Here is a 57,671-nt window from a genome sequence, read left to right as displayed (position 1 = left end):
TGATGTGAAAGCCGATCAGGATCGGATACAGCCAGTTCGCGAGGTCGTAGGTGGCCGCGAGCGGCCCGCTCGACATCACGCCGACCAGGAAGGCGTAGATAAGGCCGAGCAGGACCAGCAGCACCGGCAGACCGCGCCGTTGCCCCAGCAGTTTGTAGTAGCGCAGCAGCGACAGGCCGCTGATCATCGTCACCGCAAGCGGCGCGACCTGGATCAGGCTGGTCGGCGTAAACGACCCTTTGGACCAGTCGGCCAGACGCCGCACTTCCGGGCTCAGGAACCACAGCCACCACATGAAGCCGATATAGCGCGCCGGACTCTTGAAGTAGAGCCACAGTCCCGTCATGATCGCGAGCACCGGAAACGCGAGCGTGAGCACCGTGCCCTGATGCGCGCCGATCAGCAGCGTCGTGACGAACCATAGCAAAGCCTCCGGCAGCCATTCCTTGCGGCCGCTGGACGATGCCCGTCCATTGCCGTTCGCGCTAGCGGCGCTTCGCGTCAGCGTCGACATCGTTCAGAGACCTCCGCGCGACTGGCGCGCCGGCCGCCGCTCGGACTCGGACACGCCCGCCGCCGTCGCCATGCCGGCCGCCGCGCGCGTGCGCGCCGCGGCCCGCGCGCGCAGCATCTCCTGCGTAATCCGCACGTGCTGCATGGCGTAGTGCTGCGTGGTCAGATCGCGCGACAGCAGGCCGGCCGCAGCCGCTTGTGCTTGACGCAATGCGTCCAGCGGCGCGGCGGCGAGCTGATCGACCGCTTCGCGCAACGCCTGCGGGTTGAACGGCGGGATATAGAACGCCTCGCCGGCCGGAAAATAATCCTGCAAGGCGCCGACATTCGTGACCACCATCGGCTTGCCGACCGCCGCCGCTTCCAGCATTACGGTGATGCCCGAGGCGTGCGAATTCGGCCGCAAGGGCACCACGATCACATCGGCCCAGTCGTACAGTTCATGTTGCTTCCTGATCCCCGAGAACAGCGCGATCTCGACATTCGGCGCGCGCAGCGATGCGGGAATCCGCCGACGTGTCGCGAGCTTCACCGTGTAGCGCGCGTCGTTGCCGAACGCCTTGATGAGCGTCTCCCAATCACGGTCGCGGTCGTTGCCGATCGCGGCGATGCGGATCGGCGTGTGCGGCGTCCATTCGGCCGGCGGCCTGACAGGGAAGTCCTGCGTGTTCAGGCCATAAAGCAGCGGCTTGGCGTCGCGAGCGAAATAACGCTGGCACAGCTCGGCGTTTTCGCTGGCGAGCGTGGTCAGCTGATCGGCGCGCGCCATCAGCTTGCGATACAGCCATCTGCGCAGAATGCCGTAGGAAGGCCATTTATCGAGCAGCCACACGCTTTGCGCGAGCAGCAAGGGCGAGGCATCGGCGCCGGCCTTGCGGCCGCTCAGAAGCAGCATGAGGGCCGCGGACAGCCATTCCTGTTCCGTATGCGTCCAGATCACGTCGGAGCGCAGCATCTCGGCGCGGTTGCGCCACGTATGGATGAAGTCGAACCCGAGCGCCGCCTTCAGCGCGCGGCGCAGCAGACGCACCGGCTTGCCTTCACGGGCATCCTGCGAATAGGTGAGCTTGAACGCGTCGGATTGCGCGTGGTGATAGCCGTACAGACAACCGATGTTGTCGCCCGGTCGATAAAAGCGCGGGTCGGCGCCGTAAAACAGATGAACGTGAACTTTCGTACTCATGCAGGCACTCCGCTCTGCCGGTGGAAAGGGGCATCGGCGGCCCTCATGCGGGCCGTGCGCCGATGCGCGAACGTACGGGACGTGGAGCGAGCCAGGGCGCTCACGCGGCGCGTGAGAGCGCGCGACGCGCCTCGTGGGCGCCGCTGCGCACGGCGCGCCAGCGCGTCAGCTTCAGACCGGCCTGCTTCGAGAGCAGCGCGAGCGCCGCGTGCGTGAGGCCCGGATAAACCCGCGTGCCGACCAGCGTCCACCACCACCACGCGGTCTCGCGGCGCAGCGGCGGCAACTGGTCGCGCAGGATCAGATGGAAATTGAACGCGGCGTTGCGCAAGGCGGCCATGGTTTGCGCGTCGCGCCGGTCGTCGTCGAAACGCTCGGCGGGAAAATGATCGACCGCCACGCGCGGGTCGTACATCAGCTTCCAGCCGGCGTTCTTCACGGCGAGGCTGAAGGCCATGTCGTTGTGGACCTGCGCGCCCGCGCCGCGCAGGCGCGCGTCGAAGCGGATGGTGCGCACCGCGTCGCGGCGGTAGCTCATGTTGGCTCCCTTCAGAATATCGACTTCGCGCGCCCCGCCCACACCCAGATGATGATTGCCGATGATCTTGCCGTGCGCCGTGACCTTGCCGACCAGCGGCCGCTCGCCGTCCAGCACGCGGCCTTTTTCATGCACCCAGTCGCGTCCGCCGAGCGCGCCGAGACGCGCGTCGCCCTCGAACGCGGCGGCGATCCGCTCGACCCAATCGGCGTGCGGCGCCGCGTCGTCGTCGGTGATCGCGATCACGTCGCCGCGGGCCGCGTCGAGGCCGCGATTCAGGGCCGCCACCTGGCCGGGCACTTCGACAATCGCCAGCGCGAGCGGCAACGCGCCCGCTACAGACGGATCGCGCAGGCACGCGTGGGTCGCTTCGTCGTCGGCGCGCGCCACCACCACCACTTCGTCGGGCCGCCGCGACTGCCGTTGCAGCGCTGCGAGGCAGCGCGCCAGATCGGCCGGGCGGCGGTAAGTCGGAACCAGTACCGTCACTTTCATCGTGATGTCCTTTGTTGTCGTCGTTGCGCGAGGTTCGCCATGCATCCGCGAACCCGCCGCCTCAGGTGCTCAGGTATTCCTGCACCGCCGCGTAGCCACGGTCGTAGCCGCCGCGCGAGCGCGCCGGCATGCCGTTGAAAATGCCGCCCTGCACGTGCACGCCGGCCGCGCGCAGACGCTTCAACGCATCGCTGATCTCGCCTTCGCTGTGCACGCCCGAGCGCATCACGAAGAAAGTCGAGCCGGCATACGCGCCGATGATCGACGCATCGGTCACGGCCAGCACCGGCGGCGTGTCGATCATGATCACGTCGTAGCGCTTGGCGAGTCCTTCGAGGTACTGCGGCAGACGCGGCGACATCAGCAGTTCCGACGGATTCGGCGGACGGCGGCCGCACGAGATGAAGCTCAGGCCGTCGACCTGCGAGCTGCGGATCGCTTCTTCCAGCGAGATCTGGCCGCTCAGCAATTCGGACAGGCCGTTATCCGGCACACCGCCCAGATAGCGCTCGAGCACGCCGCGGCGCATGTCGCCATCGATCATCAGCACGCGCTTGCCCGAATTCGCCAGCAGCACCGCGAGGTTGACCGTCAGGAAGCTCTTGCCGACACCGGCCATTGGACCCGTCAGCATGACGATGCGGTTCTTCGCGTCCATCATCGTGAACTGCATGGAGGTGCGCAGACTGCGCAGGCTTTCGACCGTGACGTCCTTCGGGCGCGCATTCGCCAGCACCGAGCGCAGACGTTCGCCGCCGCGCTGGAAGCTGGCTTCGAGCACACCCTGTTCGGCGGAGAGCGGCACGAGGCCGAACACCGGCAGATGAAATGCGCGTTCGATGTGATCGGGGTCGTCGATGCCCTTGAACATATTGCGGCGCAGGAACACGAAGCCGGTGCCCGCGATCAGCCCGAGAATCACCGCCGCCGACAAAATCAGCGCCTTCTTCGGCTTGACCGGCACGCCCGGGCGCAGCGCGGCGTCGACGATATGCACGTTGCCGCCGGTGCCGGCCTTCTGGACCGACAACTCCTGCACACGGTTGAGCAGCAGCACGTAGATGTCTTCCGCCACCTTCGCGTCGCGCTGCAACTGAACGGCCTTCACTTCGGTGGCCGGCAGATCGCGGAAGCGGTCGGCGTACTTGGTGCGCTGCGCCTGCAATTCGACCATCTGCGCACGCGCGGCCACCAGCATCGGATGGTCGTCGCCGTAACGCTCGGTGAGTTGCGCCATCTGCAAACGCAAACCGGCGATCTGCTGCTCGTACTGCACGCTGCCTTCGAGGTACACCTTGGCTTCGTCGCTCGCGTTGATCGAGCCGGACTGGCGCTGATACGCGGTCAGGGCCGCCTCCGCGCGCTCCAGATCGGCCTTCAGGCGCGGCTCTTCGCTCTTCAGGAAGTCGAGCATCCTGCTGGCGTCGGCCTGCTTGCTCAGCACGTGCTGGCGCACATACGACTCCGCCAGCGCGTTGGCAACGAGTGCCGCGTGTTCGGGGCTCTTGTCTTCCAGCGAGATCTGGATCACGCCGGTCTGCTTGCCCTGCTCCTGCACCGTGATGGCCGACTGGAACGCGGAGATCGCGTCGAGGTCGTTGGCGCGCATCACCGTGAATTCCTCGCCCGGCCGCGCCACCAGTTTGTTGACCATGATGGTCACGCCGCCGCCCTGCGCCTGCTGGCCGACCTGGCCGCGCAGCAGCAGCGAGCCGTTAGCCGCATACAGTTCGTAGTGCTGGTCGTCGACCGCCTTCATGGTCAGCTTCTGACCTTCCAGCGCGGGGATCACGTCGATCGAATCGACGTCGGCCTCTTCGCCGCCCCATGCATACGACGACAGCCCCAGCCACGGACGCGCCGGCTGACCCGGCGTGGCCATGCGCGCGGCGATGCTGCCGAGCAGTGGGAACGTCTTCGGCGTGACGCTGAAGTTCAGCTTCAGTTGTTGCACGACGGGACCGACCACGCCGCGGCTCTTGATGATTTCGATCTCGGCGTCGGTCGGCAGCGAGGTCGAACCGGTGGTGATCGCCGCGCCGGTCTGCGTTTGCGTGAGCGCCTGCGACGTGTTGTCGGATTGCTCGACCCGCACGTGCGCGTCGGCGGAATAGATTGGCTTGGCGAGGAAACAGTAAGCGCCGGCAATCCCGACGATCACGGCCGCAATGGCGATGAGCCACCAGATGTCGTCGAGGATCACCTGCACCAGTTGTCCGAGGACGACGTCCTCTTCTTCGGTCTTGATCGGACCGGCCATGTGTGGAGAGATTTGGTTGCTCACAATTCGCTTCCCGTATCGGTTGCAGCTACGTTTGCTTCGGTCCCGCGCCGCGTCCTTCACGGACGGCGCGGCGCGGGCCTGAGACGACGGCTTGAACTTTTTTATCGCGTCAGCTGTTTCAGGTAGAACAACGTCTGCACGCTCGGCAACACCTGCTGCAACACGCGGTTGAAGGTGGTCGATGCCGCGGTGCCCACGTACACGACATCCAGCGGCTGCAACTGGAATTGCGAGGACAGCATGATGGCGTCCGGCTGCGTCATGTCGAGGCGATACACATCCGGCGTGGTCGGGTGATCCTTCATGCCGCGCATCACGAAGATCTGGCGCGGATTGGCGTCGGTATCGAGAATGCCGCCGCCTTGCGTGAGCGCGTCGGCGATCGTCATGCGGCCTTTGATGATCGGCAACTGGATCGGCGTCTTCACTTCACCCATCACGAACACGCGGCTGTCGGTGCGGTCCGGTATGTTGATCACGTCGCCGTTCTGCAGCATCACGTTCTGCGTGGTGTCGCCGCGATCGAGCATGCGGTCGGCGTCGAGTATGTAGAGCTTGTTGTTGCGCGTGAGGCGCACGCGCTGAATGTCGGCGTCCGCGTTCGTGCCGCCCGAGCGTGTGATCGCATCGACCAGCGTGAGCGGCACGTCGCTCATCGCGAGCGGGCCCGGCGTCTTCACTTCGCCGGTCACCTGCACTTTCTGGCCGCGATACGACAGCACGCGCACGTCGACCTGCGGATTGCGGATATAGCGCACGAGGCCGGTGCTCAACTGGTCGCGCACCTCGCCGACGGTTTTGCCGGCGGCCCGGATACGGCCGACGAACGGGAAAAAGATCGTGCCGTCGGCCGCGATGGTCTGGCCGTATGGATCGGCCTGGCCCGGCAGCGCGGCCGTGTACGGCTGCTGCAAGGCGCCGCCGATCGACTGCGTGGTGTTGCCGCCGGCGGACAAGGTGCTGCCCTGCGGCGTGGTCAATTCAGGGTGGTCCCACACGGTAATGCCGAGAATGTCCTGCGGCGCGAGACGGTACACGTACTGTGACGGGTCGCTCAGGTTCGAAGGCGGCAGCACCTGGGTCTTCGCGGCGGCGGCTTGGGCCTGGGCGGTCACGACGGCGGCATCGATCACATGAACCGGATAGGTCTCGGCGGCCTGGCTGTCGTGCTGGCCGTCGTCTTTCAGACGGGACGTATCGAGGTAATTGCCAGGTGCGGTGGCGCAGGCTGACAGAAAGGACGTCAGCAAAAGCGTGGCGGCAAGATTCGACTTGAACTTCGTGGACTTGCCGTTCGCGAACGAGTGTGCAGCGGGTTTTTTCATCAGCATATTTTCTTCAGCCATCCCATGACCAGATGTTCGATGAGCACGAGACTCTCCCTATAAGCGGTTTCCGCACCGCCGTGCGGATCGGCGACGTCGGAATCCGCTTCCCACTTGCCGAGCGGATACACCTTGCCGCGTGAAGCCGGATCGAGCGCTTCGACGTCGCTCACCTGCGCGCGCTCGGTGACCAGCACCAGATCGGCGTTGCGCACGAGTTGCCGGTCGAGCCGCCGCGAGTAGTGAATGCCGGAGGCCACGCCCTGCTCGGCGAGCAGGCGTTGCATGACCGGGTCCATGGCGTGGCCGTTCATCGCCCGCAAGCCCGCCGAATGAAACGCGATCGGCGCCGCCTGCGAACGCGGCGCCGCGCGTTGCCGGGCCTTGAACAGCATTTCGGCGGCGGGCGAACGGCACACGTTTGCATGGCAGACGATCAGTACGTTGGCGAACATGGCGGGCTCCGTGATGAACGCTTGTCGGTGCGTGGGCGACGGATCAGCGGCCGGCTTCGGCCGTGTCCGCCGTTTGCGCTTGCGGCAAGCCGCTCGCGCCGAGCCTCGCCGGCGCGATGCGCAGCGCGTGCTGCCGGCCGATCGCGTGATACTCGATACCGAGTTCGAGCAGCGCCTCCGGTTCATACAGGTTGCGGCCGTCGAAAATCAGCGGCGTCTTGAGGATGCGCTTGAGCGAATCGAAGTCCGGGCTCTTGAACACCTTCCACTCGGTGAGGATCACCAGCGCGTCAGCGCCGGCGGCCGCGTCCATCTCTTCCTTCACGAACTCGAGACGCGCGTGTTGTTGCGGCACGTCCTTCAGATCCAGCGCGAACACGCGCTTCGATTCGTCGACCGCGACCGGGTCGTACGCTTTCACGCGTGCCCCGCGGCGCAGCAGTTCGGCGATCAGCGGACGGCTCGGCGCTTCGCGCATGTCGTCGGTGTTCGGCTTGAATGCAAGGCCCCACACACCGAACGTGCGATCCGACAGGTCTTCGCCCAGACGCGAGACGATCTTGTGCGCGAGCACTTTCTTCTGCGTGTCGTTGACGGCTTCGACGGCTTCGAGAATGCGCAGATTCGCCTTGAAATCCGCGGCCGTGCGGATCAACGCCTGCACATCTTTCGGGAAGCACGAACCGCCATAGCCACAACCGGCATACAGGAAGTCGTAACCGATGCGCGGATCGGAGCCGATGCCGCGGCGCACGGCCTCGATATCCGCCCCGACGCGGTCGGCCAGATTCGCGAGTTCGTTCATGTACGAGATACGCGTGGCGAGCATGGCATTGGCCGCGTATTTGGTGAATTCGGCCGAGCGCACGTCCATGTACAGCGTGCGTTCGCGATTGCGGTTGAACGGCGCGTAGAGGCGTTTCATCAGGTCGCGCGCTTTTTCGCCGGGCACGTCTTCGTCGCAACCGAGCACGATGCGATCGGGCCGCGTGAAGTCTTCCACCGCCGCGCCTTCTTTCAGGAACTCGGGATTCGACACCACGGAGAACATGTGCGCCGCGTTGCGTTCCGCGAGTTCGGCGGCGATCACTTCGCGCACGCGCGAGGCGGTGCCGACCGGCACCGTCGATTTGTCGACGATCACCTTGAAGCCCGTCATATGGCGGCCGATGTTGCGCGCGGCGGCGAGCACGTATTGCAGGTCGGCGGAGCCGTCTTCGTCGGACGGCGTGCCGACCGCGATGAACTGGATATCGCCGTGCGCGACGGCGGCTTCGACGTCGGTCGAGAACTTCAGGCGGCCGGCCTTGCGATTGCGCGCGATGATTTCCTGCAGACCCGGTTCATGAATCGGCACGCCGCCGTTGTTGAGCACGTCGATCTTGCGCTGATCGACGTCGAGACAGAACACATCGTGGCCAATGTCGGCCAGACATGCGCCCGTCACGAGGCCTACGTAGCCACTACCGATGATCGTCAGGTTCATGTGTTACACCTCGCAAATTGGAGTTGATTGAGGAACGGGCCTAGTAAGCGTTGCTGCCCACGAAACCCTTCCACAGCGTCAGCACGACGATCTTTATGTCGAGCCAGAAGGTCCAGTGCTGCATGTAGTACAGATCGAGCTTGACGCGGCCCATCATCTTTTCGATGCGGTCGGTTTCGCCGCGATAGCCGTTGATCTGCGCCCATCCGGTAATGCCCGGCTTGATCCGGTAGCGGTGCATGTAGCCCTTCACCAGATCCTTGTAGATGTCGTCATGCTCGAGCGCATGCGGACGCGGACCCACCACCGACATCTCGCCGCGCAGCACATTGATGAACTGCGGCAGTTCGTCGAGACTGGTACGCCGCAGGAACGCGCCGACCGCCGTGATGCGCGGATCGCGCCGCGTGGCCTGGGTGATCCTGCCGTGCTCTTCCTTGTGCACCTTCATCGAGCGGAACTTGTAGATCTCGAACTGATTGCCGTCGATGCCCTTGCGCTTCTGCCGGAAGAACACGGGGCCCGGCGAGCTGATCTTCACCGCGGCGGCGATCACCAGCATGACCGGCGCGAGCGCGGTCAGCGCGGCCAGCGCGAACAGACGATCGAAAACACGCTTGGGCAGCACGCGCAGATCGGTGATCGGCGAGGCGGCCAGGTTGATCGCCGGCACGCCGAGCAGATCGACCATTGGCTGATTGAAGAGCGTCAGGCTGCGCACGTCCGGAATGAAGCGGATGTTCACGAAGTCGTTGCGCAGATCCATCACGAAGCGATGGATCGCTTTCTCCTTCGAAATCGGCAGCGCCAGCCACAGCTCGCGAATCGCGCGCTGGCGCACGAGCTGCAGCATGCGCTGATAGTCGCGCTCGACCGGCACGCCTTCGATCGCCTCGCCCGCGTCCGGGTCTTCGTAGTGATTGATCGTGCTGTCTTCATCGAACACCACGACCGGCGAGAAGCCCGCGTCAGGACGGCTGCGCATCTGCTGAATCAGAAAGCGCCCGTATGGCGCGCCGCCGACGATCGCCACCGCGCGCTGATTGAAGCCTTCGCGGCGCAGTCCGCGCAGAATCGAATAGACGATCACCTTGGTGACGATCAGCAGCACGATCGTGGCCACGGCCCAATAGACGAGCCACAGCCGCGACAGGCTGTCCGAACGGTGCAGGCTGAAACTGATCAGCACGCCGGTGACTTCCACCAGCAGCCAGCCACCCCCTACGCGGCACAGCAGGTCGTAGAGCGGCTTGCCGCGCCACGATTGATAGATCCCGAGCGCCGGGAAAAACACCACCACCAGCAGGCAGTCGAACGCGAGCGAGACGCTTTGCATATCGTCCAGCCACACGACTTTCCCGCTGTGCACGGCCGCCGCGATGGCGGCGCCAAGCGCGACCATGGCGATGTCGATGATTCTCGATAGAACGCTCAGCATGCGCTGCCCCTCAGTTCGTCAGTCAAGTGCCATCCGCTGGTTGGTTGAAATGCAGTCCGGCAACGGGCCGCACAACGCCGGTAACCGCGTCATGCAAATCCATGCGCGACGCGTAACTGTTTGAACCGGTGCTAATTGCCCTTCTGTTTCCCGTCCGAAAAAACTGCCTGAGCAGCCGAATGGGAAATCTGTGTCGGAATGAGTGAATACCCTTGTTCAGGTATAGATAAAGCGATATTAAAATTCCCACTGCAAGAGCGCAAAATATCTCAAATTGTATCGGTCAATGTTTCGGCATTTTTTCTGAATTTTGTTCGGCAATTATTACCGAATCCGCCCTTTCACAGGCGTCCTGCGAGCCTTTACCTAAGCCGATCTTGCACTTTGAGCGCGCTTTCCTGCGAAGCTTGTGCATCTTCCTCCGCCATCATTCTGACGCATGGACCGCGGTAAAAAAATGGTCCGCTATTTTTTTCGGGTAATTTTTCTTTTTTAAAAATTATCCGGACATTTTTTCTTCACGAAATGGATAAACGAATTAGGTGTTTTATATAGTTTCTATTTAACGCGCTTTTATTGATTCCAAAGTTCGTGATAAAACTTGACGCATTCACCCAGCCTCGAGGAGTCCATCATGACAGCTCCGGTTACGGCAACGCCCGCCGACACCCGGTCCACGCAAGTCAAGTCCCTGAACGTCAAGCTCAAGGTTCATCCCGTGATTCTGGCGGGCGGCTCCGGCACGCGGTTGTGGCCGATGTCGCGCGAACAGCACCCGAAACAGTTGATCGGGCTGCTCGGCGACGATTCGCTGCTGCAGTCCACCACGCGCCGTCTCGAAGGACTCGAGGCAGGCTATCCGCTCACCGAGCAACTCGTCGTGGTCGCCAACGAAGAACAGCGCTTCACCACCGCCGAGCAGTTGCGCACGAGCGGCAAGCCGACCCGGCTGATTCTCGAACCCGTCGGCCGCGATACCGCGCCGGCGCTCACCGTGGCCGCCCTCTCGGTCGCCGCGCAGGACGAAGACGGCATCATGGTCGTGATGCCCGCCGATCATGCGGTCACCGACATCGACGGATTTCATGCGGCCGTGGCCGCCGGCGTGCAGCATGCGGCGGCCGGCCATATCGTCACGATGGGTATCGTGCCGACGCGCGCGGAAACGGGCTATGGCTACATCCGCATCGGCGCGGCCCTTGGCACGACTAATCACACGCAAGAGGCCGGCGCGGAAGTGACCGGCAAGGTCGGCGCGCACAAGCTCGATCGCTTTGTCGAGAAGCCGCATCTGGAGCTGGCGCAGCGCTATATCGAATCGAAGGAGTACTGGTGGAATAGCGGCATCTTCATCATGCGCGCGTCCACGTGGCTGAAGGCGATCCGCCATTTCCAGCCGGCCATTTACGAAGCCTGCAATGCTGCGTTTGCGGGCGGCAAGGCGGACGGCGACTTCTTCCGTCTGCAGCGCGACGCGTTCAGCGCTTCGCCGTCGAATTCGATCGACTACGCGGTGATGGAGCAGCTCGGCAACGATCAAGGCGCGGCCTCGGGCGTGGTCGTGCCGTTGCAGGCAGGCTGGTCCGACGTGGGTTCGTGGGACGCGATCTGGGATATCTCGGACAAGGACGCCGATCAGAACGTGGGGCGCGGACGCGTGATGTTCGAAGGCGCGGCTTCGACCTTCGCGCATTCGGAAGGACGCCTGATTGCCTGTGTGGGCACGCAGGATCTCGTGGTGGTGGAAACGGCCGACGCCATTCTGGTCGCCGACAAGTCGCGCGTGCAGGACGTCAAGAAGATCGTGGGCCGGATTCGCAACGACGGCGGGCTGGAAGCGGCCAACCATCGCAAGGTGCATCGCCCGTGGGGCAACTACGATTCCGTCGACACGGGCGAGCGCTTCCAGGTCAAACGGATCGTGGTGAAACCGGGTGCGCGGCTCTCGCTGCAAATGCATCATCACCGCGCCGAACATTGGATCGTCGTGCGCGGTACGGCGCTCGTCACACGCGGTGAAGAGCGCTTTATCGTCTCCGAAAACGAATCGGCCTATATTCCGCTGGGTGTCACCCACCGCCTCGAGAATCCGGGCAAGATGCCGCTCGAAATGATCGAGGTCCAGTCCGGCTCGTATCTCGGCGAAGACGATATCGTGCGCTTCGACGATACCTACGGACGCCAGTAACGCGAGTGAATAAGGGGCGTCGGCGAACGGCGTCCTTCTGACAACACCAGTGAATCACAGCGAATGTCACAACGAATGAAGCGGGAACCTGCGGCGGTTGCTCCTACCGGCCGCGGGGAACTGCTGTGCTAGCCGCCGCGCTCACCCCGCGTGGGAGATGAGTTCTGTGTACGACGGGTAGCGATCGGACGCACTGCTCTCGGTCGCTGCGGTGGCAGCGGCCGGTTCGCCCGGATAGCGGCGCAACGGACCGCGGAACGCGTTGAGCGGTCCATGCAACGGCGCGCCGTGATTGGCCGCGACCGGCTCGGGCACATGGCGCAAGGCTGGCAACGGACGCGCCGCGACGGGCGCCGGATTCGCCGGAACATGAGCCGCTGCCTGAACCCCGGCGGCGGATTGCTGCGCAGCGGCCAACGTGAGGCATTCGCGGTCGATCCATTGCCGCGCCCAGTCGAGCGCGTATTGCTCCGCCGCTTCACTTTGCTCAAAGCGCGGGCCGACGAGGCCGGAACGCTCGACGCGTTTGCCGTCCTTCATGATTTCCGCCCACGCCCGATACATGGCGTTCGGCACCGGCTCGGCCGCGATGTAAATCACGTAGCCGCTCTGCTCGGCGATTTCCGTGCCGCGTGGCGCGAGGCTCATCGACAGCGGGTTGCGCCGATCGTCAGGCGCGGATGTGCCGCGCGCCGACACGATGGCCGAATTCAGACCATGCATGGCCGCACCGACCGCGCGCGCCTCGTCCGGACGCGGCAAGCCCGTCCGCACAACGTGCCGTGCGGGTGCTGCGACGGGTGCGGCTGGCGGACGAGATACCGGCGGCGCATGCGTGACGCCGGACAGCTGCCGCGTCATGTCGGCAATCGGATCGGCCGAACGCCAGTTGCCCAGGCTGCTCGACACGCCACCGGGCGCCTGCCATGACTCGGGGCTTCTCCAGGACACGCCACGCAGATGCTCGTCGCGCAGGCTGGGCGATTCCGCTACCGGTGCCGCGGGTTTGGCCGCGACGGGCGGCGCCGGTTGGGGGACGTACGCAAAGGTGCGCCCGGTTTGCGATAACAGCCGAACCATCTCGAGAAGCGTGCCGTTCAATTGCCACTCTTCAAAACGGCGCCGGCAAGTCGGACCCGACGGATAGCGCCCGGGCAGTTTCGACCAGGGTTCACCGGTTGTCAGAATCCACAGGACGGCATTCGCCACGATGCGCGGTTCGGCGCGGGGCCGGCCGCGTCGGTTTAGACGGACGGCCGGCTCATCTGAAACAAGCGCTGCCAGCAGCGCCCATTCGTCATTGCTTAGCTCATCGAAAAACATTGGGTTTTCTCCACGCAGCCTGGCCAGGCCGCGGCTTTGGACTGCCACGGATTCAACTTTCACGACCCGTGTGCAGGCCTCGGTTGCACAAATATGTTTTGTACGTTTTGTTGGCTGGTCATAACCGCCCCGACTTAGTGCGGCTTGTCCCTATTGCGAAGCACAAAACGTGGTCTCACTCGTGCATGGGAGAATTTGTGCACGAAGCATACCATCACCAGGGTTTGCGTGAATATGAATGAGACAAGTGTTACGGATAGAAACAATCTTGTCCTTTTTGCTGCGTCTTTCCTCGCAATTCCGTCACAAAAGTCCCGTCGCTTCCAGTAGAAAAGTGACGCTATTGCAGCGCACAACACGCAGGCATGGCGACGAATAACGTTTATGAATCCGCGGTTCGTCCGTGACGAGATTTCAATGCATTTTGGCTCGGCTTGAGCCGATCGATTGATGCGCCGCAAGCAGCATCGATCAATCTATGTGCAGTGCATCAACGGCAAGGAAATCGCGTGGTGTGAGGGACACTGGAGCGCCAGGCAAGCGACGTGTTTCGTCGCTCGCCACTTCGCCGATACAACCGGACGGCCGTGCGTTCAGCGCACGGGTTTTGCCGCGCCCTCGCCCACCACCGTCGTCCATTCACGCACGCGCCAGCGCGTCACGAGACCGGCGAGTACATACGGATCGGCCTTGACAAAGGCTTCGGCGGCAGCGGTAGAGTCACCTTGAAAGAGCAGGACAGCAGTATCCGTGGGTTCGGCCAGCGCGCCGGCCAGCAACAACTCGCCGCGCTCGACGGCCGCCCACGCCAGCTTCAGATGCGCATCGCGGTACGCTGGCCGCCGTTCGAGGTAGTCGGACACCAGGTCGTACGTCAACAGATAGTGCATAACGAGCCTCCTTGGCCGGTGTGAGAGCGGACCAGTCGCGCAATCGACGGCATGCCTTCTGGTCGATATTACCCATATGTTGGGCAGTGGATTTTTTTGCCGAATTACAATTCAATTGCATGTGCAGCAATGCGCAAAGCATGCTCGAATTTTTTCATCGATCTCACGGAATTGTTTAGTGCTAATTCGCTTGAATTCACTTTACGCATTTAATCTGGAATGCATAACATAATTCCATGTGGCGCCATTCGCGTTTTTATCCGCCAATCCGCCGCCAGTCCCCGTCACGTAAGGGAAAACGAGTGTCGGGCACTGTCAACCGGATTGCGTTTCCAGCCGTTCTCGCAGACAGCATTTGCCATAATGAACGTGCCGAGGGTCCTGGATACCGTTGACGCCCGCGCGCATGAACGACCAAAAACGTTTTCACCACCGATGGAGTGTCACATGAAAATCCAATCCGCTATCGCAACGCTGGTGCTGGGTGCCGTCCTCGTTTCTTCGCCGGTGTTCGCAGATAATAGCCAGCAAACCAAAATGGCCGACTGTAACAAGCAGGCCGGCGACAAGAAGGGCGACGACCGCAAGGCGTTCATGAAAACCTGCCTGTCCGCGAAACCGGCCGCCGCTGCCCCAATGAGCCAGCAGGACAAAATGAAGGCGTGCAACACGCAAGCCACCGGCAAAAAGGGCGACGACCGCAAGGCGTTCATGAAGACCTGCCTGTCGTCGGCACCGGCTAATTAAACATGGCGAACCGGCGTCGCGCGTCAAGCGCGGCGCCTGAGCGTACTCCGCTCGAACACAGCGATGCTGTTGTCCAGCGCTCGCTTAGCGCGTCCCGCCCCTTCCCGCGCAGTCCACCCGCCCGAACCCGCCATTTTTCTTCTATGATGGCTGCGGAGACGGCCCACCCCCATACAACATTAGACGGGCCGCCATCTTGTCGTTGGTGCTGCAGAGCATCCATCGGAGGCAAGGATGGTATCGAAGCATAAAAACCGCTGGTTGAGGCGGTGGCTGGTCGTCATCATATTCTGGGCGGTGCCCGTGGCGATCGTGGCGGTGAGCGAGATCCGGGAGGAAATGGCGTACAACGCCGTCGACCTCGACCGTGCGCTGACCAGCTGGAATTTCACCGCCGCGCAGCGTGCCGCCGGCGCCCCCGCGCGCTGTCATGGCAAGCCCGACGAAGCGCAAGCCGCGGGCTGTCCGGCCGATGTGCTGGCCGCCAACGCGCCGCGTCAGCAGGACGCCCGCAATGAATACAGCGTGCGCCGCTCCACGCTGATGGCCTATCTCTGGCACGCCTTCGTCGGCTACTGGATCGTGCCGGCCGTGACGCTGTTTCTGCTCGGCGTGCTGATCGGCATGGTGCGCCGCGCGCTGCGGCGTCCGCCGGCGGTCAAGAGTCCGGCGAACCACGGTTGAGCGCGCCGGGATCGGAAGGCCGAATGCAGGGCGATGTGCGGCGTCACGACAACACTTTCAATTCCGTTTCAAAGCGGGTTCGCACGGCGCAAAATCGGTAAAAACGAATGGTCGAAGCGGTGGCCGTTCCGCTCCTATTGGCTTTAGCGAAACCCGGCGCGATTCACGCGAACCCGTTCAACGCGCGCTATGCGCAGCTTCAAAGCGCCATGCGCCGCCGGTCAAAATTACGGCATGGTGTCTTACGATTTGCCCGAAAGCCCCGCTGCACAAGGCTTTTGGCCTGACGAGGAAGTGCGCCTTTTGGGCTTGCGTGTGATATAACTCAAAAGCAACCTGGCTAAACAGATAAGGTTGCGCCCCGGAACCATGACGGAGAAAAACGATGCAAAGACGAAACTTCATGCTGAAGACTACCGCTGCGCTCGCTTTCGGAGGCCTTGCACTCGCTGGTTGTACGACCAATAAAGGCAATCCCGATACCCCCGCCACCGACTCAGCCAAACGCCAGTCGATCGACGCTAGCGTCGACGGCACCATGTCGCGGCTCTACACGACCGTGAAGGGTTCGCACGAACTGGTCTCGAAGGCGCGTGGCGTTCTGGTGTTCCCTTCGGTGTTGCAGGTGGGCTTCGTGGTCGGCGGACAGTATGGCGAAGGTTCGCTGCGCGTAGGCGGCGGCACGGTCGGTTACTACAGCACGATTTCCGGTTCGTTCGGCCTGCAGGCAGGCGCGCAGTCGAAGGCGATCATCTTCCTGTTCATGACGCAGGATGCGCTGGACAAATTCCGCAATGCCGATGGCTGGTCGGCGGGCGGCGACGCGTCCGTCGCGCTGATCAAGATGGGCGCCAACGGCGCGATCGACACCACCACGGCCACCGCGCCGGTCGAAGTGATCGTGCTGACCAACGCCGGTCTGATGGCCGATGTATCGCTGCAAGGCACCAAGGTTTCGCGTCTGAAGATCTAACCGACGCGCGAGCCGTTGGCCAGTCTGCGGGGTGTGCGTCTGATCCGCCGGGTTCCGTGAGCAGCGGTGGCCGTATCAGACGCAATCCTGCGCAGCCTGCCTTTGCAACCTCAGCAACGTGGCATGCGCCGCGCCGGCGAGCTTTTGTGGACTGCACGCGGGCCGCGTCCATGATGACCGCCGGCGCCTGTTGCAACGCCCCGATCGTCTTAAGTCGTGCGCCAACGAAAAACGGCGATGCGCATCCCGCATCGCCGCTCTTTTTTCACCCTGCCGGGCGAGCCGGATCGCTTCCGCTCAGCTTCCCGACGTATCGATCACCTTAAAGCGCGAACGCTTCTGCGCACGAATCACCATCTGGTAAGCATCCACATATTCTTGCGCCATGCGGCGCGAGGTGAAGCGCTCTTCGAAGCGCTGCCGCACGCCCGCGCGCGGCATCTTGTGCAGGCGATTGACCGCCGCCACCGCGCCGATTTCGTCTTCGACGATATAACCCGTCACGCCGTCTTCCAACACTTCCGGCACCGAGCCGCGATTGAACGCGATCACCGGCGTGCCGCATGCCATCGATTCGATCATCACGAGGCCGAACGGCTCCGGCCAGTCGATCGGAAACAGCAGCGCGTGCGCGCCGGACAGGAATTCGGCCTTCTGGTGATCCGCGATCTCGCCGATAAACTCCACGTGGGGCAAGTCCAGCAACGGCCGGATGTCGCGCTCGAAGTATTCGCGATCGGCGGCATCCACTTTCGCGGCGATGCGAATCGGCAGGCCGCAACGGCCCGCAATCCGGATCGCGGTATCGACACGTTTTTCCGGCGAGATCCGGCCGAGAAACGCGAGGTACTTCTGCTCGACTGGCTGCGGCGTGTAGAGCTGCTCAGGCAAGCCGTGATAGACGGTGGTCAGCCACTTGGCCTGCGGTAGCGGATGCCGCTGCGAATTCGAAATCGAGATCACCGGCGCGGTGTTGAACGTGTCGAACACCGGCTGCTGCTCGGGCAAATCGAGGCGGCCGTGCATGGTGGTGACAAACGGCGTGTCCTGGCGCTTGAAGACCGAGAACGAGTAGTAGTCGAGGTGAAAATGCAGAACGTCGAAATCCTCGGCCTGGCGGCGCACCAGTTCCATCAACAGCATATGGGGCGCCACGCGGTCGCGAATGCCGGGATCGAGGCGCAGCGCGCGCGGCCAGACGGCTTCGAGCTTCGCACTCGTAACGGAGTCGCCGCTCGCGAACAACGTCACGTCATGTCCAAGATCGACCAGCGCTTCGGTGATGTACGACACGACGCGCTCCGTGCCGCCATACAGCTTCGGCGGCACCGATTCGGTCAAAGGGGCGATCTGCGCAATCTTCATATATTGTCTCCGTAAGCTGACGGCTTGCGCCTCGAGGCGGTGCGCGCCAGCGGCGCTGAGTATGACAGCGCCGATACCTCCGATCAATGCAACGGCCCGAGCCGGCCGCGTGCACCACCGGCATCGAAGCATTATTCACTACGGCACAACAAAAAGCCCCTTGTCTTGCATTTCCTCGGCGCTGTTACATTCAGCTTACATCCGGCTCGGCGCGCACACGGCGTCTCGTGCTTAGCGCGCGGGCCATTTCCAAGCCGGCAGATCGCGATCGTCTGCATCGGTAATGCGAGTTGCGCCGAACTGCTTCTCCAGCACGATCGACTGACTCGTCTCTTCGCGTTCGAGCGCTGCGATCAAACGCGCGGCGTGCGACACCACCAGCACCTGCGAATGCGCGGCAGCTCGCGCGATCAGGCGCGCGAGCGCCGGCAGCAGGTCCGGATGCAGGCTCGTCTCCGGTTCGTTCAGCACCAGCAATTCGGGCGGACGCGGCGTCAGCAAGGCCGCGACCAGCAGCAGATAACGCAAGGTGCCGTCGGACAACTCCGCGCCTTTCAGCGGCCGCAGCAGGCCGTGCTGTTGCATCGTCACTTCGAAGCGGCCGTCCTGGGTCGCAACCTCGAGGCGCGAACCGGGGAAGGCGTCGTCGATGGCGGCGTCCAGCGCGACCGGGTCGCCGATCTCGCGGATGGTCTGCAAGGCGGCGGCGAGATCTGCGCCGTCGTTCGCGAGCACGGGCGTGTGCGTGCCGATCTGCGGCAGACGCGCGGGCGCATCGGCGTCGGTGCGGAAGTGGTCGTAGAAGCGCCACGAGCGGATCTGTTCGCGCACCGTGATCATCTCCGGCGCGGTGCGCGGGTCGGAGAACTCCGTCATCATGCTGTCGAAGCTGGCGGCCGGTTGTGGAACGGTCTGCCAGTCGCCCTGCTCGTCGCGTGTGCGCAGCGCCGGGCCGTGACGATCGACCAGCAAGGCCGACGGCCGCAGCACGGGCCCGCTCCAGATGCATTCGCGTTTGATGGTCGGATCGAGCGGAAAGCGCGCGGCGCGATTGACGAGCGGCAGACCGAGATCGATCGCATAGCCGAATTGAGAGCCGGAAAACCCGAGCCGCAGGCTGACCGGCTCCTTGCGGCGCAGCGGTTCAACCGCGAACTCGCCCGCCAGCACGGCCCGCGAAAAGCGCTCAGGACCGGCCCATAGCGTCGACGGCAAGCCGCCCTCGCGCGCGAGCGAAGTAATCAACCCGCCGCGCGCCGCTTCGGACAGCAGCCGCAGCGAGCGGTACACGCTCGACTTGCCGCTGCCGTTTGCACCTGTGATCACGTTCAGCCTACCGAGCGGCACGATCAACTCGCGCAACGAGCGATAGCCCGCAATTGCCAGAGTGGTCAGCATGCGCCGGCCCGACATTCAGTCGCGCAGGCGCGCGCGTCCCTCAACCCTGCCGCACCTGACCACGCGCTCACGCCGCCGTTCCCGAAGCCGGACAAACATTGGTCGACATGCCCCATTACTTATGGCCGCCGCCGTTGCCCGGCTTCCGCGCCGGCACGCTGCGCAGATCGCGCAGGAAGGTGTCGCGCCACACGCCGAGATCGTTCTTGCGCAGTGCCTCCATGTTGATCTCGTGACGCCGCTGACGCGCGTCGAGCGGCATCTGCAACGCGCGCTGCAGCGCTTCGCACATGCCGATCGCATCATGCGGATTGACCAGCAGCGCGCCGGTCAGCTCCGCCGCCGCGCCCGCGAAAATCGACAGCACCAGCACGCCGGGGTCGTCGGGATTCTGCGCGGCGACGTATTCCTTCGCCACCAGATTCATGCCGTCGTGCAGCGGCGTGACGAAACCGATCTGCGATTCGCGGAACAGCGACATCAGCTTCCAGCGGTCGTACTGCTGGTTCAAATAGCGGATCGGCGTGTAGTCGAGCCCCGAGTAGCGGCCATTGATGCGCCCTGCCTCGTACTCCAGATCCTGGCGAATCTTCTGATAGGTGGCGACGTCCGAGCGGGTCGGCGGCGCGATCTGCACCAGCGTGACGTTGCCACGCCATTCCGGCGAGCGCTCCAGCAGATGCTCGAACGCGCGGAAGCGCTCGACGAGACCCTTCGAGTAATCGAGCCGGTCGACGCTCATGATCAGCTTGCGCCCCTCCAGGCTCTGCTTCAGATCGAGCACGTGCTGACGGCTTTCGTAGCGCTTCGCCTGCTCGGCGATTTCGTCCGGGAACACGCCGATCCGGTACACGCCCGTGCGCAGCTTGCGGCCGAATGCTTCGACCACGCCGTCCGCGCCCACCGTGCCGCGCGCGTGGCGCGTAACGTAATCCTTGAAGGCGAGTTCGTCGGTGGCGGTCTGGAAGCCCAGCAGGTCGTAGCACGACAGCGACTTCACCAGCTCTTCATGCGGCGGAATGTTGAGCAGGATCTGCGGTGCGGGAAACGGAATGTGCAGGAAGAAGCCGATGCGATTCGTGACGCCCTCGTTGCGCAGCGCCTCGGCGAACGGGATCAGATGGTAGTCGTGAATCCAGATCACGTCGTCGGGTTCAAGCAGCTTGATCAGCTTGTGCGCGAGCCACGCGTTGACGCGCCGGTAGCCCGCGTACTCCTCGCGCTCGTAGCGCGCGAGGTCGTTGCGGTAGTGGAATACCGGCCACAGCGTTGCGTTCGAGAAGCCTCGATAGTACTGGTCGTAGTCCTTGCGCGTCAGACCGACGGTCGCGAAGGTCACCGCGCCGTCCTGCTCCAGCGTCGGGCCCGCGTTGGCGACGGTCTCGCTGACCACGTCGCCGCTCCAGCCGAACCACACGCCTCCGGCATCCTTCAGCGCGCCGAATACGCCGACGGCGAGGCCGCCGGCCGAGCCCCTGGTTTCCGTCGGCGTTGCGACGCGATTCGACACGACGATGAGTCGGCCCATATTGCATGTCCTCCTTGGTTCGCGCGGCGCGCTCCGTGCCTTCGCAGGTGCTCGAAGTGTCTCGCGCCCGGTTGCGCGTCGAGAACCCCAACCACATGAAGCACGCGGCGCCGCGCCGGATTCGTGAGTGAGTGGACGGTTCGACTGTTTTGGTGCCCGATCAGTTGCATCTATCGGCACCGCGACCTCAAGATATGCCGCTTCCCGCCGTCAAACTTTTTCCTTCACCGGCCCCGGCACGCCGACCGCCGACGGCCGTCCCGCGCGGCTTGCCACCGGATCGGCCTCGGTATGCGCGGCGGTGCTGCCGGCCGGCGTCTGCGTGCCGCGCGGCACCCAGTCGAGTGGTGCGCCGTTGCCGGTTTCGAGTTCCGCCGACACTTCCGCGCGCGCCCGCGGCAGGTACTGCGGGTAGTGCTGTTGAATGAAGTCGAGCAGACCCTCGCGCACCCGGCAACGCAAATCCCAGTTCAGGCCGGAGTCGAGCGAACTGACGAGCGCGCGCAATTGCATGGAGCGCTCGGTGCCGTCCGTGACCTGCAACACCTGCACGCGGCGGTCCCATTCGGGCGCGTCCTCGACGATGCGCGCCAGTTCCTCGCGCAACGGCGCGAGCGGCATGCGGTAATCGACGTACAGAAACACCGTGCCGATGATCTGCGAACTGCTGCGGGTCCAGTTGGAAAACGGGTTTTCGATAAACCATTGCAGCGGCACGATCAGCCGCCGCTGGTCCCACAGACGCACCGACACATACGTGCCGGTGATTTCCTCGATACGCCCCCACTCGCCCTGGATCACGACGACGTCGTCGAGACGGATCGGCTGCGATAGCGCGATCTGCAAGCCGGCGATCAGATTGCCGAGCACCGGCCGCGCCGCAATACCGGCGACCAAGCCCGCCACGCCCGCGGACGCCAGCAGGCTCGCGCCGATCTGCCGGACGCTCGGAAACGTCATCAACGCGCCGCCCACGCCGATGATCACGATCACGAACATCACCGAACGGGCCAGCACGCGCGCCTGCGTATGAATGCGGCGCGCCTGCAGGTTATCGGCGGTGTCGAGCGGATGGGCCTGAATGATCGCCTCGCCGATCGCCGCCGCCGAGCGCACGGACAACCACGTCAATCCGCCGATCAGCGTAATCGCGACGGCGTCGCGCAGCGGCGTGATGAAGGTCAGCGTGTCAGGCGCTTCCCACCATACGGCCTCCAGCGCGAGGATCACGAGCACGAACAGCGAAGGCTTGTCGATGTAGCGCAGCACGACGCTCGTCAGCGGATAAGGCCGCGCGAGCCGCGTCACGATGCGCGCGCCGATCCGATGGATGCCCACGGCCAGCACTATCGCGATGACGGAGACGAGCAACGCGCCGACCCACGTATGCAGCGGCGCTTCGGCCATGCGGCTGAGGTCGTCGAGAGTTGGCATGAAAGGGATTTTCCTCCTGGCTTGGGTGGGGAACAGAACCCGCGCGGAACGGGCGCATGACCCGCGAGCCTCGAACACGGCTTCGGTGTTGCGTGACGAGCAAGAAGGCCGACGGCGCCGTCGGCGAAGCGTCCGGCGTTGAAGCAGGCGCGAGGCGACCGACTGCGCGCCGTCGCGGACTGCCTGTAGACATCTTAGGTCGTTCGTCTGCGCGAGCGCGGAAAGGTGCCGGAAACCCGCCGTTTCTGCAAACCGACGGCCACGGTTCAGACCGTTTTCAAGCGGCCTTCGAAGAAGCCCCAAGCGGAATTCCGGCCGCTGAAACCGGAAACACGCCCGCAGGCTGAACGCCCGACGCGCCCGCCACGGGGCGCGCGAGGCATGTCAGCCGTGATTCAGTTCACAATCAACTACCGCTCTTGCAGGGAAACGCCTTGCCGAGTCCCAGCGAGATCGCCGTGCTGGCGTTGTAGCCCGCGACGTTCGGATTCTCGGCAATATACTTGCGCACCGCGTCGGTCAACTGCGCCGAGCGCGCGTCCTGCGGCAAGCAGAAGTACTGGCCGACACGCGGACCCGTCGTGCCGCCGATCGCGTCGATGGTATTGAAGATGCCGTCAGCGGCGCCTTCGATATAAGCGGCGCACGCGCTACGCGATGCCACATCCGTCTTGGTGCACAGCTTGTTGAGGTCGCCTCCCGTAAACGCGGCTGCCGATAGCGGTACGGCGAGCGCGCTGGCGAAAATCAAAGCCCGCAGCATGGTGTTCCTTTCCAGGGTCGTTTATCAGGCGGTCTTTCGCCGCGTCCGAACGGCACGCCCAGGCGGCGCGCCAAAGTCGTCATTCTGCACTGTTTTGCGAAGCGCAAGCGTGTGCGCCCGCGCTATCTTCAGGCACTTTTTACTGCAATGCGTAGCGGCGGCCGCTGCGCCGGTATTTTTGCGCTTTGGCGGTTGTAAGGGTGGTGCTCTCCCAGCCGCGCCCGAGCAGCCAGCGGACCCGCCTGACCCGCGCCAGACGCTGAAGCGGCCGGCACACCCTCTCTGCCCGTCAACCGCCGACCCGCACCGCCGCGCTCATCACTTCTGTTGCATCTGCTGCAGGCGCGCGGTCAGCCCTTCGACCACGTCCGGCTCCTTGTACGTCTTGGCAAAATCGAGCGCCGTCAGGCCGATCTGGTTCTTCACCGTCAGATCCGCGCCGTTGTCGAGCAGCAACTTCACCGTCGACACGTGGCCGCCGCGCGCGGCCATCATCAGCGGCGTCGTGCCGTTCGGCGAGCCGGCGTCGACGTAGGCCGAATGGTCGAGCAGCACCTTGACGATATCGTCGTGCCCGTTCGCCGCCGCGTAATGCAGCGGTGCCCAGCCCTTCTTGTTCACCTCGGCGTCTTTTGCGATCAGCAGGTTGACGAAGTCGAGGTCGCCGTTCAGCGCGGCCATCATCATCGCGTTCTCGCCGGCTTTGTCCTGAATCTCGATGTTCGTTTTCGGATTGGCGACCAGCGCGGCGCCGACCTTGTCCGATTTCTCGCGCGCGGCCAGCACCAGCAGCGGCATGCCTTGGTTATCCACGCTGTTCGGGTCCATGCCCTTGGCGAGCAGCTTGTTGACGCCGTCGACATCGTCGAACTTGACCGACTTGATCAGCGAATCGATCGGCGCAGCCTGAGCGGGCGACACCACCAACGAAGTCAGCGCGGCACAGGCCAGCGCGGCCGCGAATGCGACGCGCGAGGCGCCACGCCGCGCCGATGCCAGCGCCCCATGCGCCGCTGAAACGTCCTGATTCTCTGCAATCGACATCGAAATTTCTCTCATATTTAACTTTAGGAAACGTCCCTATCCTTTTGATAATGATCGACTTTACATATCACGCGCCAGCCGGCGCGGGGATCTTGAAAAGGCGAAAGAAGTTCTGCGTGGTCGCGGCGGCCAGCGCCGTTTCCGGCATCTCGCGTTGCTGCGCGATGAACCGTCCGACATAACTCACGTACGCAGGTTCATTTGGCTTGCCGCGATACGGCACCGGCGCGAGGTACGGCGAGTCGGTCTCGATCAGCAAACGCTCCAGCGGCACGCGCCGCGCGACGTCCTGCACGTCGGTCGCGCTCTTGAACGTGACGATGCCCGACAGCGAGATGTAAAAATTCTGCGCCAGCGCCTGTTCGGCGACGGTCCACGGCTCCGTAAAGCAATGCATCACGCCGCCCGGCTCGCCCGCGCGCTCCTCGGCCATGATGCGCAGCGTGTCTTCCGACGACGAGCGCGTATGGATGATCAGCGGCTTGCCGGTAGCATGCGCCGCGCGGATATGCGTGCGAAAGCGCTCGCGTTGCCATTCCATGTCGGCGATCGAGCGGCCTTCCAGCCGGTAATAGTCGAGCCCCGTCTCGCCGATCGCGACCACCTTCGGATGCGCGGCCAGTTCGACCAGTTCGGCGAGGCTCGGCTCGCGCATGTCCTCGTGATCCGGATGCACGCCGACCGACGCGTACACGTTCTCGTACCGGTTGGCGATATCCAGCACCGACGGCAGCGTTTCCAGATCGACGGAAACGCACAGCGCATGCGTGACCGAATGGCTGCGCATATTTTCGAGCACCTGCGGCAGGCGGTCGGCGAGTCCTTCGAAGTTGATATGGCAGTGCGAGTCGACAAACATGGTGATGTCCTGCTTAAGAAGTGCTCGAAGTAAATCAGGCGGCGGCTGCGGCGGAGTCCAGGCGTTTGCCGAGAATCACCAGATCGCGCTCCACGCCGTCCAGCACGGCCACGCGCGGCAACGAGCCCCACGTGTCGAAACCGAAGCTGCGGAACAGGCGCAGGCTCGCCTCATTGTGGCCGAAGATAAAGCCGAGCACGGAGTCGATGCCGAGCGCCGGCGCCGCCGCCAGCGATGCCGCCAGCAATTGCTTGCCGAGGCCGCGGCCACGCGCGCTTTCGTCGAGATAGATGCTGACTTCGGCGGTGCGTTGATAAGCGGGACGGCCGTAGAAATCCGAAAAGCTCAGCCACGCGATCACGCGGCCGGGTTGTTGCGCGTCTTCCACTACCCACAGCGGCCGCTTTTGCGGACCGTGCGCATGAAACCAGCCCAACCGGCTTTCGACGCTGACCGGCTCGAGATCCGCCGTGACCTGCCGCGACGGCACAGTCGAGTTGTAGATGGCGACGATCGCGGGCAGATCGTCGAGCGTGGCATCGCGGTAGGAAAGGCTCATGGTGCGTTGAACTTGGAGGGAAGGCCAATACGGGAAGAAAGTTGGACCGGCGTCGTCGGCCTGGTGCGGTAAAGCGCTGCAAAGCGCGCCCGCCGCTACCGGCGCACCTCGCGGACAGGTCTTAGGCGAACAACTCGCGATAACCGATAAACAGTTCCTCGAACACCAGCCGCGCATTCAGCGGATGGTTCTCGACGGCGCGCTGGCGCGTCACGATGCGCATGAAGCGCGCGAACGCGCTGGCGTCGGCCTGCGACGCGCAACGCGTCAGCGCCGCCGACGCCTGGGGAAAATAACGTGGCGCACCCGCCGTGCGCTGCGCCAGCAGATCGTACATCCAGCGTTGCAGCCAGCCTAGCACCAGCGGCACGGGCAGCTTCTGCAACGCCTCGCCGCACGCGAAGGCATCGCAGTCGGGGCCGGCGGCGAGTTGCCTGAGCGTCCAGTCGCGCAGCGTGCGGTTCTCGTCGCTGGCGAGCGCGAGCGCGGTGAGCGGCGCGCCGCCGGCTTCGGCGAGCAGCGCGGGCGCTTCGGCCACGCCTTGCGCGGCGAGCCATTTCGTCGCCACCTCGGGCGCGGGCAGGGTCATCGGCCATTGGCGGCAGCGGCTGATGATGGTGGGCAGCAGGCGGTCGATGCGCGCCGACACCATCAGGAACACGACGCCCGCCGGCGGTTCTTCGAGCGTCTTCAGGAGCGCGTTGGCCGCGGCAATGTTCAGCCCTTCCGCCGGATACAGCACGACCACACGCGCGCCGCCGCGATGCGAACCCACGCCGACGAAGTCGAGCAGGCCGCGAACCTGCTCGATCTTGATTTCCTTACTCGGCGCGCGGGTCTTCTTGCCTTCGTCGGCGTCGGCCTTATCGGCTTTTTCGTCCGCGGCGTTGTTCAGGCCGGCTTCGGCGGCGAGCGCCTCGGGCACGACGATCCGGTAGTCCGGATGATTGCCCTGCGCGAACCAGTTGCAGGCCACGCATGCGCCGCACGGCTCCCCGTTCGGCTGTTGCGCCTCGCACAGCAGACCTTGCGCGAGGTGCTGCGCAAAGCGCAGCTTGCCGATGCCGGCCTGTCCATGCAGCAACAGGGCGTGCGGCCAGTGGCCGCGCAGCTGCTGCAGGCGGTTCCAGTCATCGGCTTGCCACGGATAAATCATCGTTTCTCTTTCTAATCAAACTATTGCAGAGGTTTTTTGAGGTGCAACGTGAACTCTGCATGGTGTTATAAGGCAGGGCTATATTCTTTTTAAATCAAAGCACTGCAATCAACTCATCAAGCTTTCTCTGAATCTGCACAATGCTCTGCGCGGAGTCAATGATAACGAACCGATATGGCGCTTCTTCGGCGCGGCGCAGATATTCGGCGCGCGTGCGGTTGAAAAACGCCACCGACTCGCTCTCGAAGCGATCCGGATCGCGCACGGCGCTGCGCCGTTCGTTGGCAACCTCAGGCGCAAGGTCGAACAGCACCGTCAGATCCGGTTGAAAACCGCCCTGCACCCACCGCTCCAGCGTTTCCAGCTTGTCGCGCGGCAGACCACGGCCGCCGCCCTGATAGGCGAAAGTCGCGTCGGTGAAACGGTCCGACAGCACCCAGTCGCCGCGCGCGAGCGCGGGCTCGATTACCTCGGCCAGATGCTGGCGGCGCAGCGCGAACATCAGCAGCGCCTCGGTTTCGAGGTCCATCTTCTGATGCAGCACGATCTCGCGGATCTGCTCGCCGAGCGGCGTGCCGCCCGGTTCGCGCGTCATCACGACCGAGCGGCCGGCGCTTGCGACCTTCTGTTCGAGGCGCTCCCGAAACCAGCCGAGATGGGTGGTCTTGCCCGCCCCGTCAATGCCCTCAAACGTAATGAATTTGCCCCGCGCCATCATTGCCCTCGAATGTATTTGTCCACGGCCTTGTTGTGATCGCCGAGGGTGTCGGAAAAGATACTGCTGCCGTCGCCGCGCGACACGAAATAGAGCGCGGTGGTTTGCGCCGGATTCAACGCCGCTTGCAGCGACGCCACGCCGGGCAGCGAAATGGGCGTCGGCGGCAGGCCCATCCGGGTATAGGTATTGTAGGGAGTGTCGGTCTGCAGGTCTTTTTTCCTGATATGGCCGGCGTAGCTGTCGCCCATGCCGTAAATCACGGTCGGGTCGGTTTGCAGCGGCATGCCCACGCGCAGACGGTTCGCGAAGACCGCGGCGACCATCGGCCGGTCGGATTTCTTGCCGGTTTCCTTTTCGATGATCGACGCCATGGTCAGCGCGTCGTACGGCGTCTTGTACGGCAGGTTCGGCGCGCGCGTGGTCCATGCCTCATCCAGACGCAGACGCATCAGGCGATAGGCGCGGCGGTATACGTCGAGATCGCTGGTGTTCTTGTCGAACAGATACGTATCCGGGAAAAACAGCCCTTCCCCATTGCCGATCGACGCTTCCGGCGCGTTGATCGCGTTCATCAGATCCGTGTCGCTCATGCCGATCGTGTCGTGCTTGAGCGCCGGATTGGCGTCCAGCTCGGCGCGCATGCGCTTGAAGGTCCAGCCTTCGATGATGGTCGCCACGTATTCGTTGACGTCGCCGCGAGCGATTTTCTGCAGCACCTCGTACGGCGTCACGCCCGTCTTGAATTCGTAGTTGCCCGATTTCAGCTCACTTTGCAATCCCAGCAGCCGCGTCATGATGACGAACAGTTCGGGCTCGACCGGCACGCCGCCGCGATTGAGCTGCAGCGTAACGCTGCGCAAGCTGCTATGCGGCTTGACGGTGACATCGAGTTGCGCGGGGTTCAGATCGAGCGGGCTGTTGGCCCAGTGATACCCACCGGCAAGGGCGGCTGCGGCCAGCACAACGACGATTGCGCCGGCGACGAAACATTTCTTCAGAAGGGACATGCGGAACGTGGCAGGATTGGACTGCATATAATACTTGTTTGCCTTAGCTAAAGTCAGAATTGACTGTTCTCTGAATCCATGAACACACCGCTCGCTACCGCTTCAGGCACTTCCTCTGGCAACGCCGTCACGGCCGCTGCCGCCACGCCCTTCGTTCTGCCCACGCTGCCGCGCCCTTCCGCCGATGAATTCGCCGCGGTCATCCACCACGGCGCGTACATGCCGCTCACGCAGTTCGGCGTGATCGACGCCACCGGCGACGACGCGGCGAGCTTCCTGCATGGCCAGTTGACCAACGACACCCAGCATCTCGACGCCGCCAACGCGCGCCTAGCCGGCTACTGCTCGGCCAAGGGGCGTCTGCTCGCATCGTTCCTGACGTGGCGCAGCGGCGATACGATCCGACTGCTGGCGTCGAAAGACGTGCAGGCTGCCGTGCAGAAGCGGCTTTCCATGTTCGTGCTGCGCGCCAAAGCCAGACTTGTGGATGCGAGCGGCGAACTGGCCGTGATCGGTCTTGCCGGCGACGTGCGCAAGGCGCTCTCGGGCGTGTTCGACGCGCTGCCGGACGGCGTGCATGTGAAAGTGGACGGCGCGGCGGGCTCGCTGATTCGCGTGCCGGATGCGCTCGATCACCTGCGTTTTCTGTGGATCGGCCCGAAGGCACAGGTCGAGTCGCTGCTGCCCTTGCTCGACGAAAAACTCAAACGCGTCTCGCCCGCCGTGTGGGACTGGCTCGACATTCGCGCGGGCGAGCCGCGCATCACGCAGCCGGTGGTCGAGCAATTCGTGCCGCAGATGGTCAATTTCGACGTGCTCGGCGCGGTGAATTTCCGCAAAGGCTGCTATCCCGGTCAGGAAGTCGTGGCGCGCAGCCAGTATCGCGGCACGATCAAGCGGCGCACCTCGCTCGCTAACGTGCCAGGCGAACTCGACACGGTGCGCGCCGGCGCGGAACTGTTTCATTCGGACGACCCGGGCCAGCCGTGCGGCATGGTCGTGAACGCGGCGTGGGCGCCGGACGGCGGCGTCGATGTGCTGGTCGAGATCAAGCTCGCCGCGATGGAAAACGGCTCGGTGCATCTGGGCGCGGCGGACGGCCCGGCGCTGCGGTTTCTGCCGTTGCCGTACGGGTTGCCGACCGAAGTTTAAAGCTCTCTCGCGGTACGAAGCGGCGCAATCAGGCGCCGCTTTTTACTGGCCTCTTCACCTGCAATGCCCCACCGGGAGATGCGCCCCGATGTGCCTGATCGTCTTCGACTGGCGACCCGACGCGGTCGACGGCCCGCTCTTCACGCTCGCCGCGAATCGCGACGAATTCTTTCGCCGCACCGCCGAGCCGATCAGCTGGTGGCAGGACGCGCCGGGTGTGCTGGCCGGCCGCGATCTTCAGGGCGGCGGCACGTGGCTCGGCATGTCGCGCGACGGCCGCTTCGCCGCGCTGACCAATTACCGCGCGCCGCATGAAATGCGCGCCGACGCGCCGACCCGCGGCACGCTCGTCAGCGACTGGCTGAAAGCCGCCACGCGCGATGCGACGGGGAACCCGCACGCCACGCCGCTGGCGTACCTGCAACACGTCGCGCAAACCGGCGACATCTACAACGGGTTCAATCTGCTGGTGGGCGACTGGACGCGGCGTGAACTCGCCTGGTATTGCAACCGGGGCGGCCTCGCGCCCACGCTGCTCGCACCGGGCACGCATGGCATTTCCAACGCCGTGCTCGATACCGCGTGGCCGAAGCTGGTGAAAAAGCGCGCCGAACTGGCCACGCTGCTCGCGCGCGACGCGATGCCGCCACTCGAACGCCTGATCGATCTGATGCGCGATCCGCGCCTCGCACGCGACGACGAGTTGCCGTCCACCGGCATTCCGCTCGAACGGGAACGGGCATTGTCGGCGGCGTTTATCGAAACGCCGGAGTACGGCACGCGCGGCACGACGGCGTTGCGCGTGGCCGCGCATGGCCAGGTGATCAGCGTGGCCGTCGCCGAGCGCAGCGACGACAACGGCTCGCACCGCATCGTGCGGCCCGGCGACTTCGAGCGCAGCTTCGCTTTTAATATCGAACGCGAGATGGAATGATGCTTGTTGGGCGGCATGGCGGCGGTTCGCCGCTTGTCGCTTACAGTTCGCCCTTCGTCGCTCGACATTTGGCGCTGACCACCAACGGTGCGCCTGCAAGCGCCAGACAAACCGGGTTCACTCGATGCCGAACGCCGAGCGCAATGCCGCGGCGGCATCCGCGTGCGCTTCTGCGACCTCGGGTACGTAGCCACCCATCTTGAAGAACTCGTGGATCATGCCCGGATAGCGCTTGAGCGTGGCCGCATTGCCCGCGGCACGCAATTTCTCCGCGTAGGCATCGCCTTCGTCGCTCAAGGGATCGTATTGTGCGGTAGCGATCCACGCCGGCGCAACGCCGCTGAAATCGGGCGCGCCACGCTGGCCGTCGAGCGGCGCGAAACGCCAGTCGTCGCGGTCGCTCGTATCGCGCACGTATTGCTCGAAGAACCATTGGATCGTGTCGCCCGACAATAGAAAACCGTCGGCGAGACGTGAGTGCGAATCGGTTTGCTGGTAGCCGGTCGTGCCCGGATAGATCAGCAGTTGCAGGGCGAGTTCGATGTCGGCGTCGCGCGCGAGGACCGCGCAAACCGTGGCCAATGTGCCACCCGCGCTATCGCCGCCCACCGCGAGCCGGGCTGTGTCCACGCCGTATTCCGCGGCGTGCGCATGCAGCCAGCGCAACGCGTCGAACGCATCGTCGATGGCCGTGGGGAACTTGTGCTCCGGCGCGAGCCGGTAATCCACCGACAACACCGTGCACTGACCGTCGCGCGCGAACATCCGGCACAGCGCATCGTGCGTATCGACGCTGCCCACCGTGAAGCCGCCGCCGTGGTAGTACACCAACGCAGGCGCGGGTTCGGCCCAGCTCGGCTCGACCGCTTGATAAAGACGCACGCGAATCGTCGCGCCATCGCGTGTCGGGATCCGCAGATCTTCGAGCGCGAACATCGGCGCGCTGGCGATCTCCAGAATCGGCGCGCTTTTTTCGTACGAGGCCCGCGCGTCTTGCGCGGTCATTTCATGAAGCTGCGGGCGTTTGGCCCGCGCGATCATATCGAGCACCTGCTCGATCTTCGGATTCAGCGGCATGGTGCGTCTGATGGCGCATGAGCGCCGAAGATTTGAAAGAAACCGGCGCGTTGGCGCGCCGGCGATGCGATCACAGTCCCGGCTAACCGGCGTTCTTCACTTCCGGCTTGAGCGACATGGGATCGATGGGATTGCGCAACTGCTCGATGTCCTCGTGACGCAGCTTCACCGTCGCCATGATGGCCGGATGCGTGACGATATAGAAACGCCGCGCGGCGATCGCTTCGAAGGTGAGGTCGGCGACATCGCCGGCACTCAGCTTGCCCGATTGCACGGCACGCTGCAGTTGCTTGCCCGCGGCGATCTGCGAGCGCGTCGGCCCGCTGTCGTTGCGCAGGTCCGCAGGGCGCGCGCGTTCCGCATCGGCGATGCCGGTCGGCACGAAGGCCGGACACAGCAGCGAACAGCCGACCAGGCCGCCCGCCTCCGCCTGGTTGGCTTGCGCCAACCGCAGGTCGTGATACAGCGTTTCGGTGAGCGACACCACGGCATGCTTCGACGCGTTGTAGATGCCCATCGCGGGCGGCGACAGCAGTCCCGCGACGGACGCGGTGTTGACGATATGCGCCGGCTCGTTCTGCGCCAGCATGATCGGCGTGAAGACCCGCACACCGTGCGCGACGCCCATCACGTTCACGCCGAACACCCACGACCAGTCGTTCGCCGAGCTTTCCCACAGGAAGCCGCCCGAGCCCACGCCCGCATTGTTGAACAGCAGATGCACGCGGCCGTAGGCGTCGAGCGCCGCTTGCGCGAGCGCTTCGACCTGCGCCGCGCTGGCGACGTCCGTCGGCACGCCGATCGCCTCGGCGCCGTCGGCACGCAAAGCTTCGACGGTCTGCGCCAGCGCGTCCGGATTGACGTCCGCGAGCACGAGCTTCATGCCGAGCGACGCGCCCTTCTGCGCGAACGCGCGGCCGAAACCGCTCGCCGCACCGGTGATCACCGCCACCTTGCCTGCGAATTCGAACATCGTTTGACTCTCCTGGTTTGCTCCGCGTGTTGTGTGATGCGCTTGAGCGCCGGCGCGATCAGATCAGCTTGACGAGTTGCTTGCCGAAGTTCTTCCCTTTGAGCAAACCGATGAACGCCTCGGGCGCGGCTTCGAGTCCTTGCGCGATGGTTTCGCGATACTGCAGCTTCTTTTGCGCGACCAGTGTGCCGAGTTGCTTGAGCGCTTCCGGCCACACGTCCATATGCTCGCTGACGATAAAGCCTTGCACGAGCAGACGCTGCGTGAGGATCAGCGACGGATGCTTGAGCGGCACTGGCTCGCCATCGTAGCCCGCGATAAACCCGCACAGCGCGATCCGGCCGAACGCATTCATGCGCGCGAGCGTTGCGTCGAGCACGGCACCGCCGACGTTCTCGAAGTAGCCATCCACGCCGTTCGGCGTGACGGCCTTGAGGTCCTGATAAAGATTGCCGGCCTTGTAATCGACGCAGGCGTCGAAGCCGAGCGTCTCGGTCACATAGCGACACTTGTCCGCGCCGCCGGCAATGCCGACCGCGTGCGCGCCGGCCAGCTTCGCCAGTTGACCGACCACGCTGCCCACCGCGCCGCTCGCCGCGCTGACCACCACTGTCTCGCCCGCCTTCGGCGCGATGATGCGGTTCAGCCCGTACCACGCGGTGACACCCGGCATGCCGACCGGACCGAGATAGGCCGACAAGGGCACATGCGTGTCGTTGACTTTCTGCACGCCGGTCCCGTTCGAGGTGCCGTATTCCTGCCAGCCGAACATCGCGACGACCTTGTCGCCGACCGCGAACTTCGGATTCTTCGACTCCACCACTTCACCCACCGTGCCGCCGATCATCACTTCGTTCAGCGGTTGCGGCGGCGCGTAGGACTTGCTGTCGTTCATACGGCCGCGCATGTACGGGTCGAGCGACAGGTAGTGATTGCGCACGCGCAATTCGCCGTCGGCTAGCGGAGCGAGCGGTGCTTCGACGAGGCGGAAATTATCGGGCGTCACGGCGCCTTGCGGGCGCGACGCCAGCACGAGTTGACGGTTGATCTGGGGCATGACGATCGTCTCCATGGGTTGCCGATGAGTCGGCGAATGATTTGAACAGAGTTTGTGAAGGGAGAAACGGCGCGCGCGTTTCGTTCAGATGCGCACGCGGTCCGCAAGCTTTGCGCTCAGCCGTCGCTAGGACCCGGTTTCGCCGCCGGGTCGCTGCGCAAGCGTTGTTGCGTGATGTCGCGCCCGACGGCGAGGCGCCGCATGTATTTGAAGGTGCCGAGCGCCTTGGCGACGAAGTGGCCGTCGCTGTCGCGGATCTCGCCTTCGCAGTAGGCCATGGTGGTGGAACGGTGCAGCACGCGAGCGCTCGCGCGCAATTCCCCGCGGCCCGGCTGCATGAAGTTGACCTTCATCTCGACCGTGACGACGCCGATGCCGTCGCCGGCGAGACTGCGCGCGGCCATTGCAAGCGCGATGTCGGCGAGCGTCATCGTGACGCCGCCGTGAGCGACGTCCCACGTGTTCATATGATCGTGCCGCAACGGCAGCACGACTTCGCTGGCGCCGTCCGCGGCCGACAGAAGCTGCGCGCCGAGCCGGTCGACGAACGGGCTCTCGGGCATGGACGCGGCACTCGCGTTAGATGAGGGCGAATCGGTCATGGCTGTTTGCAGATTGAGTGGTCGGTACGTTCGTGAGTCGGTACGTTCGTGAAATTGCCGCGGGGCGCGTGGGGAATCTCCAGCGTTTTGTTCGCGCTCGCCCATTGGCCAAGGCAAACAGCAAGCCTATCAAACTTACGCGTTTGGTGGAGTTTTATCGGCAGGTTTGGGCGGGCAGAAACGGGCTCTTGACGATGCGGATGACGGCTCACTCGCGAGCATTGCGCTCTGCGCCAGGTCACGCCGGTGTTGTCGAAACGACCGGCTGGACTGCTGCCCGATCGGAGCCGGCCGCTGACTCCGATCGGGTAAAGGTTGCGTAGGCGGCGAATTAGAAGAAGCCTACGAGACGTTCACGAACAGACCTTCAGGATCGGCGCGCGGGCGCGACGCCGAACCGTTTGGTGTTTTCTAGTGGCTAAAGTCAGCGCCCAGCCAATCCGCCGCAGTGGTCTTCGCATAGCTGACGGCGTCTTGTGGATCGGGGAAAATGCCAAGCTGATCCCAGCGCTCTTCGGCGGCAAACGGACCCTTGATGCCAAGCGCTTTCTGAATACTCAACTGCGCCGCATATCTTCCGTCCTCGAGAGGCCGGGCGGTGGCGACCACCTTGTGCGGGAGTCCTTGCCGCACGGGTTGAATCAGTTCCAACGGACCGCCGGCAGCGCCAACGTCGATCAGCTCGTTTCGCGTGTTGCAGTCGGGGCAATAGAAGTAAAACGAATTGTGGTCGCGATTCGGTTTGACCTGTTTGCGGGCAAGTACAGCTCGGCACTCGACATTTTCACAAATGAATGGCATATCGTCTCCGTGGTGATCTTCGAGTGGTAACGCGAGGCAGATCGGCATTGCCTTCAAGAAACGATCTGCCAGAAGCAGCCGGTCAGCAATCAGCACATGACCGGATTGCTAATGATACGAAGATGCCCGTCAGAGTGCCTCGCCAGTCTGCGGCGACGCATTGCCGCGAGCCGCTGCGCCAGACGATTCATCAATGATGATCAAAGTAACGTGCTTCTTCAAGCACTTGTAATCGGCGCTGCACCGCATCAATCCGGGTGAGCCGCCATTCGCGCGGCCAGTCGCCCTAACCTGCGCACGGCTTCGTCGGCCAGATCGAGATCCGTGCTCGGCGAACTGAGCCGGATGAAATGATCGAAGCGCCCGCCATTCGAAAACACGGTCCCCGGCATGACGCGAATGCCGTCGTTCAGTGCGGCCTCGAAGAACACCGTCGACGACATGGCATGCGGCAATTCGATCCAGAAAAACATCCCGCCGCGCGGCGGCGTGAAACGCGTGCCGTCGGGAAACGAGGAGGCGATCGCCGCGGCCATCCGTTCGCGCTGAAGCCGCAAGCGGTCGCGCAAACGCCGCAAATGCCGCTCATAGGCGTTCGTTTGCAGAAATTCGGCGAGCACGACTTGCGACAGTTGTTCGTTGTGCCGCGACTGCGCGAACTTCAACATGCCGATGCGCGGATGCCAGCGGCCGCCGTTGACCCAGCCGACCCGCATGCCGGGCGCCAGCACCTTGTTGAACGACGTGCAGTGAATCACGGTGCCGTCGGTGTCCCACGCCTTCAGCGATCTGGGCGGCTGCGCGGCGTCGGCCAGTTCGCGGTACGGATCGTCTTCGATCAACGGAATGCCGGCTTGCGCGCACAGTTCGACGAGCCGCGCCTTGTGCGTGTCGGGCATCACGCTGCCGAGCGGGTTTTGCAGGTTCGGCACCACGACCACGGCCTTGATGTCGGGATGCGTGTGCAGCGCGAACGCCAGCGCTTCTATGGCGAGTCCGGTGGTTGGACTGGCCGGAATTTCGAGCGCGCGCAAGCCGAGGCTTTCGAGCGCCTGCAGCAGCCCGAAAAAGCACGGTGACTCGACCACAACGGTGTCGCCCGGTTGCGTCACCGCCCGCAATGCGAGGTTCACGGCTTCGATGCCGCCGTGAGTCATGATGATGTCGTCGGCGCCGATCTGGATGCCGGCGTCGAGCGCGCGGCGCGCAATGATCGCGCGCAAGGCCGGATCACCCTGGTCGTGTCCGGCGGCGGTCAGCAAGGTAGGCCGCTTGCGCAGCGCGCGCAGCGCGGCTTTCTGCAACGCGTCCGTGGGATACAGATCGGGTGATGCCGTCGCGCCGCCGAGATTCAGCGCGTTCGGATAGCGCTGGAATGTCGACACGATCGAGGAAATCACCGAGTGAATACCGACGAACTGCGCGGCGCCGGGCAGCGTCGCCAGGTCGGGTTCGGACGCGACCGGCAACGCCGCGGTGGGTGGCACACGCACGAAGTAACCGGCGCGCGGCCGGGCATCGATCAGCGCGTCGCGTTCCAGCACGCGGTAGCTCTCTGTTGCCGTCGCGAGACTGACGCCGTGGCGCTGCATGAAGGCACGTATCGACGGCATGCGGTCACCTGGACGCAGCACGCCGCTGCCGATCGCGCGGCGGTATTGATCAGCCAATTGCCGGTAGAGAGGCGGGCTGTCCGGCAGCCGGTCCGCAGGCACTGCCTGCCGCGTCAGGATCGATTGAGTCATGTGCGGATGGTGCGGACATTTCGCGCGGCGCGACAGATACACATTCGTTCGATTCCGACCGACACAGCGCATTGAAACGCGTTGCTGTACCGGTTCAGATTGCCGGTGGCTGCGGCTGTTGTCACGTGAACGGACTCAATAAGCTGTATGGCATGGAAACGCTTTAAGGGAAACCGCCATGTCAGTCTGTCAATCGCGTTTTGGTCCGGCACGCGGCGCGCCTGCTCGCCTCTTCGCCGGTCAGTTGGCCGTGCACGATTTGCGCGTGCGGACCTCAATCGTGGCCGTGGAAGGCGATCTGCAACTTGACTATCGCGATCGCTCGCTCGCATGGCTGGGCGACGCCGTGCCGGTCACGTCGATCACATTGCACGAAGGCGAGTGCTTCGTGACGCCGCAACGCGGCGTCGTGTCGATCAGCGCCGCGCATGCAAACGCTGCCGCGTTCGTCGTGCAGCCGTGGCGCGCGCAGAAGAACGGTCGAGGTCCGATTCGTGAAGCTCTGCGGCAACTGGCCCGTCTCGTCAGAACACGGCTGCGGCGCGCGGTCTGAAATGCCGTCTGGCGCACGGCACGGCCCGGTACAATGCATGACCGAAGCCGCTTCTTTCGAGGTGCAGGTCATGTCCTTCTTTCGTGCGCTGCTGCCCGGCCGTTCCGTTCGTCTGGCTACGTTTCTCGCCCTCGTCGCACTAACGCTCAACGGTTGCGCCGGCCTGTTCGGCGGCGACCCGGTGCGCGTGAATGTGGCCGGCATCGAACCGATCGACAGCCAGGGCTTCGAGATGCGTTTCAACGTCAAACTGCGCGTGCAGAATCCCAACGATTCCGCGGTCAGCTTCAACGGCGTGTCGCTCGATCTCGAACTGAACGGCAAGCCGTTCGCGAGCGGTGTGAGCGATCAGGTCGGCACCGTACCGCGCTACGGCGAAACGGTCGTCAATGTGCCGTTGACCGTGCCCGCTTTCGCCGCGGTTCGCCAGGCCTTCGCCTTCGTGGGCGCCACCGAGTCGGGACAGATTCCGTACATTCTGCGCGGCAAGCTCGCGGGCGGGCTGACGGGCACGACGCGATTCATCGATCAGGGCAGCTTGAGCCTGCCGTCGGCCGGCATGGCCTTGCCTTGAAGCGGATCATCGGGCCAGCCTGCGCCACGCGCGAATAGAAAACGGGTGCCGCATGGTTCACGCGCTTTCGCGCCGAACCACACGGCACCCGCCGTCCACTACCGTTCGAGCCGCATCACACCACTTCGAACAAACCCGCTGCGCCCTGCCCGCCGCCGATGCACATGGTCACGACAACCAGCTTCGCGCCGCGCCGCTTGCCTTCGATCAGCGCATGGCCGGTCAGCCGCGCGCCCGACACGCCATACGGATGGCCGACCGCAATCGCGCCGCCGTTCACGTTCAGACGGTCTTGCGGAATGCCGAGCTTGTCGGCGCAATACAGCACCTGCACGGCGAATGCTTCGTTCAGTTCCCACAGGTCGATGTCCTCGACCTTCAGACCCGCCTGCTTGAGCAGTTTAGGCACCGCGAACACCGGGCCAATACCCATCTCGTCCGGCTCGCAACCGGCCACTGCGAAGCCGCGGAAAATACCGAGCGGCTGCAGCCCTTCGCGCTCCGCCACCTTCGCGTTCATCACCACGCAAGCCGACGCGCCATCCGAGAACTGGCTCGCGTTGCCCGCGGTGATGACACCGCCCGGCAGTGCGGTACGAATCTTCGATACGCCTTCGAGCGTGGTGTCGGCGCGAATGCCTTCGTCGCCGCTAACGGTCACTTCCTTCGTGAAGAGACGCCCGCTCGCTTTGTCGGCGACGCCGGCGAGCACCGTCAACGGCACGATCTCGTCCTTGAACTTGCCGGCTTCGAGCGCGGCCGCTGCCCGCTGCTGGGAACGCGCGCCGTATTCGTCCTGGCGCTCCTTCGAGATCGAATAACGTTTCGCGACGTTCTCCGCGGTCTGCAGCATCGACCAGTAGATTTCCGGCTTGTTCTGGCTGAGCCAGCCTTCGGTCAGCATGTGCTGGTTCATCTCGTTCTGCACGCACGAGATGGATTCCACGCCACCGGCCACGAACACGTCGCCTTCACCGGCGATCACACGTTGCGCAGCCAGCGCGATAGTTTGCAATCCCGACGAACAGAAACGGTTCACCGTCATGCCCGGCACGCTGACCGGCAAACCGGCGCGCAACGCGATCTGCCGCGCGATGTTCATGCCGGTCGCGCCTTCCGGATTGGCGCAGCCCATGATCACGTCTTCGACCCGTGCCGGATCGAGCTTCGCACGCTCGACGGCGGCCTGCGTGACGTGGCCGCCGAGCGTCGCGCCGTGCGTCATGTTGAAACCGCCGCGCCATGATTTGGCGAGACCCGTACGGGCGGTCGATACGATTACGGCGTCAGTCATGCATGTCTCCTACTTCCAGATATCGATGATGGCGCGCGAGCGATTCGCCGCCCAGCGCCACCTCAGTCAATTCAGTCGCGCTGCAGCTCAGCCGTTGAACCCGCGGCCCTTGGCCGCCAGTTCCGCGATGCTCGGCGCCAGTTGCCACGCATCGCCGTTCGGCCGCGCCGCATAGCGGCGAATCGCGCGCTCGACGTTGTAGAGGCCAACCGTGTCCGCGTACAGCATGGGGCCGCCGCGATAGAGCGGGAAGCCGTAGCCGGTCAGATAAACCATGTCGATGTCCGACGCCTTCGACGCAATGCCTTCTTCGAGAATCTTCGCGCCTTCGTTCACGAGCGCGAATACAAGTCGCTCGACAATTTCCTCGTCGCTGATCTTGCGACGCTCCACGTCGGCTTCCTTCGAGAACGCGACGATCATGTCGTCGACCACCTTCGACGGATACGCGCTGCGGTCGCCCGCCTTGTAGTCGTACCAGCCGCCGCCGGTCTTCTGGCCGAAGCGCCCGGTCTCACAGAGACGATCGGCGATCTTCGAGTAATGCAGGTCAGGCTGTTCCTGATAACGGCGCTTACGGATCGCCCAGCCGATATCATTGCCGGCCAGATCGCTCATGCGGAACGGACCCATCGCGAAGCCGAACTTCTCGATTGCTTTGTCGACCTGCGCGGGCAACGCGCCTTCTTCGAGCATGAAGAGCGCCTGGCGGATGTACTGCTCGATCATCCGGTTGCCGATGAAACCGTCGCACACGCCCGAGACCACAGCGGTCTTTTTGATCTTCTTGGCAAGCTTCATGACCGTGGCGAGCACGTCTTTGGCCGTCTCCTTGCCGCGCACCACTTCGAGCAGCTTCATGACATTGGCCGGGCTGAAGAAGTGCATGCCGACCACGTCCTGCGGACGCTTCGTGAAAGCGGCGATCTTGTCGACGTCGAGCGTCGACGTGTTCGAGGCGAGAATCGCGCCTTGCTTTGCCACTTCGTCGAGACGCTTGAACACCTGTTCTTTCACGCCGAGTTCTTCGAACACCGCCTCGACGATCAGATCGGCGTTCTTGAGGTCGTCGTAGGAAAGCGTGGGCGTGATCAGCGCCATGCGCTGTTCGAGCGCTTCAGGCTTGAGCTTGCCCTTCTTGACGGTCGCTTCGTAGTTCTTGCGAATCGTGGCGAGGCCGCGGTCGAGTGCTTCCTGTTTCGTTTCCAGCAGCGTGACCGGAATGCCCGCGTTGATGAAGTTCATCGCGATGCCGCCGCCCATCGTGCCCGCGCCGATTACGGCCACCTGGCTGATGTCGCGCACCGGTGTGTCCGACGGCACATCGGGAATCTTGCTCGCCGCGCGTTCGCCGAAGAACGCGTGACGCAGCGCATGGCTTTCCGGCGTCTGCACGAGCGCCATGAAGCATTCGCGTTCGAACGCGAGGCCCTTGTCGAAACCCTTCTGCACGCCCGCTTCCACGGCATCGATGCATTTCAGCGGCGCAGGGAAATTCTTCGCCATCGTGGCGACGGTATTGCGCGCGAACTGGATGAAACCGGCAGCGTTCGGATGCTCGATCTTGCGGTCGCGCACTTTCGGATGCGGGCCTTCTTTCGCGCCGACCTTGCGGGCGAACGCCAGCGCCGCTTCGGCAAGATCGCCCTGCGCGAGTTCATCGAACAAACCGGAATCGGCGAGCTTCTCCGACATGACGGGCGCACCGGAGACGATCATATTGAGCGCCGCTTCGAGACCAATGGCGCGCGGCAGACGCTGCGTGCCGCCCGCGCCCGGCAGAATGCCGAGTTTCACTTCCGGCAGCGCGATCTGCGCGCCAGGCGCGGCGATGCGGTAATGCGCGCCGAGCGCCAACTCCAGACCGCCGCCCATCGCGACGCTGTGAATCGCCGCGACTACCGGCTTCGCGCTGCCTTCCACGATCTTGATGACGGTGGCGAGCGTCGGCTCCTGGCCCGCTTTCGGCGTATTGAATTCGGTGATATCGGCGCCGCCCGAGAAGGCCTTGCCCGCGCCGGTCAGCACGATGGCCTTGATGGCCGGATCGTTCTGCGCGCGCTCGATGCCCTCGACGATACCCGCTCGCGTCGACAGGCCGAGGCCATTCACGGGAGGATTGTTCAGCGTGATGACGGCCACGCCGTCATGAGTTGTGTAGTCCACTGCCATCTGCCTGCCTCCATGCGATCCATGCGTGATGGCGGCAACAGATGCCGCCCATCCGGTTCATCGAGTCGGATCAACGATCCGACCGATTGTCTGTTTTTTCCGGGGTCAGCAGGCAGAATACACAAAAAAGCACGCTCGTTCAATTCGCGTTTTTTTATTTTTAGGCGGGGTTTCCCCTGGCAAGCGGCGTCAACGGACAGTCTTTTTCGTCTTCAAGCGCGGAAGGCAGCACGTGGTTGCGGAATATGTCGCGCAGCTTGAGTTTTTGCAGCTTGCCGGTCGCCGTGTGCGGCAATTCGTCGACAAACGCGACGTCGTCGGGAATCCACCATTTGGCGACCTTGCCGTCGTAGAAGGCCAGCAACTCTTCACGTGTGACCTCGAAGCCGGGGCGCTTGACGACTACCAGCAGCGGCCGCTCAGTCCATTTCGGATGCGCGCACGCAATGCACGCCGCTTCGGCCACGGCCGGATGCGCGATCGCCACGTTCTCGATGTCGATCGAACTGATCCATTCGCCGCCTGACTTGATCACGTCTTTCGAGCGGTCGGTGATATGCAGAAAACTGTCGCGGTCGATGGTGGCGACGTCGCCGGTGGGAAACCAGCCGTCCACGAGCGGCGAGTCGTCCTTGCGGAAATAGCGGTCGATCACCCACGGTCCGCGCACATGCAGATCGCCGAACGCGACGCCGTCCCAAGGCAGTTCGCGGCCATCGTCGCCGACGATTTTCATATCGACGCCATAGAGCACGTGCCCCTGCTTCTCAAGCAATGTGCGCTGTTCTTCAAGCGGACGCTGACTTTGCTCCCACGTCAGTTTGGACAGCGTACCGAGCGGCGACATTTCGGTCATGCCCCACGCATGGATCACCTGCACGCCGTAGTCGTCCTCGAAGGTGCGCAGCATGGCCGGCGGACAGGCCGAACCGCCGATCACCGTGCGATTGAGGGACGAAAACCGCACCTTCGCCTCGCGCAAATAGTTGAGCAGTCCAAGCCACACGGTCGGCACGCCGGCCGAGTACGTGACGCGTTCGCTCTCCATCAATTCGTACAGCGACTTGCCGTCCAGGTCCTTGCCGGGGAACACGAGCTTCGCGCCGGTCAGCGGCGCCGCGTGCGGAATGCCCCATGCGTTCACATGAAACATCGGCACGACGGGCAGCACGCAGTCGCGTGCGGAGAGGCTCATGGCGTCCGGCAACGACGCGCCGAACGCATGTAGCACCGTCGAACGATGCGAATACAGCGCGCCCTTCGGATTACCCGTCGTGCCGGATGTGTAGCACAGGTACGAGGCTTGCCGCTCGTCGAGCGGTGGCCACTCGTAATTGCCGTCCTGCGCGGTGACAAGCGTTTCATAGCTGAGCGCGGGTGTCTGCATGGCGGGCAGATGCGCTTCGTCGGCGAGCGCGATCCAGCCGCGCACCTTCGGGCATTGCGGCGCCAGCACGTCGACGAGCGGCGCGAAGGTGGTGTCGAACAGCACGTAGGCGTCGTCGGCGTGATTGACGATGTAGGCGATCTGATCGGGAAAGAGGCGCGGATTGATCGTATGGCACACGGCGCCGAAACCGGTCGTGCCGTAATACGCTTCCAGATGGCGGTAGCCGTTCCACGCAAGCGTCGCGACCCGTTCGCCGGGTTCGACGCCGAGCGCGATCAACGCTTGCGCAAGCTGCTTCGCGCGCTTCTCGCAATCACGATAGGTATAGCGATGCAGGTCGCCTTCGATACGCCGCGACACGATTTCGGTGCTGCCGAAATGCCGCGCGGCGTGTGCGAGCAACGAAGGCACGGTGAGCGGCACGTCCATCATCTGGCCAAGCAGCGGCGTCGTCATAAAGAGTGGTCTCCTCGGCTCGATCGTTTCAATTGGTTTGCAGCTCGGGGGGCGCGCCTCGTCGCGCCTTCGGCGAAAAGCGCAAGGCCGGCGATCGATCTGGACAGGATCGGTACGGGACAGCTGTACGGCCGGCCAGCAGCTCCGCGGGCGCGGACTTACAATATCGGTTAATCCAGAGGCGCTCAACATGTCGTTTTCCCCAAGCATTGCAGGGTTATCCGGGCCTTTGACGGCTCTTTCCGATGCGCTCACCACGTTGCACGAGAGCGCGTTCGCGCGGCTCGGCAGTGTGTTTTTGACGCGCTTACCGGCCGCGCCGCTCAACGCGCCGTACCTCGTCGGGTTCTCCACCGAAACCGCCGCGCTGCTCGGTTTAGAGCCTGGCGTCGAGAATGATCCGGGCTTTGCCGAACTGTTCTCCGGCAACCTCACGCGCGAGTGGCCGGCCGAAGCGCTGCCCTATGCGTCGGTCTATTCCGGGCACCAGTTCGGCGTGTGGGCCGGCCAGCTCGGCGACGGCCGCGCGTTGGGTCTCGGCGAAATCGAACATAACGGCCGGCGCTTCGAATTGCAGCTCAAAGGCGCGGGGCGCACGCCCTATTCGCGCATGGGCGATGGCCGCGCGGTGCTGCGCTCGTCGATCCGCGAGTATCTGTGCTCGGAGGCGATGCATCACCTCGGCATTCCGACCACGCGCGCGCTGTGCGTGATCGGCTCCGATCAGCCGGTGCGGCGCGAGACCGTCGAAACGGCCGCCGTGGTCACGCGCGTGGCGCCGAGCTTCGTGCGCTTCGGCCATTTCGAGCACTTCTATTCGAACGATCGAACCGACGCGCTGCGCGCGCTCGCCGATCATGTGATCGAGCGTTTCTATCCGCATTGCCGCGAAGCGGACGATCCGTATCTCGCTCTGCTCGATGAAGCGGTCATCTCGACCGCCGACCTGATGGTCGACTGGCAGGCGGTCGGCTTCTGCCACGGCGTGATGAACACCGACAACATGTCGATCCTCGGTCTCACGATCGACTACGGTCCGTTCGGTTTCATGGACGGCTTCGACGCCGGCTACATCTGCAATCATTCCGATTCGCAAGGCCGATACGCGTACAAGATGCAGCCGCAGATCGCCTACTGGAACCTCTTCTGCCTCGCGCAAGGGCTGTTGCCGCTGCTGGGCGAAAAGCATGAGGAAAGCGTGCGCGCGGACAAGGCGATCGAAGACGCGCAACGCGTGCTCGGCGGCTTCAAGAATCGCTTTGCCCCAGCGCTGGAGCGCCGCATGCGCGCCAAGCTCGGCCTCGAAACCGAACGCCCCGGCGACGATACGCTGGTGAATCGCCTGTTCGAAGTGATGCACGCCAATCGTGCGGATTTCACGCTGACCTTCCGCAACCTGGCGCGCGTGTCGAAGCACGACGCGAGCGGCGACACAGCGGTGCGCGATCTTTTTCTCGACCGCGCCGCGTTCGACGTCTGGGCGAACGACTATCGCGTCCGGCTGTCCGAAGAAACACGCGACGACGCCGCGCGCGCCATTGCAATGAACCGTGTGAACCCCAAATTCGTACTTCGCAATCATCTGGCGGAAACGGCGATCCGCCGCGCGAAAGAGAAGGATTTCTCCGAAGTGGAACGACTGGCGGCTGTGCTGCGCCGTCCGTTCGACGAACAGCCCGAGCACGAAGCGTATGCGGGGCTGCCGCCGGACTGGGCGAGCTCGCTGGAAGTGAGCTGCTCGTCGTGATGCGTTAAACGACTTCTGTTTGTGCGTAGTGATGTATTGAGCCGAATCTGCTCACCATCTAGCTGCCCCTCAAAACAAGCCCGAGACAGGAACCGACCATGAACAAACCCGACGAACTCAAGACCGACGCCCCCGCCGTGCAGAAAGACGACGCCGAGTGGCGCAAGCAGCTTTCCGACATCGAATATCAGGTGACGCGCCACGCCGCCACCGAGCGTCCGTTCACCGGCCGCTACCACGACCACTGGGACCGCGGCATCTATGACTGCGTCTGTTGCGGCACGCCGCTGTTCGAATCGGACACCAAGTTCGATGCCGGTTGCGGCTGGCCGAGCTACTTCAAGCCAATCGACGGCGAAGTGATCAAGGAGAAAACCGACCGCTCGCACGGCATGCTGCGCATCGAGGTGGAATGCAAGAACTGCGGCGCGCATCTGGGCCACGTCTTCGAAGACGGCCCCGCGCCGACCGGCCTGCGGTACTGCATCAATTCAGCTGCGTTACAATTCGAGCCCAAGTAACGCAGCGCGGAGTCCGGCGCGTTGCCGGCCGGCGTCCGCGCCATCAGGTGTGCGCCGGCCGCGACACCCTTCATCCAGCTTGCGAAGCGGTCGCCCCGACGCTTCGCACTGCGCCCTTATAGTCTCCGGCTCACTCTCCGCTCAATTTCCGACCTCCCGACCAGATAATGAAATTCCTGTTCGATCTGTTCCCGATCATCCTGTTCTTCGTCGCCTTCAAGATCTGGGGCATTTTCACGGCGACGGCAGTGGCGATCGTCGCCACGCTGGTGCAGATCGCGTGGGTGGCCTTCCGCCACCGCAAGGTCGATCCGATGCTGTGGGTGAGCCTCGGCGTCGTCACCGTGTTCGGCGGCGCGACGCTCGTGCTGCACAACGACACCTTCATCAAGTGGAAGCCGACCGTGCTGTACTGGGCGTTTTCAGTGGCGCTGATCGTCTCGCAACTAGCCTTCAACAAGAACCTGATCGAAGCGATGATGGGCAAGCAGATCACACTGCCGCACGCGATCTGGGGCAAGCTGAGTGTCGTCTGGGCGATCTTTTTCGTGCTGCTCGGGCTGGTGAATCTGTTCGTCGCGTACAACTACACGACCGACCAGTGGGTCAATTTCAAGCTGTTCGGCGCCACCGGTTGTCTGGTGGTGTTTATCGTCGGGCAGAGTTTGTGGTTGTCGAAGTATATGAAGGAAGAATGACATGACGAGCGACGCCGATGTATTCATGCACGCCACCACCGCCGAGCGCGCCGCACTGATCGAGGCACGCCTCGCCGCCGCACTGGCGCCGGTCGCTTCGCTCCAGATCACCGACGACAGCGCGCAGCACGCCGGTCATGCCGGCGCCTCCGCCGGTGGTCATTTCAGTGTCACGATCGTGGCTGCCGCATTCGCCGGCAAGGCCCGCGTGGCGCGGCATCGCATGGTGTATGATGCGCTGGCCGATGCCATGCAGCGCGGCATCCATGCCCTTGCCATCACGGCGTATACGCCCGAAGAATTCGCTTTGTTGCCCCGCTAGGAAAATTTTCGATGACCTTGAAGAAAACCCGCCTTTGGGTATTGCTGGCTGCATGTGCAGCCGCACCTGCATTCGCACAGAACATCGCCGTCGTGAACGGCACGCCGATTCCGAAAGCGCGCGCCGATGCGCTGATCGACCAGCTGGTTCATCAAGGCCAGCAAAATACGCCGCAACTGCAAACGGCAGTGCGCGAAGAACTGGTGAACCGCGAGATCCTCATGCAGGAAGCGCTGCGCCGCGGTCTGCCGAATCGTCCGGACGTCAAGGCGCAAATCGCCGTGGCACAGCAAACCGTGGTGCTGCGCGCGCTGATCGAAGACTTCGTGAAGAACAACACGCCGAGCGACGCCGAAGTCACCGCGCGTTACAACGCGCTGATCAAGGACGCGGGCGGCAAGGAATATCACCTGCACCACATCCTCGTGGACAACGAGCAGCAGGCCAAGGACCTGATCGCGAAGATCAAGGCCGGCGCAAGCTTCGAGGATCTGGCCAAGCAATTCTCGAAGGACCCGGGATCGGGCAAGAACGGCGGCGATCTGGACTGGTCGGACCCGAAGGCCTACGTGCCTGAATTCGCAGACGCGGCCACGCATCTGCAGAAAGGCCAGATGACCGACACGCCGGTGCATACGCAATTCGGCTGGCACATCATCCGTGTCGACGACGTGCGCAACATCACGCCGCCGCCGCTGGAGCAAGTGCGCCCGCAGATCGTGCAGCAGATCCAGCAGGAAAAGCTGCAGGCGTTCGAGGAAGGTTTGCGTAAGAACGCGAAGATTCAATAAGCTGAGTTTAATTGTGCTCGAGGCGCTGTTCAGTCAATGACTGAACAGCGCCTTTTTCATTGGGATTGACTGTGGCCGGTCGGACGCAAGCGCTCGCGATCACTTGCGCAAAGCGCGGCTCATCTCGGCAAGCGGCATCGCGACAATCGAGTCCAGCAAGCGGACTTCACCGGCATTCGGCTGCGCGATCTCGTCGACGCTGCGCCGAGTCTGCGCCACCCGGGCATCGAGCATGGCCAGCATCTCATCGAGCAATCTTTCCGAACCCTTTGGCGAAAGACGAAGCGCTTCGCCGAAGGCGAGCATGTTCTTTCGGTTGATCTGCGCGAATTGCGTGGCGTCACCAACAGGCATGGTCAGGTCGCAGTGCGGCCAGCGGTCCCGCTGCTGCGGCTGATAGGTCGGCGTGTGGTAGACGACCGTGCTCACCAGGTCGTAGAACGGAGCCAGCCTGTAACCGCGAGCGGTGACGAAGAACGAGAGGTTTTTTAAATGCGAGTCGGCATTGCCGATAAGCACGTTGAAGATCGCCCAGCGGAATACATCGAGACGCGCCACTGCCCGCGTGCTCGTTTTCTCGATGGCATCCCTGAGCACCTGTGCGGTCGCATTCTGATACTTGAAGCTGCGGTCGTAGTTCAACAACTGCATGGCGTCGACGGTATGCAGCCGCCGAGCCGGCTCACTGCTCGTGTCACGGTCGAAACGATCGATCAGGTAACAGGCCGAAGGCACACGTAAAAAATGCGTAGGCGGAACACGCACGCCCATTGCGCGCGCCAGCTGCATGCAGAAAAACTCGTTGATCGCCGAATGCGGATAGCCCGTGCTGCGCATGTCGGGCTTGAGCAGATGCATGGACGGCTCGCTGCCCACGGGCTCCAGCAGTTCGTAGTCCGGCGCGTTGCCTCGCAAGGTCAGCAGCAGCTTCTGTTGGGCGCCCGCCGCGGACATGCGTTTGGGCGCCGTGGCGGTGAGCGCGTGCTGTGGCATCGCCTGAATGCGTGCCTCCAGATTCGCTTGCGACAACGGCTGCAGTCCGCCAGGCGACTCCTGTTCGCCCTCTGTGAGCAGCGTCAAGGCGCCGGCGGATTCCCGGCCGTAATAGGCAAGCAGGCCCCACGCGTCGCTCGCATCGACCTTGGCCTCCCGCGCGAGCGCACTGCGCATTTCCTCCTCGGGCAGCAGGTTGTCGAAGAACCATTGCACCGGCCGCTGGCTCGACCCGTCGACGAAAGGCTCGGCTAACAGTGGGAAAGCGGGTGAAAGCGCAAACGCGTCCTCACGGCCCAGCCAGCCTTGGTCGTAGGCAAATGACCAGACACCGCTGTCATCGCTCACGACGCCCACGCGCCGGCCATTCGCATACGCGACCAGCGTTCTAGCCGCCATGGGAACTCCGGCGACGATGGGACGCCTTGCTGGAGACGTCTGCGGGAATGTCCACGGAAACCTCGGCGCGCAGGGTGATGCCCAGTTCGCTGAGAAGATGCAGCACCTTGCCGATCTGCGCCGTGGGCTTACCTGCCTCGATGTGCGTGATGAACTTGGGAGACAGGCCGCTCGCGGCGGCGACGTCGTCGCGCGTCAACCCCTGCGCGAGCCTGGACGCCCGCACGAGATCGCCTAACTCCGTCATGTTGCCGATGAAAACCGTGGACTCCATCACTCGCCCTCGTGTACGTTCGTACCCGCTCGGGAACATTATGCCACGAGACTGCCGTACGGAGCCGGTTTCGTACCCGAGCGGATACGAGTCGGCACGCCGAGGCGGCAATAGGGACGCTCCGTACCCGATCGGGTACGAAAGATGGACAAATGCGGGAATATGAGCGTGGCCGTACCCGAGCGGATACGAACTAAATATTGTCAGTCTGGGAGCCGCCGTGCAGGCGGACGGACGCGCGTCGCCATCCGCCGTCCTTTCACCTCGCACAACCGCGCGGCCGCGGCGCGAGCAAGCTGCCGCGTAGCACTGCGCGGCAGCCGTCTCACGTCATCATCCCAACCAGCGGCGCGCGTTCTGGAACACGCGCAGCCACGGGCTGGCGTCCGTGGCGCCTTCGCCCCAGCCTTCCGGGTGCCAGCTCATCTGCACCGCGCGATGCACGCGCTCGGTGTGCGGCATCAGCACCGTGAAGCGGCCGTCCGGCGTCGTCACCGACGTGATGCCGTTCGGCGATCCGTTCGGGTTGAACGGATACTGCTCGGTCGCCTGACCACGGTGATCGACATAGCGCATCGCCACCGCGACCTTCGACGCATCGCCCTGCTGCGAGAAATCCGCGTAGCCCTCGCCGTGGGCGATCGCGACCGGAATGCGCGAGCCTTCCATGCCGTTGAAGAAGAGCGACGGAGAAGCCTGCACCTCGACCAGCGAGAAGCGCGCTTCGAATTTCTCCGACTTGTTGCGGGTGAACTTCGGCCAGGCTTCGGCGCCCGGAATCATCGAAGCGAGGCTGCTCATCATCTGGCAGCCGTTGCAGATGCCGAGCGCGAACGTGTCTTCGCGGCCGAAGAACGCGGCGAACATGTCGGCCAGTTGCGCGTTGAAGCGGATCGCCTTCGCCCAGCCCTCACCGGCGCCCAGCGTGTCGCCGTACGAGAAGCCGCCGCACGCCACCGCGCCGGCGAAGTCCGCCAGATTGGCGCGGCCGGCCAGCAGATCGCTCATGTGCACGTCGTGCGCGTCGAAGCCGGCGCGGTCGAAAGCATAGGCCGTTTCGAGGTGCGAGTTGACGCCCTGCTCGCGCAGGATCGCCACGCGCGGACGCGCGCTCCTGCCGATGAACGGCGCGGCGACGTCTTCTGCCGGATCGAACGTCAGGATCGGTGAAATGCCCGGATCGGCCGCGTCGGAGAGCGCGTCGTATTCGGCGTCGGCGCACGCGGGGTTGTCGCGCAAACGTGCGATACGCCAGCTCACTTCGCTCCATGTACGATGCAATTCGGTGCGCGATGCTTCGTAAATCTTCTTGGCGTCGCGATAGATTTCGATCGTGTCGCGCTCGTTGATCTTGCCGATCACATGCGAGCACGCCGACAGCCCGTGTTCGCGCAACGCTGCGAGCACCGCGTCGCGCTCGGATGCGCGCACCTGGACGACGGCGCCAAGCTCTTCGCTGAAGAGCGCGCGGATCGTACGGTCTTCACGACGGCCGCTGGTCTGCTTGGCCCAGTCTTTGGCGTCGCCGTAATCCGATTCGTGGTTCGGATCGAGCACCAGCATGTCGACATTCAGCGACACGCCCACGTGGCCCGCGAATGCCATTTCGCACACCGTCGCCCACAGGCCGCCGTCCGAGCGGTCGTGATACGCGAGCAGCTTGCCGTCCTGGTTCAGCGCCTGGATCGCGGCGAAGAAACGTTTGAGGTCTTCCGGATCGTCCACGTCCGGCACCGTGTCGCCGACCTGCTGCGTGACCTGCGCCAAAATACTGCCGCCGAGACGATGCTTGCCGCGGCCGAGGTCGATTGCGATCAGCACGGACTCGCCCACCTCGCCGGCGCGGCGCAATTGCGGCGTGAGGTGGCGGCGCACGTCCTGAACCGGCGCGAACGCCGAGATGATCAGCGAGACCGGCGCGACCACTTCCTTCGCCACGCCGCGGTCTTCCCACTTGGTGCGCATGGACAGCGAATCCTTGCCGACCGGAATGCTGATGCCGAGCGCCGGGCACAACTCCATGCCAATCGCCTTGACCGTGTCGTAGAGCGCGGCGTCTTCGCCCGGTGCGCCGCACGCGGCCATCCAGTTCGCCGACAGCTTGAGCTTGTCGAGCGACGCGATTGGCGCCGCCGCGATGTTGGTCACGGCCTCGCCGACCGCCATGCGGCCCGAAGCCGGCGCATTGATGACAGCCAAAGGCGTGCGCTCGGCCATCGTCATGGCTTCGCCGGTGAAACCCGCGTAGTCCATCGTGGTGATCGCGACGTCGGCCACCGGCACTTGCCACGGGCCGACCATCTGGTCGCGCGCGGTCGTGCCGCCCACCGAGCGGTCGCCGATCGTGATCAGGAACGACTTGCTCGCCACCGTGGGATGACGCAGCACGCTAAGCGCCACATCCGGCAGCGCGATGCCGGTCACATCCACCGGTTCGAGCTTCCGCTCCACGCGTTTGACGTCGCGATGCATGCGCGGCGCCTTGCCGAGCAGCACTTCCATCGGCATGTCGACAGGCTGGTGCGCGTTGTCGTCGTTCAGTTCGGAGTCGATCAGCTTGAGCTGACGCTCGGCGGTGGCCGTGCCGATCACGGCGAACGGGCAACGCTCGCGCTCGCACATGGCGGCGAAGGCCGGCAGATCGGCCGGCGCGATGGCCAGCACGTACCGCTCTTGCGCTTCGTTCGACCAGATTTCACGCGGCGACAAGCCGCTTTCTTCCAGCTGGATCTTGCGCAGATCGAAAAGCGCACCCTTGCCGGCGCCGTCGACGACTTCCGGGAAGGCATTCGAGAGACCGCCCGCGCCCACGTCGTGAATGCTCAGAATCGGATTCTTTTCGCCAAGCTGCCAGCACGCGTTGATGACTTCCTGCGCACGGCGCTCGATTTCCGGGTTGCCGCGCTGGACCGAGTCGAAGTCGAGTTCAGCGGTGTTGGTGCCCGTCGCCATCGAGCTTGCCGCGCCGCCGCCCATGCCGATACGCATGCCCGGGCCGCCGATCTGGATCAGCAGCGAGCCTTCCGGCAGATCGTGCTTATGCGTGTGCTGGTCCGAGATATTGCCGATCCCGCCGGCGATCATGATCGGCTTGTGATAGCCGCGCACCAGACCCGCGACGTTCTGCTCGTAAGCGCGGAAATAGCCGCCCAGATTCGGCCGGCCGAATTCGTTGTTGAACGCGGCGCCGCCGAGCGGGCCGTCGATCATGATCTGCAGCGGCGAGGCGATGCGGTCGGGGCGGCCGTACGCTTCGTGTTTGTCGTCCGGATTGCGGTGTGCGAGCGGCTGCGCGGCGTCGCGCGCGTTTTCCCACGTCTCGATGCCGTCCGGCAATTCCAGATTCGACACCGTGAAGCCCGCCAGACCGGCTTTGGGACGCGCGCCACGGCCGGTCGCGCCTTCGTCGCGGATTTCGCCGCCGGCGCCGGTCGCGGCGCCCGGGAACGGCGAGATCGCGGTCGGGTGATTGTGCGTTTCCACCTTCATCAAGGTGTGCGTGAGTTCATTGCTGCGGCGGTAGTGCTCCGGCAGTTCGCTCGCGCCCTGCTCGGCCGGCGTGCGCGGGAACCAGCGCTCGGCCATGCCGCCCGCCATGATCGCCGAGTTATCCGAATACGCGACGATCGTGCCCTGCGGATTCAGCTTCTCGGTGTTGCGGATCATGTTGAACAGCGAGATATCCTGCTTTTCGCCGTCGATGGTCCAGTCCGCGTTGAAAATCTTGTGGCGGCAATGTTCGCTGTTGGCCTGCGCGAACATCATCAGTTCGACGTCGGTCGGGTTGCGGCCGAGCTTCGTGAAGGCGTCGACGAGATAGTCGATTTCGTCGTCGGCGAGCGCGAGGCCCAGTTCCGTGTTCGCCGTTTCCAGCGCGCCGCGGCCGTTGCTCAATACATCGACGGTTTGCAGCGGCTTGGCCGGCAGTTCGTCGAACAGATGCAGCGCGTGGTCGCGCGACGGCGCCACGCTCTCGGTCATCCGGTCGTGCAAGGCCGCCGCGACAGCGGCGCGGGCTTCGTCGGAGAGCGCCTTCTTGCCGCCCAGCAGGCCGCTTTTCAGCGTGACCGTGTACTCGACGCCGCGCTCGATGCGGCGCACCTGCGTGAGGCCGCACAGATGCGCGATATCCGTTGCCTTGCTGGCCCACGGCGACACCGTGCCGAAACGCGGCACCACGAGAAAAGTCTCGGCCGTGCCGCGCTCGCTGGTTTCTTCGAGCGGATCGCCGTAGTGCATCAGCGCTTCGATCTTCGCGTTGTCTTCAGCGGAGAGCGGCGTCTGCGCGTTGACAAAGTGCAGATATTGCCCGCGCACGCCGGTGATGTTCGGATCGATGCGCGTGAGCGTGTCGAGCAGGCGGGTTTGACGGAAATCGGAAAGGGCCGAAGCGCCGGGGAAACACGAGAAGTGGGCCATGGACTTGACGTTGCGTCGCTAATGATGCCGATGAGTGATGCCGTGAGTCGCGCCGATGAGTCGCGCGTGAAGGCGACGTGAGGCGCAAAGGAAGTCCGGGATTATACCCCGGGAAGAGGCTTCCAGCGGGCCTGGCGGTGCGGCTACGGGCAGGTTTCGAGATAGTTTCGCGGGGGCTTGGCGCAAGCTCCGCGTGGGTTCCGGGCGGCTTCCGAGCGGGTTTGGGCCGGCCTCCGGTGCGCCCACCGCGCCAATCGCGCCGGCGCTCCGGCGTTGCGCCCGCGTGGCCGCGCCAGCGGTTTGACTGCTATCATTCGCCCTTTCACCAGATCGGCGCGAGCGGCCACGCAGGCGGCACGGCGCGCCGCATGTCACGCTCAACGGGCAAGCGCCGCTTCGGCGTCCTGTCGGCAAATCGAATCAGAACATGGATGTCATCGTCATCGGCGGCGGAATTGCGGGCGTCGCCACCGCTTATCAACTGCGCGCGGCCGGCCATCGGGTATGCGTCGTCGAGCGCCACGCCACGGTTGCGCAGGGCGCAACCTATGGACACGGCGGCACCGTCCTGCCGACTCCGCTCGACGTCTGGTTCGGCCCGACCTTCATGGCCAGCCGCCAGAACGCCAAAAACGGCGTCGTCAACAAGGCCGGCTTCACCGGCTCGGCGCGCCAGTTCGTCAAGCAGCTCGTCGAGCTGCAGGAACCCAACGCATTCGGCCATCAATACGGATTGCTGCGGCCGCTGATCGAGCTGTCGCGCGACACCATGGCGGACATGGAGGCGCGCTTCGGCCTCGAGTTCGAACAGACCAGCGGCCTGCTCTATCTGGTGCGCGCCGAACAGGAATGGGAACAGCTGCGGCCCGCGCGCGGCCTGCTCCAGCTTTTCGAAGTGCCGCACCACGAGCTGACCCCCGAACAATGCGCCGCGTTCGAGCACTCTGTGCGCACCGAGCCGGAATTCGCGGGCGGCGTGCTGTTCGACCAGGAGCGCACGGCCAATGCGCCGCTCTTCACCAAGCTCATCAAGCAGACGCTGGATACGCAAGGCGGCGTGCAATTCATGCTGGGCTGCGAAGTCTCGTCGATCCGTCTGGACGGCCAGCGCGCCTCGGTGGAACTGGCGCCGCAACCGGGCGCGACCTCCCGTTCGCGCGAAGTCGATGTGATCCACGCCGACGCGGTGGTCGTGGCCGCCGGTCACGGCAGCCTGCCGCTGCTCGAGCGACTCGGCCTGCGCTTGCCGCTGCATCCGCTGCGTCTGCACACGCTGGTCGCACCGATCGCGCATGAGGAATGCGCACCGCACGTCGCGATCGTGGACGCGGTGAAGCGGATCGCGATCAGCCGCATGAACCATCGGCTGCGGATTGCGGGCGGCGCGGTCTTGCAAAGCGCCGGCCAGATCGACAAGCCCTTGGGCGAAGCGGTGACGAAGGAAGCCCTCGCCCTGCTCGGCCAGGCGACGCACGACTGGATTCCGGGCGCCGCGCGAATCTCGGTGGCCTTGCCGTGGGAAGGCGTCAAACTGCTGTCGCCGGACGGCTTGCCGGTGATCGGCAACGCGCTGCATCCGCGTCTTTTCGTCAATGTGGGCCACGGCCCCGCCGGTTGGGGGCTCGCCTGCGGGTCGGGTAAGCTGGTCGCCGACCTGATTTCGGGCGGCACGCCGGACGTCCCCCCGGACACACTGGCCGCGCTGCGCGCGGATCGGTTCAGGTAAATCTCGCCGGCCCGCGCACGAACGGGCCGCAAGAGGCGCCCGCCGGGCGCTCATCGGCACTACCATAGCGATTCCCCCAGCTTTTTCGCCTGCCGCCGGGCGAACCGCCAAGCCTCGCCATGACAGAAGCCGACCAGACGCCGCCGACACTCGTCAGCCCGCACAACCGGGCGCTGCCTTTGCTTACGCTCACCGACCTGCGGATCGCCGAATCCCAGGCGGCGGCCGCCTTGCCGAAACACACGCTGATGTCGCGCGCCGGGAAATCCGCCGCGAGCTTCCTGCGCGAGCAGATCACCCGCGATACGTCGATCGAGAAATCCAGGCAGAAGGTGTGGCTCATCGCCGGGCCGGGCAACAACGGCGGCGACGCGCTGGTGCTCGCGACGGAACTCCACCAGGCCGGCATCGCCGTCGAGCTGTGCATGCCGGTCGAAGTGAAACCGGACGACGCGCGCTGGGCGCTCGACATGGCCCGCGCGACCGGCGTCGCGATCACCAGCGCGCCGCCCGCCTCGCTGGACGGCTACCGGTGGCTGGTGGACGGCATGTTCGGCATCGGCCTGACGCGTCCGCTCGAAGGCGTGTTCGCGGCCGTCGCCCGGCAGCTTTCGCAACGCGCCAAAGCGCGGCCGCGCAAAGGCGGCGTGCTGGCGCTCGACGTGCCGAGCGGCCTCGACAGCGACACCGGCACAGTTGTGGGCAATGGCGCCGGCGCCGCCGTCCATGCCAGCCACACGATCACCTTCATCGGCGCCAAACCGGGGCTCTTCACCGCGCAAGGGCGCGATCTCGCCGGCGCCGTCACGGTCGCGCCGATCGGCGTCGACACGAGCGGCCGCACGGCCGTGCAACTGAATGCCCCCGAACTCTTCGCCGCCTTTCTGCCGCCGCGCGATTTCGCGACCAACAAGGGCAGCTTCGGCAGCCTCGCCGTGGTCGGCGGCGACACCGGCATGTGCGGCGCGCCGATCCTCGCCTCGCGCGCGGCGCTGTACACCGGCGCGGGCAAGGTGCACGTCGCGCTGCTGGGCGAAGGCGCCCCGCCCTACGATCCGCCGCACCCGGAACTCATGCTGCATGCCGTCGACGATCTGCCGCTCGACCAGATGGATGCGCTCGCCGTCGGTTGCGGCATGGGGCATCGCGAACGCGCCACGCGCGTGATGCACGACGTGCTGCAACTCGACGTCCCCAAGCTGTTCGACGCGGACGCGCTGAATCTGATCTCGAAGGACGCCGCGCTTGCCGCCGATGTCACCGCGCGCGGCGTGCAAGGCGATCCGTGCATCCTCACGCCGCACCCGCTCGAAGCCGCGCGCCTGCTCGGCACCGACGCACCAGCCGTGCAGCGCGACCGCCTCACCGCGGCGCGCTCGCTCGCCGCGCGCTACGCGGCCGTGGTGGTGCTCAAAGGCACGGGCACCGTCATCGCCGCAGCGGACGGGCGCCTCGCGATCAATCCGACCGGCAACGCCGCGCTCGCGACGGGCGGCACCGGCGACGTGCTCGGCGGCATCATCGGCGCGCTGCTCGCGCAGCATCTGCCGCGCTACGAAGCCGCACTTGCGGGCGTCTATCTGCACGGCCTTGCCGCCGAGACCCTGAGCGCGCAAGGCCACGGTCCCGCCGGCCTGACCGCGGGCGAACTCGCGCCGATGGTGCGGACCTTGCTCAACCGCTTGTTTTATTCGGCAACGGAGTGCTGAAGCTGTCCGTCCCAACCTATGGATGGACGGCCCAAACCGCTGCCGTCCGTCACGCAACGCCGTTATACTGACTGACTGCGCCGCGCGTCGGAGCCACTGCGGGTGACGGCGAATTTTCACCGCCACCCATGGCGAACCGGGCCGCGCGGCATCGCTCTAACAGCATCGTTGCATCATCCTCGGCAGCGCTTCACGCGCGCGCCTTTCTTCGTGCCACTTGGTTAGACGGACGCTATGACCCAGAACTCGCTCCCCTCCTGGTCCTCGCTGCAAACGCATTACGACGAGATTCGCGATGCGCACATGCGCGACTGGTTCGCCCCCGAGAACGATCCCGCCCCTACCCGTGCCGAGCGCTTTGCGTTCGCGGGCGGCGGTCTCGCGGCCGATTTCTCGAAGAACCGCATCACCGACGAAACGCTGAAACTGCTCGTGCAAGTCGCGCGCGAAGCCGGTGTGGAGAAGCGCCGCGACGCCATGTTCGCGGGCGACATCGTCAACCCGACGGAAGGCCGCGCCGTGCTGCACACGGCATTACGTGCTACCGACCCGAAAGCGCCGTTCTACGCGCAAGTGCAGGCCGAGCGCGCCAAAATGGCAGCCTTCGCCGACCAGGTGCGCGGCGGCGAGTGGAAAGGCTATACCGGCAAGCGGATCCGCTATGTGGTGAACATCGGCATCGGCGGCTCGGATCTCGGGCCGAAGATGGTCGTGCATGCGCTGCATCATCTGGCCACGCCGGAGATCACCACGCACTTCGTGTCCAATGTGGACGGCGCCGATCTGTACAACGTCATGCAGCAGATCGATCCCGAAGAGACGCTCGCGATCATCGTCTCCAAGACTTTCACCACGCTCGAAACCATGACCAATGCGCGCTCGCTGCGCGACTGGTTCATTGAGAAAGGCTGCCCGGAAAGCGCGCTGGCGAAGCACTTT

At 64.3% G+C, this 57,671-nt stretch carries 49 protein-coding genes (2 of these 49 running past the window's edge); 16 read left to right on the top strand and 33 right to left on the bottom strand.

The genetic code is table 11. The features are described 5' to 3' along the window. The 8 genes from B0G71_RS09800 to B0G71_RS09765 form a co-directional block, all read right to left on the bottom strand. Positions 1-514 carry the beginning of a glucose-6-phosphate isomerase gene (locus tag B0G71_RS09800; RefSeq protein ID WP_116141304.1) on the bottom strand. It extends 968 nt beyond the left edge of the window, so the window shows 514 of its 1,482 coding nt (coding positions 1-514); its start codon is at positions 512-514; its stop codon lies off the left edge, out of view. Positions 515-517: 3 nt separating this feature from the next. After that, positions 518-1,696 carry a glycosyltransferase gene (locus B0G71_RS09795; protein ID WP_116141302.1) on the bottom strand — a complete coding sequence of 393 codons (1,179 nt, stop codon included), beginning with the start codon at positions 1,694-1,696 and terminating at the stop codon, positions 518-520. Positions 1,697-1,796: 100 nt separating this feature from the next. Further along, positions 1,797-2,729: a glycosyltransferase family 2 protein gene (locus tag B0G71_RS09790; RefSeq protein WP_116119491.1), complete on the bottom strand. Its 933-nt coding sequence runs from the start codon at positions 2,727-2,729 to the stop codon at positions 1,797-1,799. Between the two features lie 61 nt (positions 2,730-2,790). Next, positions 2,791-4,989: a polysaccharide biosynthesis tyrosine autokinase gene (locus tag B0G71_RS09785; protein WP_116141300.1), complete on the bottom strand. Its 2,199-nt coding sequence runs from the start codon at positions 4,987-4,989 to the stop codon at positions 2,791-2,793. 125 nt (positions 4,990-5,114) lie between these two features. Further along, the gene (locus tag B0G71_RS09780) at positions 5,115-6,344 is read right to left on the bottom strand and encodes a polysaccharide biosynthesis/export family protein (protein WP_404935464.1); all 1,230 of its coding nucleotides are present in this window, start codon (positions 6,342-6,344) and stop codon (positions 5,115-5,117) included. Further along, positions 6,338-6,793 (bottom strand): exopolysaccharide biosynthesis protein, encoded by a 456-nt coding sequence (locus B0G71_RS09775; protein ID WP_106281153.1) that lies wholly within the window; start codon positions 6,791-6,793, stop codon positions 6,338-6,340. The genes B0G71_RS09780 and B0G71_RS09775 overlap by 7 nt, the downstream gene beginning before the upstream one ends. Positions 6,794-6,836: 43 nt before the next feature. Then, positions 6,837-8,279: a UDP-glucose/GDP-mannose dehydrogenase family protein gene (locus tag B0G71_RS09770; protein ID WP_116141298.1), complete on the bottom strand. Its 1,443-nt coding sequence runs from the start codon at positions 8,277-8,279 to the stop codon at positions 6,837-6,839. Between the two features lie 40 nt (positions 8,280-8,319). Further along, positions 8,320-9,717, bottom strand: a complete 1,398-nt coding sequence (locus tag B0G71_RS09765) for an undecaprenyl-phosphate glucose phosphotransferase (RefSeq protein WP_116116935.1) — start codon at positions 9,715-9,717, stop codon at positions 8,320-8,322. A gap of 634 nt (positions 9,718-10,351) precedes the next feature. On the opposite strand from B0G71_RS09765, the gene B0G71_RS09760 reads away from it, so the two are divergent. Beyond that, entirely contained in the window at positions 10,352-11,905 is a 1,554-nt protein-coding gene (locus tag B0G71_RS09760; RefSeq protein ID WP_116141297.1) for a mannose-1-phosphate guanylyltransferase/mannose-6-phosphate isomerase, read from the top strand. Between the two features lie 141 nt (positions 11,906-12,046). Here the strand turns inward: B0G71_RS09760 and B0G71_RS09755 are convergent, their stop codons facing one another. Further along, on the bottom strand, positions 12,047-13,228 hold the full coding sequence (locus B0G71_RS09755) for a transposase (RefSeq protein ID WP_116141295.1): 1,182 nt from the start codon (positions 13,226-13,228) through the stop codon (positions 12,047-12,049). Between the two features lie 593 nt (positions 13,229-13,821). Continuing rightward, complete coding sequence (locus tag B0G71_RS09750; RefSeq protein ID WP_116141293.1) at positions 13,822-14,118, bottom strand: YciI-like protein; 297 nt, start codon at positions 14,116-14,118, stop codon at positions 13,822-13,824. 447 nt (positions 14,119-14,565) lie between these two features. On the opposite strand from B0G71_RS09750, the gene B0G71_RS09745 reads away from it, so the two are divergent. The 3 genes from B0G71_RS09745 to B0G71_RS09735 all read left to right on the top strand — a co-directional run bounded on the left by B0G71_RS09745 (position 14,566) and on the right by B0G71_RS09735 (position 16,522). Then, on the top strand, positions 14,566-14,865 hold the full coding sequence (locus B0G71_RS09745; protein ID WP_106281143.1) for a PsiF family protein: 300 nt from the start codon (positions 14,566-14,568) through the stop codon (positions 14,863-14,865). Between the two features lie 234 nt (positions 14,866-15,099). Beyond that, complete coding sequence (locus tag B0G71_RS09740; RefSeq protein ID WP_116141291.1) at positions 15,100-15,549, top strand: hypothetical protein; 450 nt, start codon at positions 15,100-15,102, stop codon at positions 15,547-15,549. 385 nt (positions 15,550-15,934) lie between these two features. Beyond that, a complete protein-coding gene (locus B0G71_RS09735) occupies positions 15,935-16,522 on the top strand; it encodes a YSC84-related protein (protein ID WP_116141289.1) in 588 nt (195 codons plus the stop codon). 297 nt (positions 16,523-16,819) lie between these two features. Here the strand turns inward: B0G71_RS09735 and B0G71_RS09730 are convergent, their stop codons facing one another. From B0G71_RS09730 to mltG, 11 genes are all read right to left on the bottom strand, one after another. Next, positions 16,820-17,887 (bottom strand): glycosyltransferase family 4 protein, encoded by a 1,068-nt coding sequence (locus B0G71_RS09730; protein WP_116141287.1) that lies wholly within the window; start codon positions 17,885-17,887, stop codon positions 16,820-16,822. A 231-nt stretch (positions 17,888-18,118) separates the two neighbouring features. After that, positions 18,119-19,285 (bottom strand): AAA family ATPase, encoded by a 1,167-nt coding sequence (locus B0G71_RS09725; RefSeq protein ID WP_116148448.1) that lies wholly within the window; start codon positions 19,283-19,285, stop codon positions 18,119-18,121. 115 nt (positions 19,286-19,400) lie between these two features. Next, positions 19,401-20,813, bottom strand: coding sequence for an alpha,alpha-trehalose-phosphate synthase (UDP-forming) (gene otsA / locus B0G71_RS09720; RefSeq protein WP_116141286.1), 1,413 nt, complete (start codon positions 20,811-20,813; stop codon positions 19,401-19,403). Positions 20,814-21,023: 210 nt separating this feature from the next. Beyond that, the gene (locus B0G71_RS09715; RefSeq protein ID WP_116141284.1) at positions 21,024-22,247 is read right to left on the bottom strand and encodes a mechanosensitive ion channel family protein; all 1,224 of its coding nucleotides are present in this window, start codon (positions 22,245-22,247) and stop codon (positions 21,024-21,026) included. Between the two features lie 406 nt (positions 22,248-22,653). Continuing rightward, entirely contained in the window at positions 22,654-23,010 is a 357-nt protein-coding gene (locus B0G71_RS09710; protein WP_012432952.1) for a Rap1a/Tai family immunity protein, read from the bottom strand. Positions 23,011-23,328: 318 nt separating this feature from the next. Further along, a complete protein-coding gene (locus tag B0G71_RS09705; protein WP_404935328.1) occupies positions 23,329-24,054 on the bottom strand; it encodes an ankyrin repeat domain-containing protein in 726 nt (241 codons plus the stop codon). 67 nt (positions 24,055-24,121) lie between these two features. Then, a complete protein-coding gene (locus B0G71_RS09700; protein WP_116141280.1) occupies positions 24,122-24,913 on the bottom strand; it encodes a TatD family hydrolase in 792 nt (263 codons plus the stop codon). 34 nt (positions 24,914-24,947) lie between these two features. Continuing rightward, positions 24,948-25,472: a GNAT family N-acetyltransferase gene (locus tag B0G71_RS09695; protein ID WP_106281128.1), complete on the bottom strand. Its 525-nt coding sequence runs from the start codon at positions 25,470-25,472 to the stop codon at positions 24,948-24,950. Positions 25,473-25,593: 121 nt separating this feature from the next. Continuing rightward, on the bottom strand, positions 25,594-26,628 hold the full coding sequence (locus B0G71_RS09690) for a DNA polymerase III subunit delta' (protein ID WP_116141278.1): 1,035 nt from the start codon (positions 26,626-26,628) through the stop codon (positions 25,594-25,596). Positions 26,629-26,722: 94 nt separating this feature from the next. Beyond that, positions 26,723-27,343 (bottom strand): dTMP kinase, encoded by a 621-nt coding sequence (gene tmk / locus B0G71_RS09685; RefSeq protein WP_116116923.1) that lies wholly within the window; start codon positions 27,341-27,343, stop codon positions 26,723-26,725. Further along, complete coding sequence (mltG, locus tag B0G71_RS09680) at positions 27,343-28,353, bottom strand: endolytic transglycosylase MltG (RefSeq protein WP_116148446.1); 1,011 nt, start codon at positions 28,351-28,353, stop codon at positions 27,343-27,345. The genes tmk and mltG overlap by 1 nt, the downstream gene beginning before the upstream one ends. A 78-nt stretch (positions 28,354-28,431) precedes the next feature. On the opposite strand from mltG, the gene B0G71_RS09675 reads away from it, so the two are divergent. Further along, positions 28,432-29,505, top strand: a complete 1,074-nt coding sequence (locus B0G71_RS09675; protein WP_116141277.1) for a folate-binding protein YgfZ — start codon at positions 28,432-28,434, stop codon at positions 29,503-29,505. Positions 29,506-29,593: 88 nt separating this feature from the next. Further along, positions 29,594-30,439 carry an NRDE family protein gene (locus tag B0G71_RS09670; protein WP_116141275.1) on the top strand — a complete coding sequence of 282 codons (846 nt, stop codon included), beginning with the start codon at positions 29,594-29,596 and terminating at the stop codon, positions 30,437-30,439. Positions 30,440-30,556: 117 nt separating this feature from the next. On the opposite strand, the gene B0G71_RS09665 is transcribed toward B0G71_RS09670, so the two are convergent. From B0G71_RS09665 to B0G71_RS09640, 6 genes are all read right to left on the bottom strand, one after another. Beyond that, on the bottom strand, positions 30,557-31,516 hold the full coding sequence (locus B0G71_RS09665) for an alpha/beta hydrolase (RefSeq protein WP_116141273.1): 960 nt from the start codon (positions 31,514-31,516) through the stop codon (positions 30,557-30,559). Positions 31,517-31,598: 82 nt separating this feature from the next. Next, positions 31,599-32,489 carry an SDR family oxidoreductase gene (locus B0G71_RS09660; RefSeq protein WP_116141271.1) on the bottom strand — a complete coding sequence of 297 codons (891 nt, stop codon included), beginning with the start codon at positions 32,487-32,489 and terminating at the stop codon, positions 31,599-31,601. Positions 32,490-32,547: 58 nt separating this feature from the next. Further along, the gene (locus tag B0G71_RS09655; protein ID WP_116148445.1) at positions 32,548-33,546 is read right to left on the bottom strand and encodes an NADP-dependent oxidoreductase; all 999 of its coding nucleotides are present in this window, start codon (positions 33,544-33,546) and stop codon (positions 32,548-32,550) included. A 116-nt stretch (positions 33,547-33,662) separates the two neighbouring features. Then, on the bottom strand, positions 33,663-34,148 hold the full coding sequence (locus tag B0G71_RS09650) for a PaaI family thioesterase (protein ID WP_116141269.1): 486 nt from the start codon (positions 34,146-34,148) through the stop codon (positions 33,663-33,665). A gap of 411 nt (positions 34,149-34,559) precedes the next feature. Beyond that, positions 34,560-34,949: a hypothetical protein gene (locus tag B0G71_RS09645; protein ID WP_116148443.1), complete on the bottom strand. Its 390-nt coding sequence runs from the start codon at positions 34,947-34,949 to the stop codon at positions 34,560-34,562. 248 nt (positions 34,950-35,197) lie between these two features. Beyond that, entirely contained in the window at positions 35,198-36,694 is a 1,497-nt protein-coding gene (locus B0G71_RS09640) for a PLP-dependent aminotransferase family protein (protein ID WP_116148441.1), read from the bottom strand. Between the two features lie 178 nt (positions 36,695-36,872). Here B0G71_RS09640 and B0G71_RS09635 point away from each other — a divergent pair, with 178 nt between their 5' ends. Then, the gene (locus tag B0G71_RS09635; protein ID WP_116141267.1) at positions 36,873-37,247 is read left to right on the top strand and encodes a hypothetical protein; all 375 of its coding nucleotides are present in this window, start codon (positions 36,873-36,875) and stop codon (positions 37,245-37,247) included. 70 nt (positions 37,248-37,317) lie between these two features. Next, positions 37,318-37,821, top strand: a complete 504-nt coding sequence (locus tag B0G71_RS09630) for an LEA type 2 family protein (RefSeq protein ID WP_116148439.1) — start codon at positions 37,318-37,320, stop codon at positions 37,819-37,821. A gap of 115 nt (positions 37,822-37,936) precedes the next feature. Here B0G71_RS09630 and B0G71_RS09625 read toward each other — a convergent pair whose 3' ends face one another. The 3 genes from B0G71_RS09625 to B0G71_RS09615 all read right to left on the bottom strand — a co-directional run bounded on the left by B0G71_RS09625 (position 37,937) and on the right by B0G71_RS09615 (position 43,133). Continuing rightward, the gene (locus tag B0G71_RS09625; protein ID WP_106281112.1) at positions 37,937-39,115 is read right to left on the bottom strand and encodes an acetyl-CoA C-acyltransferase; all 1,179 of its coding nucleotides are present in this window, start codon (positions 39,113-39,115) and stop codon (positions 37,937-37,939) included. 87 nt (positions 39,116-39,202) lie between these two features. Next, positions 39,203-41,287, bottom strand: a complete 2,085-nt coding sequence (locus tag B0G71_RS09620; protein WP_116141265.1) for a 3-hydroxyacyl-CoA dehydrogenase NAD-binding domain-containing protein — start codon at positions 41,285-41,287, stop codon at positions 39,203-39,205. Between the two features lie 160 nt (positions 41,288-41,447). Next, complete coding sequence (locus B0G71_RS09615) at positions 41,448-43,133, bottom strand: 3-(methylthio)propionyl-CoA ligase (protein WP_116141263.1); 1,686 nt, start codon at positions 43,131-43,133, stop codon at positions 41,448-41,450. 190 nt (positions 43,134-43,323) lie between these two features. Between B0G71_RS09615 and B0G71_RS09610 the strand changes: the two genes are divergently transcribed. From B0G71_RS09610 to B0G71_RS09590, 5 genes are all read left to right on the top strand, one after another. Then, positions 43,324-44,880: a YdiU family protein gene (locus B0G71_RS09610; protein ID WP_116141261.1), complete on the top strand. Its 1,557-nt coding sequence runs from the start codon at positions 43,324-43,326 to the stop codon at positions 44,878-44,880. Positions 44,881-44,978: 98 nt separating this feature from the next. Then, positions 44,979-45,401: a peptide-methionine (R)-S-oxide reductase MsrB gene (gene msrB, locus B0G71_RS09605; RefSeq protein ID WP_012432931.1), complete on the top strand. Its 423-nt coding sequence runs from the start codon at positions 44,979-44,981 to the stop codon at positions 45,399-45,401. Positions 45,402-45,568: 167 nt separating this feature from the next. Further along, the gene (locus B0G71_RS09600; protein WP_012432930.1) at positions 45,569-46,099 is read left to right on the top strand and encodes a septation protein A; all 531 of its coding nucleotides are present in this window, start codon (positions 45,569-45,571) and stop codon (positions 46,097-46,099) included. Position 46,100: 1 nt separating this feature from the next. Next, positions 46,101-46,421, top strand: a complete 321-nt coding sequence (locus B0G71_RS09595; protein ID WP_116141259.1) for a BolA family transcriptional regulator — start codon at positions 46,101-46,103, stop codon at positions 46,419-46,421. An 11-nt stretch (positions 46,422-46,432) separates the two neighbouring features. Beyond that, positions 46,433-47,212: a peptidylprolyl isomerase gene (locus tag B0G71_RS09590; protein ID WP_116141257.1), complete on the top strand. Its 780-nt coding sequence runs from the start codon at positions 46,433-46,435 to the stop codon at positions 47,210-47,212. A gap of 99 nt (positions 47,213-47,311) precedes the next feature. On the opposite strand, the gene B0G71_RS09585 is transcribed toward B0G71_RS09590, so the two are convergent. From B0G71_RS09585 to purL, 3 genes are all read right to left on the bottom strand, one after another. After that, positions 47,312-48,604: a HipA domain-containing protein gene (locus B0G71_RS09585; RefSeq protein WP_116141256.1), complete on the bottom strand. Its 1,293-nt coding sequence runs from the start codon at positions 48,602-48,604 to the stop codon at positions 47,312-47,314. Continuing rightward, on the bottom strand, positions 48,594-48,878 hold the full coding sequence (locus tag B0G71_RS09580; protein WP_116141254.1) for a helix-turn-helix domain-containing protein: 285 nt from the start codon (positions 48,876-48,878) through the stop codon (positions 48,594-48,596). The genes B0G71_RS09585 and B0G71_RS09580 overlap by 11 nt, the downstream gene beginning before the upstream one ends. Before the next feature lie 333 nt (positions 48,879-49,211). Next, positions 49,212-53,297 (bottom strand): phosphoribosylformylglycinamidine synthase, encoded by a 4,086-nt coding sequence (gene purL / locus B0G71_RS09575; protein WP_116141252.1) that lies wholly within the window; start codon positions 53,295-53,297, stop codon positions 49,212-49,214. A gap of 427 nt (positions 53,298-53,724) precedes the next feature. On the opposite strand from purL, the gene B0G71_RS09570 reads away from it, so the two are divergent. The 3 genes from B0G71_RS09570 to pgi form a co-directional block, all read left to right on the top strand. Beyond that, positions 53,725-55,023, top strand: coding sequence for an FAD-dependent oxidoreductase (locus B0G71_RS09570; protein WP_116141250.1), 1,299 nt, complete (start codon positions 53,725-53,727; stop codon positions 55,021-55,023). 119 nt (positions 55,024-55,142) lie between these two features. After that, positions 55,143-56,732, top strand: a complete 1,590-nt coding sequence (locus tag B0G71_RS09565; RefSeq protein WP_116141248.1) for an NAD(P)H-hydrate dehydratase — start codon at positions 55,143-55,145, stop codon at positions 56,730-56,732. 234 nt (positions 56,733-56,966) lie between these two features. Further along, positions 56,967-57,671: the start of a glucose-6-phosphate isomerase gene (gene pgi, locus B0G71_RS09560; RefSeq protein ID WP_116141246.1), read on the top strand. It continues 918 nt past the right edge of the window; only the first 705 of its 1,623 coding nucleotides appear in the window; the start codon lies at positions 56,967-56,969; its stop codon lies beyond the right edge, outside the window.

This window comes from Paraburkholderia sp. BL27I4N3 (assembly GCF_003386115.1).
GTDB lineage: Bacteria > Pseudomonadota > Gammaproteobacteria > Burkholderiales > Burkholderiaceae > Paraburkholderia.
Note: the sequence above shows the minus strand (reverse complement) of the source record. Positions and strands in the feature narration are given on the sequence as shown.

Excerpts from the sequence above, each read along its gene's own strand:
- B0G71_RS09795 (WP_116141302.1), bottom strand. The coding sequence starts at position 1,696 with ATGAGTACGAAAGTTCACGTTCATCTGTTTTACGGCGCCGACCCGCGC.
- B0G71_RS09790 (WP_116119491.1), bottom strand. The coding sequence starts at position 2,729 with ATGAAAGTGACGGTACTGGTTCCGACTTACCGCCGCCCGGCCGATCTG.
- B0G71_RS09785 (WP_116141300.1), bottom strand. The coding sequence starts at position 4,989 with ATGGCCGGTCCGATCAAGACCGAAGAAGAGGACGTCGTCCTCGGACAA.
- B0G71_RS09780 (WP_404935464.1), bottom strand. The coding sequence starts at position 6,344 with ATGCTGATGAAAAAACCCGCTGCACACTCGTTCGCGAACGGCAAGTCC.
- B0G71_RS09775 (WP_106281153.1), bottom strand. The coding sequence starts at position 6,793 with ATGTTCGCCAACGTACTGATCGTCTGCCATGCAAACGTGTGCCGTTCG.
- B0G71_RS09770 (WP_116141298.1), bottom strand. The coding sequence starts at position 8,279 with ATGAACCTGACGATCATCGGTAGTGGCTACGTAGGCCTCGTGACGGGC.
- B0G71_RS09765 (WP_116116935.1), bottom strand. The coding sequence starts at position 9,717 with ATGCTGAGCGTTCTATCGAGAATCATCGACATCGCCATGGTCGCGCTT.
- B0G71_RS09760 (WP_116141297.1), top strand. The coding sequence starts at position 10,352 with ATGACAGCTCCGGTTACGGCAACGCCCGCCGACACCCGGTCCACGCAA.
- B0G71_RS09755 (WP_116141295.1), bottom strand. The coding sequence starts at position 13,228 with ATGTTTTTCGATGAGCTAAGCAATGACGAATGGGCGCTGCTGGCAGCG.
- B0G71_RS09750 (WP_116141293.1), bottom strand. The coding sequence starts at position 14,118 with ATGCACTATCTGTTGACGTACGACCTGGTGTCCGACTACCTCGAACGG.
- B0G71_RS09745 (WP_106281143.1), top strand. The coding sequence starts at position 14,566 with ATGAAAATCCAATCCGCTATCGCAACGCTGGTGCTGGGTGCCGTCCTC.
- B0G71_RS09740 (WP_116141291.1), top strand. The coding sequence starts at position 15,100 with ATGGTATCGAAGCATAAAAACCGCTGGTTGAGGCGGTGGCTGGTCGTC.
- B0G71_RS09735 (WP_116141289.1), top strand. The coding sequence starts at position 15,935 with ATGCAAAGACGAAACTTCATGCTGAAGACTACCGCTGCGCTCGCTTTC.
- B0G71_RS09730 (WP_116141287.1), bottom strand. The coding sequence starts at position 17,887 with ATGAAGATTGCGCAGATCGCCCCTTTGACCGAATCGGTGCCGCCGAAG.
- B0G71_RS09725 (WP_116148448.1), bottom strand. The coding sequence starts at position 19,285 with ATGCTGACCACTCTGGCAATTGCGGGCTATCGCTCGTTGCGCGAGTTG.
- otsA (WP_116141286.1), bottom strand. The coding sequence starts at position 20,813 with ATGGGCCGACTCATCGTCGTGTCGAATCGCGTCGCAACGCCGACGGAA.
- B0G71_RS09715 (WP_116141284.1), bottom strand. The coding sequence starts at position 22,247 with ATGCCAACTCTCGACGACCTCAGCCGCATGGCCGAAGCGCCGCTGCAT.
- B0G71_RS09710 (WP_012432952.1), bottom strand. The coding sequence starts at position 23,010 with ATGCTGCGGGCTTTGATTTTCGCCAGCGCGCTCGCCGTACCGCTATCG.
- B0G71_RS09705 (WP_404935328.1), bottom strand. The coding sequence starts at position 24,054 with ATGTCGATTGCAGAGAATCAGGACGTTTCAGCGGCGCATGGGGCGCTG.
- B0G71_RS09700 (WP_116141280.1), bottom strand. The coding sequence starts at position 24,913 with ATGTTTGTCGACTCGCACTGCCATATCAACTTCGAAGGACTCGCCGAC.
- B0G71_RS09695 (WP_106281128.1), bottom strand. The coding sequence starts at position 25,472 with ATGAGCCTTTCCTACCGCGATGCCACGCTCGACGATCTGCCCGCGATC.
- B0G71_RS09690 (WP_116141278.1), bottom strand. The coding sequence starts at position 26,628 with ATGATTTATCCGTGGCAAGCCGATGACTGGAACCGCCTGCAGCAGCTG.
- tmk (WP_116116923.1), bottom strand. The coding sequence starts at position 27,343 with ATGGCGCGGGGCAAATTCATTACGTTTGAGGGCATTGACGGGGCGGGC.
- mltG (WP_116148446.1), bottom strand. The coding sequence starts at position 28,353 with ATGTCCCTTCTGAAGAAATGTTTCGTCGCCGGCGCAATCGTCGTTGTG.
- B0G71_RS09675 (WP_116141277.1), top strand. The coding sequence starts at position 28,432 with ATGAACACACCGCTCGCTACCGCTTCAGGCACTTCCTCTGGCAACGCC.
- B0G71_RS09670 (WP_116141275.1), top strand. The coding sequence starts at position 29,594 with ATGTGCCTGATCGTCTTCGACTGGCGACCCGACGCGGTCGACGGCCCG.
- B0G71_RS09665 (WP_116141273.1), bottom strand. The coding sequence starts at position 31,516 with ATGCCGCTGAATCCGAAGATCGAGCAGGTGCTCGATATGATCGCGCGG.
- B0G71_RS09660 (WP_116141271.1), bottom strand. The coding sequence starts at position 32,489 with ATGTTCGAATTCGCAGGCAAGGTGGCGGTGATCACCGGTGCGGCGAGC.
- B0G71_RS09655 (WP_116148445.1), bottom strand. The coding sequence starts at position 33,546 with ATGCCCCAGATCAACCGTCAACTCGTGCTGGCGTCGCGCCCGCAAGGC.
- B0G71_RS09650 (WP_116141269.1), bottom strand. The coding sequence starts at position 34,148 with ATGACCGATTCGCCCTCATCTAACGCGAGTGCCGCGTCCATGCCCGAG.
- B0G71_RS09645 (WP_116148443.1), bottom strand. The coding sequence starts at position 34,949 with ATGCCATTCATTTGTGAAAATGTCGAGTGCCGAGCTGTACTTGCCCGC.
- B0G71_RS09640 (WP_116148441.1), bottom strand. The coding sequence starts at position 36,694 with ATGACTCAATCGATCCTGACGCGGCAGGCAGTGCCTGCGGACCGGCTG.
- B0G71_RS09635 (WP_116141267.1), top strand. The coding sequence starts at position 36,873 with ATGTCAGTCTGTCAATCGCGTTTTGGTCCGGCACGCGGCGCGCCTGCT.
- B0G71_RS09630 (WP_116148439.1), top strand. The coding sequence starts at position 37,318 with ATGTCCTTCTTTCGTGCGCTGCTGCCCGGCCGTTCCGTTCGTCTGGCT.
- B0G71_RS09625 (WP_106281112.1), bottom strand. The coding sequence starts at position 39,115 with ATGACTGACGCCGTAATCGTATCGACCGCCCGTACGGGTCTCGCCAAA.
- B0G71_RS09620 (WP_116141265.1), bottom strand. The coding sequence starts at position 41,287 with ATGGCAGTGGACTACACAACTCATGACGGCGTGGCCGTCATCACGCTG.
- B0G71_RS09615 (WP_116141263.1), bottom strand. The coding sequence starts at position 43,133 with ATGACGACGCCGCTGCTTGGCCAGATGATGGACGTGCCGCTCACCGTG.
- B0G71_RS09610 (WP_116141261.1), top strand. The coding sequence starts at position 43,324 with ATGTCGTTTTCCCCAAGCATTGCAGGGTTATCCGGGCCTTTGACGGCT.
- msrB (WP_012432931.1), top strand. The coding sequence starts at position 44,979 with ATGAACAAACCCGACGAACTCAAGACCGACGCCCCCGCCGTGCAGAAA.
- B0G71_RS09600 (WP_012432930.1), top strand. The coding sequence starts at position 45,569 with ATGAAATTCCTGTTCGATCTGTTCCCGATCATCCTGTTCTTCGTCGCC.
- B0G71_RS09595 (WP_116141259.1), top strand. The coding sequence starts at position 46,101 with ATGACGAGCGACGCCGATGTATTCATGCACGCCACCACCGCCGAGCGC.
- B0G71_RS09590 (WP_116141257.1), top strand. The coding sequence starts at position 46,433 with ATGACCTTGAAGAAAACCCGCCTTTGGGTATTGCTGGCTGCATGTGCA.
- B0G71_RS09585 (WP_116141256.1), bottom strand. The coding sequence starts at position 48,604 with ATGGCGGCTAGAACGCTGGTCGCGTATGCGAATGGCCGGCGCGTGGGC.
- B0G71_RS09580 (WP_116141254.1), bottom strand. The coding sequence starts at position 48,878 with ATGGAGTCCACGGTTTTCATCGGCAACATGACGGAGTTAGGCGATCTC.
- purL (WP_116141252.1), bottom strand. The coding sequence starts at position 53,297 with ATGGCCCACTTCTCGTGTTTCCCCGGCGCTTCGGCCCTTTCCGATTTC.
- B0G71_RS09570 (WP_116141250.1), top strand. The coding sequence starts at position 53,725 with ATGGATGTCATCGTCATCGGCGGCGGAATTGCGGGCGTCGCCACCGCT.
- B0G71_RS09565 (WP_116141248.1), top strand. The coding sequence starts at position 55,143 with ATGACAGAAGCCGACCAGACGCCGCCGACACTCGTCAGCCCGCACAAC.